Below are 55,658 nucleotides of genomic sequence, written 5' to 3'. Positions count from 1 at the left end.
TCGATTCGGACGGCGCGCTTCAGACGGGCTGGAAGAATGTCGGCGTTGATAACGCAGATTATGACATTCAGAATTATAAGTATTACGATTCCAGCGGGAAGTTAAGGACCGGCTGGTATTCGATCGAACCGCCGGAGGATTTAAGCGGATACGAAGGTGATGTAGAATGGTTTTATTTTTCCAGCAACGGAACGCCAAAGGCGGGACCGAAGGAAGGAGAGGCCACAACACAGAACTTAACAAAGATCAACGGAAAGACGTATCTGTTCAATGACAGAGGGAATCCGGTCTATGGTCTTCAGAAGGTTCGGATTGGAAGTACTTCGGAGTATACCTCCTATTATTTTGGTGACAAGAAGACGAGTACCATGCAGAAGGGAAAGATCAAGGTTACCGAGGGTGACGGCGATGAAGAGACGTATTACTTCAGCGACAGCGGCCGCGGCTATACCGGCGTTAAAGACGGATACCTCTATTACATGGGCAAGCTGCAGCGGGCGGAGGACGGCGTCAGATATGAGCCGATTACCATCCCGGCCGGAAACAGCTACACGACCTATGTGGTGAACGCATCGGGCAAGGTGGCTAAGAACACGACTGTCAAGAACGCAGACGGTGTGAAGTACAAGACGAGCAGCAGCGGATCCCTTACGAAGGTGGATGACGAAGACGCCTCCGGAAGCTACCGGGATCCGATTGAACCGGTTTGGAAAGAATAAAAAATTTTAGAAGAATGACAGGGAAGCAGGATTGGAGCCGAAGGGATGGTTCTGATCCTGTTTTTATTATACCTGTTTTTAATAATCGCTTCTCCGGGTCAAATGACCTTTCTTACGCCTCTGTAGTGAATTACAATGAGGAAAAAGAAAAGGAGAGAAATAATATGAGAAAATTAATTATTGATACTGATACGGGAAGTGATGATGCAGTGGCCCTGATGCTGGCGCTGTTGGAGGAGTCGGTCGAGGTGCTGGGGATTACCACGGTCTGCGGCAATGTCCCGCAGATGCTGGCAACTAAGAATGCGCTGATGACGGTTGAACTCTGTAACAAAGAAGTCCCGGTTTATCCGGGGGCAGACCGTCCGCTGTTTCGTGATCTGGTAACGGCCGTGCGTGTACACGGAGATGACGGAATGGGAGACTGTGACTTAATCCATCCCACCAGGGCAGCCGAGAAAACACATGCGGTCAATTATATCCTGAACACTGTGCGTCAATATCCAGGCGAGATTGAAATTGTAACGCTGGGACCGATGACAAATCTGGCATTGGCTATTTTACAGGATCGCGAGGCGATGAAAGGAGTAAAGCACATTTATACGATGGGGACATCGGGCTTTGGACCAGGAAATACAACGCCTGTGGCAAGCTTTAATGTCTATGTAGATGCCGACAGCTTCCGGGTACTCCTGGGAGCAGGAATTCCGCTTACGATTATCGGCTTTGACCAGTGTATCGGAGAGTCAGCCCTTCATAAAGAAGATTTGGAAAAACTGGCATCACTGAATAGGCTGGGAAAGTTTGCGGCAGACTGTAACCGCACCCTCCTTCAGTATAATCTGAAGCGGACCGGTGAGTATATGGTGGATCTGCCGGATGCGGTGGCAATGGCAGTGGCGCTATGGGATGATATTGCGTTAGAGCGGGTGAGTGTGCATGCCTATTGCTGCACCGCAGATGAGGTCACCTATGGTCAGGTTATATTCTATGACAGATATGACTTCCTTTCTGTACAGCATGAGGTTCCGCCGGATAATGCAGAGGTGGTCCGTAAAGTGGACGCAGCATTATATAAGAGGCGTCTGTTACAGGCTTTGGAAGGCAGACAGTTAAGATCTTTTGTGCAGCAGTAGCATGTTCTGCAAACCTTCACAGACATCGTGTATCTGCTCTTCATTGACGATCTGAAAGCCGGAAGCGTCGTAGCTGACCAGTTCTCTGTTCTCTGCTACCAGTCGGTTTAAGCTGCGGATAGGGGCACAGATTTCTTCTGCAATACGGGCTTTGCTCAGAGAATCCAGGTCACATGCATTATGATGGTTATAGATTGAAAGAAGGTACCGTTCCCGCATAGTCAGTAAAGACAGCCTGGTCATGTGGTCGGAGTTATCCAGCAGTTTCTCACTCATGCGTTTTAAAAGGAAGAACGAAAAATCGGGATCTTCCTTCAGCCACTGTAGAAAATCACGTTTCGCTACGAGATATACGGTGCAGTCTGTCGTGGCCCTTACCATCAGGGGATAACGCCTGCCGCAGAGCAGTTCTATCTCACCAAAACAGTCTGCACCGCAGTACTCGTAGATATTCAGTTCTTCACCATCGATCCCGAGATTGTATACAGCTGCTTTTCCTGACACCAGGATATAGAGGCAGCCACTGGTTTGATAAGGATCCAGGATTGTTTCTGATTTTTTAAAATTGCGTGTGATGAACGATAAGGTCTTAGGGAGATGGCTTAGCAGATCGTACATGTCAGTTCTTTTCCTTTCAGGGGTAATGGGGTTATACTAATTTTAACTGTTGTTTCATCGAATACCAGCATTCTGTTATTATTATACTACTATTTGAAGCAGCCGGGGAGACTGCTTTTTGTGTTATCCGGAGATTTCGCTTTCGTATTCTTCACTGTTTCCTCAGAACGATTATAAAATGGCTACTACTAATAGGAAGAAACACTGTAAAACCCCTCAAAAGCGGCAGATCAGCCATCGAATAAAAAAAATTAAGAAATAAAGAAAAAAATGCTTGCAATGTAAAAAAAAGTGTGCTATCCTGTAAAGGCTGTGGCATGATAGCTGTGAAGCGTGAGGTTGCTGCCCAAGAGGCAGGTTTTCCGTGGAGCGAATGTCAAGTTAGGAAACTGGCGACAAGTCACTGTACAATTAAAGAATTCTGTTTCAAAAAAACGGAAAATCAGTGTGGGGTCCTGGAGGACACACACGGGAACGTGTACAGTCACCGCTTGTCGTACTTCTACTAAGTGCGAAAAGGAGGCGACTTTTTTTATGGCAAGTCAAGTAATGAGAATCACATTAAAGGCGTACGATCATCAGTTAGTTGATCAGTCTGCAAGCAAAATCATCGACACTGTGAAAAAAACAGGATCACAGGTGAGCGGACCGGTGCCGTTACCAACGAAGAAAGAAGTGGTAACTATCTTACGTGCAGTTCACAAGTACAAAGATTCCAGAGAGCAGTTCGAGCAGAGAACGCACAAGAGACTCATCGATATCATTACACCAAGTCAGAAGACTGTGGACGCATTATCCAGACTGGAAATGCCGGCCGGTGTATACATTGATATCAAGATGAAGAACAAATAATTTTTCTTCATCGCATCAATTAAGGTAATATCCTGAAGGGTTTAGATATAGAAGCAACACACCATTCCGCCGAACCTCGGTGAGGGGAACTCTCACATTCCTCCAAACGAAAGTGAGGAGAGTTACCAGTTCCTCCAAAGGAATCAACATCTCCGGAAAGGCCGCTTTGAAAGCAGCAGAGAAGGCCTGAGATGGAGTCATAGTGTTCCACTTATATTGGACTGTTCTAGGATGATTGCAGAAGGGATCTTTAATCCCGGCAATCCGCTGTAGAATTAACAAACAGGAGGTAAAAACATGAAGAAGGGTATATTAGCTACCAAAGTCGGAATGACACAGATCTTCAATGAGGACGGAGTATTAACTCCAGTAACAGTTCTTTTAGCCGGCCCGTGTGTAGTAACACAGGTTAAGACCGCTGAGAACGACGGTTACAATGCAGTACAGGTTGGTTTTGTTGACAAGAGAGCAAAACTTGTAAGCAAGCCACTTAAGGGCCATTTTGATAAGGCCGGTGTATCTTACAAGAGATACGTAAGAGAGTTCAAGTTCGAGAATGCTTCCGAGTATTCCGTTAAGGACGAAATCAAAGCAGACATCTTCGCTGCAGGCGATAAGATCGATGCAACCGCAATCTCCAAAGGTAAAGGTTTCCAGGGTGCTATTAAGAGACACGGACAGTCCAGAGGACCTATGGCTCACGGTTCCAAATTCCATCGTCATGCAGGTTCCAACGGTTCCTGTTCTGACCCGAGCAAGGTATTCAAAGGCAAGAAGATGCCTGGACAGATGGGTAACAAGCGCGTAACAATCCAGAATCTCGAGATCGTTAAGATCGACGCAGAGAACAACTTAATTCTGGTTAAGGGCGCTGTACCAGGACCGAAGAAGTCCTTAGTAACAATCAAGGAAACAGTAAAAGCAGCAGTTTAATGCTTTTATAAGAAAGGAGGAACACACAGATGGCAAACGTATCTGTTTACAATATGGAAGGTAATGAAGTTGGCACATTAGAGTTAAGCGATGCTGTGTTTGGTGTGAATGTAAACGAGCACCTTGTACACTTAGCAGTTGTCAGCCAGCTTGCTAATAAGCGCCAGGGCACACAGAAAGCGAAAACTCGCTCTGAAGTATCCGGCGGCGGAAGAAAACCGTGGAAGCAGAAAGGAACCGGTCATGCAAGACAGGGTTCAACAAGATCTCCACAGTGGACAGGCGGCGGAGTTGTATTTGCTCCAACACCAAGAGATTACACGATCAAACTGAACAAGAAGGAAAGAAAGCTTGCGCTTAAGTCTGCCCTTACAAGCAGAGTGAACGAGAACAAGTTCATCGTTGTTGACGAGTTAAAGTTTGACGAAATCAAGACAAAGAAGTTCCAGAACGTATTGAATAATTTAAAGGTATCCAGAGCACTTGTTGTTGTTGGCGAAGACAGCGCAAACGCAGTGAAGTCCGCAAGGAATATTCCGGCTGTTAAGACTGCTTTTGTTAACACGATCAATGTATACGATATCTTAAAGTATAACACAGTTGTTGCTACCAAGACTGCTGTTGCAGCAATCGAGGAGGTGTACGCATAATGGCAGATATTAAATATTTTGACGTAATCCAGAAGCCGATCGTAACCGAGAAGAGCATGAACGCTATGGCGTCCAAGAAATATACTTTCACTGTTCATCCGGATGCAAACAAGGCCATGATCAAAGAAGCTGTCGAGAAGATGTTCCCGGGAACCAAGGTTGCCAGCGTGAACACCATGAACTTAGAAGGAAAGACCAAGAGAAGAGGAATGACCTTCGGTAAGACAGCTAAGACGAAGAAAGCGATCGTTCAGCTTACTGCTGACAGCAAGGATATCGAAATCTTCGAAGGACTGTAGGATATTCGCCGTTACGGCAGTATTGGTCCTATACTATGTGATGAACATTATATCACGATAAAATGAAACGCCAGGCGGCGTTGAAGCATTTGCGGGCCATGATAACAAAGGCTCATGTATAAGTGCTTTTAGCAAGAAAGGAGAGTTACAACATGGGAATCAAAAAGTATAACCCATATACCCCTTCCAGAAGACATATGACTGGTTCTGATTTCAGCGAGATTACAAAGACAACTCCAGAGAAGTCCTTAATCAGCGCTACAATGAACAAGCAGGCTGGTCGTAACAATCAGGGTAAGATCACTGTTAGACATCGCGGCGGCGGTGCTAAGAGAAAATATAGAATCATCGATTTCAAGAGAAACTCCAAAGATGGTATTCCGGCAACAGTCATCGGCATCGAGTACGATCCGAACAGAACTGCTAACATCGCTTTAATCTGCTACGCAGATGGTACAAAGTCTTATATCCTCGCACCGGCTGGTTTGACAGACGGTATGAAGATCATGAGCGGCGAGAATGCAGAGGCAAGAATTGGTAACTGTTTACCATTAGGCCAGATCCCGGTTGGTACACAGGTACACAACATCGAACTTTATCCGGGCAAGGGCGGTCAGCTGGTTCGTTCCGCTGGAAACTCTGCTCAGTTAATGGCTAAAGAAGGCAAATATGCAACCTTAAGATTACCTTCAGGCGAGATGAGAATGGTTCCGATCAACTGCAGAGCTACAATCGGCGTTGTAGGCAACGGAGATCACTCCCTTATCAACATTGGTAAAGCTGGTAGAAAGCGCCATATGGGCTTCAGACCTACTGTACGTGGTTCCGTCATGAACCCGAACGACCATCCACACGGTGGTGGTGAAGGAAAGACCGGTATTGGCCGTCCAGGTCCGTGTACACCATGGGGCAAACCTGCTCTTGGTTTAAAGACCAGAAAGAAAAACAAGCAGTCTAACAAGTTAATCGTTAGAAGAAGAGATGGAAAGACCATTAAATAATTGAAGGAGGTTAGAACCTATGGCTCGCTCACTGAAAAAAGGACCATTCGCGGATGCGTCTTTACTGAAAAAAATTGATGCTATGAACACAGCAGGACAGCATCAGGTAATTAAGACCTGGTCCCGTCGTTCTACCATCTTCCCACAGATGGTTGGACACACAATTGCAGTTCATGATGGAAGAAAGCACGTTCCGGTATATGTTACAGAAGATATGGTTGGACATAAACTCGGTGAATTCGTTGCAACCAGAACCTACAGAGGTCATGGAAAAGACGAGAAGAAATCCGGACGTAAGTAATAGATTGATTAGTTGAAAGGAGGCTTCACCAATGGCTAAGGGACATAGAACCCAAATTAAGAGAGAAAGAAATGCTCAGAAGGACACAAGACCGTCAGCAAAGTTATCTTATGCCAGAGTTTCTGTTCAGAAGGCATGCTTCGTATTAGACGCCATCAGAGGCAAAGATGCACAGGCAGCACTTGGTATTGTAACTTACAATCCCAGATATGCTTCTACTTTAATAGAAAAGTTATTAAAATCAGCGATTGCGAATGCTGAGAATAACAACGGTATGGATCCGTCCAAACTTTACGTAGAAGAATGCTACGCAAACAAAGGACCGACAATGAAGAGAGTAAAACCGAGGGCACAGGGCCGCGCTTATAGAATCGAGAAGAGAATGAGCCACATCACCATCGTGCTTAATGAAAGATAAGGAGGCAAATAATGGGACAGAAAGTTAATCCACACGGCTTAAGAGTCGGTGTTATTAAAGACTGGGATTCCAAGTGGTATGCAGAAGCTGACTTTGCAGACAATTTAGTAGAAGACTACAAGATCAGAACATACCTGAAGAAGAGATTATACAGTGCCGGCGTATCTGATATCGAGATTGAAAGAGCGTCTGACCGTGTTAAAATTATTATCCACACTGCAAAACCGGGTGTCGTTATCGGTAAGGGTGGTTCTGAAATTGAGAAGTTAAAAGCAGAAGTTCAGAAGATGACAGATAAGAAATTATTTGTTGACATCAAAGAAGTTAAGAGACCTGACAAAGACGCTCAGTTAGTAGCTGAATCCATCGCACAGCAGTTAGAAAACCGTGTTTCCTTCCGTCGTGCTATGAAGTCCACCATGGGCCGTTCCATGAAGGCTGGCGTTAAGGGTATCAAGACTGCAGTTGCAGGACGTCTTGGCGGCGCTGATATGGCTCGTACAGAGTTCTACAGCGAGGGAACCATTCCGTTACAGACATTAAGAGCAGATATTGACTATGGTTTCGCTGAAGCAGATACTACCTACGGCAAAGTTGGCGTTAAGGTATGGATCTACAAAGGCGAGATACTTCCAACTAAAGGAAATAGGGAAGGGAGCGATAAATAATGTTAATGCCTAAGAGAGTTAAACGTCGTAAACAGTTCCGTGGTTCCATGGCTGGTAAGGCTTTAAGAGGCAATACAATCAGCAATGGTGAATACGGTTTAGTCGCTTTAGAGCCATGTTGGATCAAATCGAACCAGATTGAGGCAGCCCGTGTTGCCATGACCCGTTACATCAAGCGTGGTGGTAAAGTCTGGATCAAGATTTTCCCGGATAAACCTGTAACAGCAAAGCCAGCAGAAACCCGTATGGGTTCCGGTAAGGGCGCTCTGGAATACTGGGTAGCAGTAGTTAAGCCAGGCCGTGTATTATTTGAAATCGCTGGAGTACCTGAAGAAACAGCTCGTGAAGCTTTACGTCTTGCTATGCACAAGTTACCATGCAGATGTAAGATTGCTGCTAAAGCGGATTTAGAAGGCGGTGATAACAGTGAAAATTAATAAATATGTAGAAGAATTAAAGGCAAAATCAGTCACAGAACTGAACGAAGAATTAGTAGCTGCGAAGAAGGAACTCTTCAACTTAAGATTCCAGAACGCAACGAATCAGCTGGATAACACCAGCAGAATCAAGGAAGTTCGTAAGAACATTGCCAGAATCCAGACTGTTATGACAGAAAAGGCTAAACTGGCTTAAGCAGATATTTTTCATCTCAGTATGACACACACGACCGTGTGTAACATTGAAAGGAGTAACGTAGCGTGGAAAGAAATTTAAGAAAAACCCGTACGGGCAAGGTAGTCAGCAATAAGATGGATAAGACTATTGTTGTGGCTATCGTAGACCATGTAAAACATCCTTTATACGGCAAGATCGTAAAGAGAACGTATAAATTAAAAGCTCATGACGAAAACAACGAATGCAACATGGGCGATACAGTAAAAGTAATGGAAACAAGACCGCTGTCCAAGGACAAGAGATGGAGACTTGTTGAGATTATCGAGAAAGCGAAATAAATTATTTCCAGGAAGGAGTAACAGGCATGATTCAGCAGGAGACCAGGTTAAAGGTTGCCGACAATACCGGTGCGAAAGAATTACTGTGTATCCGTGTTATGGGCGGCTCTACAAGAAGATATGCTAATATTGGTGATATTATCGTCGCTACCGTTAAGGATGCAACACCAGGCGGTGTTGTAAAGAAAGGTGACGTAGTAAAGGCCGTTGTTGTGCGTACTGTAAAAGGTGCCCGCCGCAAAGACGGTTCTTATATCAGGTTCGATGAGAACGCTGCAGTAATAATCAAAGATGACAAGACTCCGAGAGGAACTCGTATCTTTGGACCGGTTGCAAGAGAATTAAGAGAGAAACAGTTCATGAAGATTGTTTCTTTAGCTCCAGAAGTATTATAGGGAGGTGTCGACTGTGCATAAAATTAAGAGAGATGACCTGGTAAAGGTTATCGCAGGAAAAGATAGAGATAAACAGGGCAAAGTTCTTCATGTAGATACAAAGAACAACAAAGTTCTGGTGGAAGGCTGCAACATGATTACAAAGCATGTAAAGCCAGGCCCAGGAAGCCCACAGGGTGGTATTGTTCAGAAAGAAGCTGCGCTTGATATCTCCAACGTAATGCTTGTTGTAGACGGAAAAGCAACCAGAGTCGGCTTCGAAGTAAAAGACGGCAAAAAAGTCCGTGTTGCCAAAACAACCGGAAAAGCGATTGACTAATTCGGAGAGGAGGAATAAAAATTGGCTAGATTAAAAGAAACATATCAGAGCGAAATCGTAGAAGCTATGATTAAGAAATTCGGTTATAAGAATATCATGGAAGTGCCGAAGTTAGATAAGATCGTCATCAACATGGGTGTTGGCGAAGCAAAGGAAAATGCCAAGGTTTTAGACTCTGCAGTCAGAGACTTAGAAATCATCTCCGGACAGAAGGCAGTTTTAACTAAGGCAAAGAAATCTATTGCTAACTTCAAGCTCAGAGAAGGCATGCCAATCGGCTGTAAGGTTACATTACGCGGTGAGAGAATGTATGAGTTTGCAGATCGTCTGATCAACCTTGCATTACCTCGTGTACGTGACTTCAGGGGTGTTAATCCTAACGCTTTTGACGGCAGAGGAAACTATGCCCTTGGTATCAAGGAACAGCTTATTTTCCCTGAAATTGAGTACGATAAAGTTGACAAGGTAAGAGGTATGGACATTATTTTCGTTACTACCGCTAAGACCGATGAAGAAGCCCGTGAACTTTTGACATTATTCAATATGCCATTTGCAAAATAACAGGAGGAATATTCCATGGCAAAGACTTCAATGAAGATTAAACAGCAGAGACCTGCAAAATTCTCTACCAGAGAATACAACCGTTGCAGAATCTGTGGACGTCCACATGCTTATTTAAGAAAATACGGTATCTGCAGAATCTGCTTCCGTGAATTAGCATACAAGGGTCAGATCCCAGGCGTTAAGAAAGCAAGCTGGTAAAATAAGGAAGGAGGCAATTCAAAATGACAATGAGCGATCCAATCGCAGATATGCTTACAAGAATTCGTAATGCAAATACTGCCAAACACGATACAGTAGATGTACCTTCATCCAAGATGAAATTAGCTATTGCTGATATCCTTGTAAAAGAGGGCTACATTAAGAAATATGATCTCGTAGAAGACGGTGCATTCCAGACAATCAGAATCACCTTAAAATACGGCAAAGACAAGAACGAAAAAATCATCACAGGTATCAAGAGAATCTCCAAGCCTGGTTTACGTGTATACGCAAACAAGGAAGAGTTACCGAAGGTTCTGGGTGGTTTAGGAACAGCTATCATCTCCACCAACCAGGGCGTTGTAACCGACAAGGAAGCACGCGAACTCGGCGTAGGCGGAGAAGTGCTGGCATTTGTTTGGTAATTTAAGAACTACTGAAAACAGAAGAGGCGCAGACGCTTTTTCCGAAAATTTAAGGAGGTACACGGCATGTCACGTATAGGAAGAATGCCTATCGCGATTCCGGCAGGCGTTACTGTCACAATCGCAGAAAATAATAAAGTGACTGTAAAAGGTCCAAAGGGAACTCTGGAAAGAGTATTACCGGCTGAGATGTCCATCAAAGAAGAAGACGGCCAGATCATCGTTACAAGACCCAGTGATTTAAAGAAGATGAAATCTTTACACGGTCTGACAAGAACACTGATCAACAACATGATCGTTGGCGTAACCGCTGGTTACGAGAAGAAACTGGAAATCAATGGTGTAGGTTACAGAGCTCAGAAGCAGGGTAAGAAGCTTGTTCTTTCCCTCGGTTATTCTCATCCGGTTGAGATGGAAGATCCGGAAGGTCTGGAATCCACAATGGAAGGCCAGAACGTCATCATTGTAAAAGGTATCGATAAAGAAAAAGTAGGCCAGTACGCTGCTGAAATCAGAGACAAGAGAAGACCTGAGCCGTATAAGGGCAAAGGTATCAAATATGCTGATGAAGTTATCAGACGTAAAGTTGGTAAGACTGGTAAGAAATAATTTAAGGAGAGTGTAAAAATGGTTAGCAAACAGTCAAGAAGCGAAGTTCGCGTGAAGAAGCACACCAGATTACGTAATCGTTTTGCAGGCACTGCAGAAAGACCGCGTTTAGCTGTGTTCAGAAGTAATAATCATATGTATGCTCAAATTATTGACGATACAGTTGGTAAAACTTTAGTCTCAGCTTCTACAGTTGATAAGGAAGTAAAGGCTGAATTAGAGAAAACTAACAACGTTGATGCTGCAGCATATGTAGGTACAGTAGTTGCCAAGAGGGCTCTCGAAAAGGGAATCAAGGAAGTTGTATTTGACAGAGGCGGCTTCATATATCAGGGCAAGATTCAGGCATTAGCAGACGCAGCCAGAGAAGCTGGTCTGGAATTCTAGTAGAGAGGAGAATAGGGCGTTGAAACATACAATTATTGATGCAAGTCAGTTAGAATTAAACGACAAAGTAGTTGCTATCAAGCGAGTATCGAAAACCGTAAAAGGCGGACGTACTATGAGATTCTCTGCTTTAGTAGTCGTAGGCGATGGCAATGGCCACGTAGGTGCGGGCCTTGGCAAAGCAGGCGAAGTTCCGGAAGCAATCCGTAAGGGTAAAGAGGCTGCAGTTAAGAATATGGTAACTGTACCGATTGACGAGAACAACAGTATTCCTCATGATTTAATCGGAAAATTCGGAAGCGCAGCTGTACTTCTTAAGAGAGCTCCGGAAGGTACCGGTATCATCGCAGGCGGTCCTGCCCGTGCAGTAGTGGAGCTTGCGGGAATTAAGAATATCCGTACAAAATCTTTAGGATCCAACAACAAGACAAACGTAGTTTTGGCTACAATCGAAGGATTGACTCAGATAAAGACTCCTGAGGAAGTTGCAAAGCTTCGCGGCAAATCTGTAGAAGAGATTTTAGGCTAAGGAGGATAAGAAGATGGCAGATAAATTAAAAATCACATTGGTGAAATCCCCGATCGGCGCAGTTCCGAAGCAGAAAGCAACCGTTGAAGCTTTAGGTTTAAAGAAGCTTCATAAGACAGTTGAGATGCCGGATAACGGTGCTGTAAGAGGCATGATCCAGAACGTTAGACATTTAGTAAAAGTTGAAGAAATTTAAGGAAAACAGTAAGGAGGTGCAAACGATGGAATTATCAAATTTACAGCCTGCATTAGGATCCAAACACAGCGATAGCTTCAGAAGAGGCCGTGGCCATGGTTCAGGAAACGGTAAGACTGCAGGTAAGGGCCATAAAGGACAGAAAGCTCGTTCTGGTGCTCCGAGACCAGGGTTTGAAGGCGGTCAGATGCCTTTATACAGACGTATTCCTAAGAGAGGCTTCACAAACAGAAATACCAAGACTATCATTGGAATCAATGTTAGTGCTTTAGAGCAGTTCGAAAACGATACTGTTGTTACAGTTGAGACTCTGTTGGAGAGCGGCATTGTTAAGAATCCGCGCGATGGTGTTAAGATCCTTGGAAACGGAGAATTAACCAAAAAGCTTACAGTAAAGGTAGATGCTTTCAGCGAAGGCGCTAAGACCAAAATCGAGGCTTTAGGTGGAACCTGCGAGGTGAACTAATATGTTAAAAACGCTCCGTAATGCATTCAAGATCAAGGACATCAGAAAGAAACTTCTGTATACGTTCGCGATGCTGGTGGTTATTAGAATTGGCTCACAGCTGCCGATTCCTGGAGTAGAAACAGCATTTTTCAAAGATTTTTTCGCTCAGCAGAATAACGATGCGTTCGGATTTTTTAACGCCATGACAGGTAGCTCCTTTACCAATATGTCCGTGTTCGCGCTGAGTATTACCCCGTACATCACTTCTTCCATTATCATGCAGCTTCTGACCATTGCGATTCCGAAGCTGGAAGAGATGCAGAGAGATGGTGAAGACGGGAGAAAAAAGATAGCAGAATACACCCGTTACGTAACAGTTGCTCTGGCTTTAATTGAATCCATTGCTATGGCAGTCGGATTTGGCGGCCAGGGACTGTTAAGCGAGTTCAACGCAATCAGCGTCATTATCGCCGTAGTCACTATGACTGCAGGTAGTGCGCTTCTGATGTGGATTGGTGAGCGTATCACTGAGAATGGTGTGGGAAATGGTATCTCCATCGTCCTGTTATTTAACATCATTTCCAGTTTGCCCTCTGACGCATCTACACTTTATACCAGATTCATGTCTGGCAAGTCGGTTGCAGTGTCGGCGGTAGCTGCCATCATCATCGTGGCCATCGTGATTGCAATTGTGGTATTTGTCGTTGTCCTTCAGGATGGCGAGAGAAGAATTCCAGTCCAGTATTCCAAAAAGATGCAGGGACGTAAGATGGTTGGCGGCCAGTCCTCCAACATCCCGTTAAAAGTAAATACAGCCGGTGTTATCCCGGTTATCTTTGCTTCCTCCATCATGTCATTCCCGGTAGTTATCGCCCAGTTCTTCGGCAGCCGGATTAACTATGACAGCATTGGCGGACATATCCTTCTGATGCTGAATTCTTCTAACTGGTTCAAGCCGGAGCGTCCGGTCTACTCGATCGGTATGGTGGTTTATATCGCCCTGATCATCGTGTTTGCTTACTTCTACACATCGATTACCTTTAATCCGTTGGAAGTAGCGAACAACATGAAAAAATCAGGCGGCTTTATCCCGGGTATCCGCCCAGGCAAGCCAACCAGCGATTACCTCAATTCCATTTTGAACTATGTAGTATTTATCGGTGCATGTGGTCTGACGGTTATATGTATCATCCCGATTATGGTATCCGGCCTCTTCAATGTAAGCCGCCTGTCATTTGGTGGTACATCCTTAATCATTATTGTCAGCGTTGTCTTAGAGACACTGAAGGCAATAGAATCTCAGATGCTTGTACGTTATTATAAGGGATTTTTGAATGACTAAAGGGCAAATCCAAGAGGAACACATTATGGCGTGTTTCTCTTGGTCTTTGTGCTATATGAACATATTGCAGGGAGGGACTGCTGATGAAGATTATCATGTTAGGTGCCCCAGGTGCCGGTAAAGGTACCCAGGCAAAGAAGATTGCTGAGAAGTATCAGATTCCACACATTTCCACAGGCGATATTTTCCGTTTCAACATCAAAGAGGGAACCGAGCTTGGAATGAAGGCGAAGGCATTTATGGATCAGGGCGGCTTAGTACCGGATGAGCTGACGATCGGCATGCTGATGGACCGCATCCAGAAGGAAGACTGTCAGAATGGTTACGTATTAGACGGTTTCCCAAGGACGATTCCGCAGGCGGAGAGCCTTACGAGCGCTCTTAATGAGAGAGGACAGAAGATCGATTACGCCGTAAATGTGGATGTTCCGGACGAGAATATCGTGAATCGTATGTCAGGACGCCGCGCCTGCTTAAGCTGCGGTGCTACATATCATATTGTCTATAAACCCAGCAAAGTGGAAGGCATCTGTGATGTCTGCGGTGATAAGCTTGTCTTAAGAGATGACGATAAGCCGGAAACCGTTAAGAAGCGTCTGTCCGTGTATCATGATCAGACACAGCCTCTGATTGACTATTATAAGGAAGCCGGCGTACTGGCAAATGTTGACGGAACACAGGATATGGAAAAAGTGTTCTCCGATATTGTCGCTGTTCTGGGAGCGTAATGTATGTCAGTTACGATTAAATCTGCAAGAGAAATAGAACTTATGAGAGAGGCCGGGAAAATCCTCGCGAAGACCCACGAGGAGCTGGCGAAAGCCTTAAAGCCCGGTATGACAACCTGGGATATCGACCATTTGGGAGAAGAGATCATCAGAAGCTACGGCTGCATCCCTTCCTTTAAAAATTACAACGGCTATCCGGCTTCTATCTGTGTATCGGTGAACGACGAAGTGGTTCACGGAATTCCCAGCAGGAAGCATTTCATAGAGGAAGGCGACATTGTGAGCCTGGATGCCGGCGTGATCTACAAGGGATACCATTCTGATGCGGCGAGGACGTACGGGATCGGTGAAATCTCCCCCGAAGCAGGCAGACTCATCGAGGTGACAAAACAAAGTTTCTTTGAAGGGATTAAATTTGCAAAAGCTGGCAATCATCTGAATGATATATCTTCTGCGATCCAGGCCTATGCGGAAAGCTTTGGCTTTGGCGTGGTACGGGATCTGGTAGGACATGGAATCGGAAGTCATCTCCATGAAGACCCGGAGGTGCCCAATTTCGCCGGAAGGCGGCGCGGCCTAAAACTGAGGCCAGGCATGACACTCGCCATTGAACCGATGATTAATGCGGGAACGCCGGAAGTGGTATGGCTCGATGATGACTGGACGGTTGTAACAGAGGACGGAGCGTTATCAGCCCACTATGAGAATACGGTCCTGATTACAGAAGGCGAACCGGAGCTTCTAAGCCTGGTTTCGGAAGCCCATTAGGGAATTTGAGTGAGGACAGTATGGAGATCACGACAGGAACGATTGTAAAAAGCCTGGCCGGACACGATAAAGAAGAGGTTTTCTTCATATTAAGAGAAGAAGGCGAATATGTTTATCTGGTGGACGGAAAATACCGGACGCTCGACAAGCCGAAGAAGAAAAACAGAAAGCATGTGGAGACCGTTTCCTGTGAAATGGACGGTCCGGGTAAAAAGATCAGGGAAAACCAGAGAGTCACCGATGAAGAGATCGCTCGTTTCATCAAATGTATCAAAAGATTAAAGTAGTGAGTAAAGACACAGGTTGTCAGGAGGTAAGATTTTATGTCGAAAGCAGATGTTATTGAAATTGAAGGAACCGTTGTTGAAAAGCTTCCGAACGCCATGTTCCAGGTAGAACTGGAGAACGGCCATCAGGTGCTTGCGCACATCAGCGGAAAACTTCGTATGAACTATATCCGTATTTTACCGGGTGATAAGGTAACCATTGAGTTATCCCCTTACGATTTGTCCAAGGGAAGAATTATCTGGAGAGATAAATAAAAGTAAAAACAAGGAAAAAGTGCTTGCATTCGTATATGGAAAGTGTTATAATGCTATAGCGACTTTGTTGAAATACCGGGTGTATTATGCCCAAACGGCAGCACTGGTTGGTTTTATATAAAACACATTGCGGGTATACCTGGATGTCCTCATTTTGGGGACGCATAACGGAAAGGAGAATTGCTGTGAAGGTTAGATCATCAGTCAAACCGATTTGCGAAAAATGCAAAATCATTAAGAGAAAAGGCAGTATCAGAGTAATCTGTGAAAATCCTAAGCATAAGCAGAGACAAGGTTAAAAATTATTAATGGAGGTGTACTACACAAATGGCTCGTATTTCAGGTGTTGATTTACCAAGAGAAAAACGTGTTGAGATCGGCTTAACTTATGTCTACGGTATCGGTAGAACAAGTGCAAACCGCATTCTTAAAGAAGCTGGCGTTAATCCTGACACTCGTGTTAAGGACTTAACCGATGACGAAGTAAAGAGAATATCAGTTGTAATTGCTGACAGTCAGACCGTTGAAGGTGATTTACGTAGAGAAATCGCTATGAACATCAAGAGACTTCAGGAAATTGGCTGCTATCGTGGAATTCGTCACAGAAAGAGCCTGCCGGTTCGTGGTCAGAAGACAAAGACCAATGCAAGAACTCGCAAGGGCCCGAGAAAGACCGTAGCAAACAAGAAGAAATAAGCATTAAACTTAATGAAACTAAAACAGTGAATCACGTTACATGTTTTAAAAACAGGAATAACAGGATTCAAGAAATGAAGAAAGTAGGTTAGTTTAAAATGGCTAAAAAAGTGTCCACTACTAAAAAAGTGACAAAAAAGCGCGTAAAGAAAAACGTTGAACGCGGACAAGCACATATCCAGTCATCTTTTAATAACACAATCGTGACATTAACAGATACTCAGGGTAATGCCTTATCTTGGGCAAGTGCTGGTGGTCTGGGATTTAGAGGTTCAAGAAAATCTACTCCATATGCAGCTCAGATGGCGGCAGAAACTGCTACTAAAGCAGCTCTTGTACATGGTTTAAAATCAGTAGACGTTATGGTAAAGGGTCCTGGTTCAGGCCGTGAAGCAGCTATTCGTGCACTTCAGGCATGCGGTTTAGAAGTAACCAGTATCAAGGATGTTACTCCGGTTCCACATAACGGATGTCGTCCGCCAAAACGTAGAAGAGTCTAATTAGGAGGTAATTACAGTGGCAGTAGATAGAGTTCCTGTTCTTAAAAGATGTAGATCCCTTGGTCTTGATCCAATCTATTTAGGAATAGATAAAAAATCCAACAGAGAATTAAAAAGAGCTAACAGAAAGATGAGTGAGTACGGCCTTCAGTTAAGAGAAAAGCAGAAAGCCAAATTCATCTACGGCGTTCTTGAGAAACCGTTCCGTAACTACTATGCAAAGGCTGAAAAGATGAATGGTATGGTCGGTGAAAACCTGATGATCCTTCTGGAAAGAAGACTTGACAACGTAGTGTTCCGTATGGGCTTTGGAAGAACAAGAAGAGAGACCAGACAGATGGTTGACCATAAGAGCATCTTAGTAAACGGCAAGTGTGTAAACATTCCGTCTTACTTAGTTAAAGCTGGCGACGTAATCGAAGTAAAAGAGAAATGCAAAGGAAACGCCAGATTTAAAGATGTAGTAGAGACCACAGCAGGACGTTTAACTCCGGCCTGGGTTGATGTTGACCATGAGAATTTACGTGGTACTGTTAAAGAGTTACCAACAAGAGATGAGATTGATGTTCCAGTGAATGAAATGCTTATCGTCGAGTTGTACTCCAAATAATTGAAAGTCTGTTAAAGAGAAACAACAACTTTCGCCCGGAGTATGGGAAACTGTACTCCGGGCAAGGATTTGAGTATAAGACCCTCGATACAAATTACCCAAAAGGAGGGGCTATTAGTGTTCGATTTTGAAAAACCAAACATTGAGATTGCTGAAATCTCTGAGGACAAGAAATATGGCAAGTTTGTAGTTGAACCGCTTGAAAGAGGTTACGGTACGACTTTAGGCAATTCCTTGAGAAGAATCATGCTTTCTTCTTTACCGGGAGCCGCAGTCAGTCAGGTAAAAATCGACGGCGTTTTGCATGAATTCAGTTCTATCCCAGGCGTTAAAGAGGATGTAACTGAGATCATTATGAACATCAAAAGCTTAGCAATCAAAAATAACAGCGACACCAATGAAGCAAAGGTTGCATACATCGAGTTTGAAGGCGAAGGTGTGGTAACGGCTGCTGACATTCAGGCGGACCCGGATATTGAAATCATGAATCCGGACCAGGTGATCGCGACACTCAGCGGCGGCACAGACAGTAAGTTCTACATGGAGCTGACTATCACAAAGGGCCGCGGCTATGTAAGCGCAGACAAAAACAAGAGTGAAGATTTACCGATTGGCGTGATTGCCGTTGATTCCATCTATACACCAGTAGAGCGCGTCAACATGACGGTACAGAACACCCGAGTAGGTCAGGTTACCGATTTCGATAAGCTGACATTAGATGTATTTACAAACGGAACACTGGCACCAGACGAGGCGGTAAGCCTTGCTGCGAAGGTGTTAAGTGAACATTTAAATCTGTTCATCGACTTATCCGAGAATGCCAAGACTGCAGAAGTCATGGTAGAGAAAGAGGATAATGAGAAAGAGAAGGTTCTGGAGATGAATATCGACGAACTGGAACTTTCCGTACGTTCATACAACTGTTTAAAGAGAGCTGGAATCAATACAGTAGAAGAGCTGTGCAACAGAACTTCTGAGGATATGATGAAGGTTCGTAACTTAGGCCGCAAGTCTTTAGAAGAAGTGCTGGCAAAGTTAAAGGAGTTAGGCTTACAGCTTAACCCGAGTGATGACGCGAACAGCTAATTGCTCGTTACAGGAATTTATGGAGATTAAGCGCAGGATGCAGTAAGACCGAAGAAGCATGCGCCGGCGTTCCACAAATGGAGGGAAATAAGACATGGCAGGATATAGAAAGCTGGGAAGAACTTCCAGCCAGAGAAAAGCACTGATCAGAAGCCAGGTAACAGCATTATTACACAATGGCAAGATCGTTACAACAGAAGCGAGAGCAAAAGAAATCCGTAAAGTAGCAGAAGGACTGATTGCTCTGGCCGTAAAAGAGAAAGACAATTTCGAAACCGTTAAAGTAACCGCTAAGGTTGCCCGCAAGGACAAAGACGGCAAGAGAGTCAAAGAAGTGGTGAACGGCAAGAAAGTTACCGTATACGACGAAGTAGAAAAAGAAATCAAGAAGGATCTTCCTTCCAGACTTCACGCAAGAAGACAGATGTTAAAGGTACTGTACGATGTAACAGAAGTACCGCAGGCAGCTGCTGGAAAGAAGAAAAATACAAAGAGCGTAGATCTTCCAAAGAAATTATTTGAGGAAATCGCACCGAAGTATGTATCCCGAAATGGTGGATATACAAGAATCGTAAAGATTGGCCAGCGTAAAGGCGATGCAGCGATGGAAGTGGTGTTAGAGCTTGTCTAAGCACTGAGCAGTGTCAAAAAAAGTCAGGAGAAAATTTTCGTTGTGCTAGCACATAAGAAAATTTTCTCCTGGCTTTTTTTGTAGGGCGAACGCCCCACACCGAACTGGAGCGCAGCGGAAGTGAGGTGTGCACTGCGGGGTACCGACCGAGAACGACTAACGAATCCCCAACGATGCGCAAGCGAGTCGTCCCCTCCCCCCATCCTCGTCCCCCACATTTTTCTCCCCCCAACATATTCCCCCATCCTCCCAAATGTGTTATGATACAGAAGAACGACAAAGAGCAATTGAAAAAAGAAAGAGGGCGGTTACAATGATAAAATACTACGAAGGCGACATATTCAACTCCAGTGCGGACATCATCTGCCACCAGGTAAACTGCCAGGGTGCGTTTGGTCGTGGAATGGCGGGCCAGGTAAAGAAGTTATTTCCGGAGGTAGAAAAGTCCTATAAAATTCTGACAAAGCAGTGGACAGAAGAAGCGCGAGGCAAGACATCGGCGCTGCTGGGCCGGGTATCGGCCCAGCCGGTAGAGAAAGACGGCCGCTGGTTCCTGATTGCGAACCTCTACGGCCAGGACGACTATGGAAAAGGCGGAGTCTACACTGATTACGAGGCTTTAGAAAAAGCCATGGAAGAGATCCGCGAGTTTCTGACGGTACGCGGCAGAAACGAGACAGCCGCATTCCCGCAGGGAATCGGCTGCGGCTTTGCAGGCGGCGACTGGCAGATTGTAGAATCCATCATCAAGCGGGTATTTGAAGATTACCCAGGAGAAGTACAGATCTGGAAATACGACGGAAAATAAAAATACGGAACACAAAAGTATCGATACATACTCCCCATAAACCACCATATACCACCGTATACCAGCCCCAGAAGGCGTTACCGCCCCGCAGGCATAACTTTATGCCTGCCCCGCATTCTCCCCGTCATACGGCCCGCTACAGCCGTTAAAACGCCTATTCTGCCCGGCCCCTGGTAAAAAATAACTCCCCTGTTCCCCACATCACCAACCGGGGAAATCTACAGCATCAGAAAGGATATTGGATGAAAAATAAATTTGTGATCGTGGATGGTTCTTCCATGCTGTCCACCTGTTACTACGCCGTGCTTCCGCGGGAAATCATGTTCGCCAAAACCGAAGAGGAAAAGCAGAAGCATTACGGAAAGATCCTGCACGCCGCGGACGGAACATATACCAATGCGATCTTCGGCATGCTGAAGACTGTTGCGTCTCTCATCAGGAAACAGGAACCCGGATATATCGCCTTTGTGTTTGACAAGACGAGGGACACATTCCGGCGGGAACTGTACGCGGAATATAAGGGGACGAGGGGGGCGACTCCCGAGCCTTTGAAGCAGCAGTTTGTCCTGATTGAGTCAATCCTTCAGGAAGCCGGATTCAAGGTGCTCTACAGCGACGATTACGAGGCTGATGATTACGCGGGATCCCTGGTTATGAAGTTCCGCAGCCAGCTTCCTGTGGTGGTCATGACGAAGGATCACGATTACCTGCAGCTGGTCAATGACGAATACAACGTCAGGGCCTGGATGGTACAGGCGAAGCAGGAGAAGGCAGACGAACTGTACGAAAAATACTACGGCCCATACGGCCTGACGAAAAAAGACGTGAACCTTCCGGAGAAGACGTTTGAGTTTACCTCGGAGCATGTGTTTGCCGAGGAAGGCGTGTGGCCAGAGCAGATCACCGATTTAAAAGGAATTCAGGGTGACACCTCGGATAATATTCCGGGAGTAAAAGGCGTGAGCAGCGCGGTGCCGCCTCTCCTGGCTGAGTATGGTACCGTGGAGGCGATGTATGAGGCGATCCACAACGCAGAGACGGACAAAAAGCAGCTGAAGGAGCTCCAGGATTTTTGGAAGGAGAAGCTGGGGATATCCAGAACTCCCTACAAAGCGCTGACGAAGACAGGAGAGGACGGCGAACTGTGCGGGGAAGCCGCGGCCCTGCTGTCGAAGCGTTTGGCTACCATTAAGACGGATATTCCGCTGGATCTGGAACTCGCTGATTTTTCCGTGGAACAGTATAAGGAGAAGGTTCTGCGCAAATGGTGTAAGAAACTGGATATCAAGGAGACCTCTGTATTTGGCTGAGCCATCTCAGCTCCGGCAAGAATTTCTGGTAAAAATTGCCATTCTTGCAAATTAATTACTCAATTTTTCCCAAACGCAAGAATAAAGAAAGAATATCGTAAGTTGACGGTGAATTACCCCAGGGGCTATAATAATAGTAGAAAAAGGAAAATGAGGATTGATTATAAAGAGTGGGAGGTATTTTTATGAAACGGTTTGGGAAACTATTGGCTTTGACCGCAATTGTGAGTGTGTTGGGCGTGAGTATACCATTTCAGTCATTTGCCGCGTCGAAGACGATATCATCGGTAACGATCTATGCGGGGCTTGAGGAATTGGAATCCGGAGAGAATCTTCCGGAGGAGACGGCCTTTGAACTTAAGGAAAATTCCAAGGGCAACTATGTATATACCAACAACAGCAGATACGAGGTCAGCGGCGTAGAGTGGATTACCTCTGGGTCGAAAGAGATGACCATCGGATATGAGCCCAAGATGAAAGTGGAACTGCATGCCACCGATTCTGACGAGTATGCGTTTAAAGGCGGATATCAGTCCAGCAACGTGACTGTGAAGGGCGGAACCTATGTGTCAGCCAGCCGTTCCGGCAGCGATACTTTGTACGTGACATTCAAGTTCAAACCGATCAAGGGTACGTACAGCTCCCCGGATGATGCCTACTGGAAGGATTCCGGCTACGGCGGCGCCCGCTGGAGTAAGGTTGACAACGCATCTGACGCCTATGATGTCTATTTATACCGCGGAAGTACGGTTGTGAAGAAGGTTGAGGGGCTTAAGGCTACGTCCTATAACTTCTATCCTTACATGACGAAGGCCGGCACGTATTCATTTAAGGTACGCACGGTTCCATATACCGAAAGTGAGAAGAAGTACGGAAAGAAGAGCGACTGGACGGAATCCGATGAGGTTTATCTGCCGGAGGAGAAGGTATCTGACGGCTCAGGACAGGAAAGCGGAACGCCTGGAACCACCGGTCAGGTTGGATGGATCAAGGACGGCAATAACTGGTATTTCAAGTATCCGGACGGAACTTACCAGAAGAACAATTGGGCTAAGATTAATGAGAAATGGTATTTATTTGATTCAAATGGTGCAATGCTCACCGGATGGCAGCAGAGAAATAATTTATGGTACTATATGAACGACCAGGGCGCCATGGTAACCGGCTGGGTCGTATCGAACAACAAGTGGTATTATTTAAATCCTTCCACGACTACAGGTGTAGAAGGCGCGATGCTTACAGGCTGGATCGCCTACAACAATAAGTGGTACTGCACAGACGCTTCCGGCGCGATGCTTGAGGGGTGGCGTCAGGTTGACGGCAGCTGGTACTACTTCTATCCAGGTGAAGGCTCCAAGGCCGTGAATACCACCATCGATGGTTTCCCGGTTGACGGCAACGGCGTGTGGCATAAGTAAATTCATCAGGAAAGGAAGATGACACGAATGCGAGGTATAAAGGGAAAGGGCAGATGGCTGATACTTCTGGGAGCGGTGCTGACGCTCGGTACCGCCATGACGTCCATGGCGGCGAAAAGTGTTAAGATTCGATTTGATAACGACGTAAGAAGTGAATGGACGGAAGATATCAAGGTACCGAAGGTTACCGTTAATTATGACGAAATATCACCAGAGTGGAGCAAGGATCCTGAGAAATGGGTTCCTGGAAAGAAGGTGACTGCTACCTTCACAATCTCCGGGGACTATGTGAAGAGCAACTGCAGCGTGTACGGCGGCGAACTGGTCTCCGCCAAGGCTTTGGACGGCGAGACGACCATCAAGGCCACCTATGTACCGGTTGCACAGCTGGGAGCACCGGAATCTGCCGGATGGAGCGATGCCGCGAAGACGAAGGCTTCCTGGAAAAAGGTTGCTCACGCTTCGAAGTATCAGCTTCGCCTTTACCGGGAAGATCAGTGGATCAAGACGCTGACAACCGGTTCCACCTCCATCGATTTACTGGAGTATTTACAGGATGGCTACAGCTATTACTATGAGGTAAGAGCCATTGCGAAGGACAGTTCCGAGGAGAAGTATCTAAAAGACGGTGAATTTACCGTTTCCAACGATTCCGTGGTTCAGGAGCTGGGAGACACATCGGGCCGGTGGTCCAACACGCAGACCGGCAAACGGTACCGTGATGAGAACGGAAATTATGCAGCGAACTGCTGGAAGATGATAAGCGGCAAGTGGTACTATTTTAATCAGGACAGCTACGCGCTGACCGGATGGCAGAATCTGAGCGGCAAATGGTATTATATGAATGATAATGCAGAGATGGTGACCGGATGGCAGCAGATCGGCGGCAAATGGTACTATTTTAATACGGATGGCGACATGGCCACTGGCTGGATTCAGGCAGAGCCTGGGAAATGGTATTACCTGTATGAAGATGGCAGCATGGCAGCGGACACAGTGGTCGACGGTACATACCGGGTAGATGCGTCCGGACAGTGGGTGCCGTAAGGGATTCGTAATTCAGGAAAGACATGGTGAAAGGTGCCATGTCTTTCTTTTTTCCTGTCTGACGGAGAAGAATCGGGCTGATTATGAAATCCGGCTTGACTGTTAAGCAAATTTCATCTAAAATTATGTGACATATAAAGACAGTATTAGACGTGACATTGTCCGCGTTAATCGCAGAAAGGTAAGCCATGGGAATTATAAAGACATCAAAGCTGATTTTCGATTATATCAGAAGAGATGAAGAAGAGAATATAGAAGAAGTAAACCGTGCCATAGACGACGTCAGCATCGAGATTAAGGAGGGCGAGTTTGTGGCGGTCTTAGGCCACAACGGCTCCGGAAAGTCCACCTTTGCCAAGCAGCTGGACGCGATCCTGCTTCCGACGGATGGGACGGTGTGGATCCAGGGGCTGGATACCTCCAAAGAGGAGAATCTGTGGGAGGTTCGAAAGAAAACGGGGATGGTATTCCAGAATCCCGATAACCAGATTATCGGTAATATCGTCGAGGAGGACGTGGGATTCGGACCGGAGAATATGGGGATTCCGACCGACGAGATCTGGAAACGGGTTGACGAGAGCCTGGAGGCGGTGGGCATGACGGCATACCGCATGAAGTCGCCTAACAAGCTTTCGGGTGGCCAGAAGCAGCGGGTCGCCATCGCAGGTGTCATGGCCATGAGACCCCAGTGCATCGTTCTGGACGAGCCTACCGCCATGCTGGATCCCAACGGGCGCCGGGAAGTGGTGAAGACCGTCCATGAGTTAAACCGCCAGGAAGGGATCACCGTGGTGCTCATCACTCATTATATGGAAGAAGTCATTCATGCCGACCGGGTTATCGTCATGGACGACGGACGGGTGGTGATGGACGGAACGCCCAGGCAGATATTTTCCAGGGTGGAAGAACTCAAGTCTTACCGGCTGGATGTGCCGCAGGTAACGGAACTGGCATATGAGCTTCAGAAGAATGGCGTGGATTTACCGGATGGGATTCTGACGCTGGAGGAGCTGATGAAATATCTGCTCCCCATATTTGCGGAGCGCTATCCGGACAGAGTGACTCTGGGAGATGGAGGATGCAATGGCAATTAAGATAGAACATTTAAATTACGTTTACGGACAGGGCACCGCTTTCGAACAGCAGGCGCTTAAGGACGTGAATCTGGAGATCCAGGATGGCCAGTTTATCGGACTGATCGGCCATACCGGTTCCGGGAAGTCCACGCTGATTCAGCATTTAAACGGGCTAATCAGGGCGACGGACGGTGCGATCTATTATAATGGAAAGAATATATATGACGACGGCTATGACATGCGGGCGCTGCGAAGCCGTGTGGGACTGGTATTTCAGTATCCGGAGCACCAGCTGTTTGAGATCGATGTGTTTACCGATGTCTGCTTCGGGCCGAAGAACCAGGGACTGTCGAAGGAGGAGACGCAGAGCCGGGCAAGGGAAGCGCTTACGATGGTAGGGCTGGATGAGAGCTTTTATAAGCAGTCGCCCTTTGAGCTGTCGGGCGGCCAGAAGCGCCGGGTGGCCATTGCCGGTGTGCTGGCCATGGAGCCGGAGGTGTTGATTCTGGACGAGCCTACGGCGGGACTGGATCCGAGGGGACGCGATGAGATCCTGGAACAGATTGAACGTCTTCATCATGAGAAAAAGATGACGATCATTCTGGTGTCCCACAGCATGGAGGACATCGCAAAATACGTGGACCGGATTCTCGTGATGAACCACGGGGAGAAGGTGTTTGACGACACGCCGAAGGAAGTATTTAAGCATTACAGGGAACTGGAGGCCATCGGTCTGGCCGCACCGCAGATCACCTATGTGGTGCATACGCTGCGGGATCATGGAGTTCCCATTGACAATAATATTACAACGGTGGAGGAAGCGAGAGATGAGATCCTTGCGCTGTTAAAAAAGGAAGGACAGGCGGCCTGCGGTGACGGAAGCCGCGGACAGGAGACATTATGTTAAGAGATATTACACTGGGGCAGTATTATCCGGTGGATTCCGTACTTCACCGGATGGACCCGAGGACAAAGCTGTTCGGAACCATGGTATTTATTATTTCCCTGTTTGTCGCAGACAGCATCTGGGCTTATCTGGTGGCCACGCTTTTTCTTGCCATGGCAATCAGACTGAGCCACGTTCCATTTAAGTTCATGGTGCGGGGACTTAAGGCCATCATCTTCCTGCTCTTAATCAGTGTCAGCTTTAACTTATTTCTGACCCCGGGTGAAGTGGTCTTTAAGCTGTGGTTTTTAAAGGTGACAAAGGAGGGCTTAATGACGGCCGGATTCATGGGAGTCAGGCTGATCTATCTGGTGGTGGGATCGTCGGTTATGACGCTGACGACCACGCCCAATGAGCTGACAGACGGACTGGAAAAGAGCCTTGGATTTTTAAAGAAGATAGGACTGCCGGTACATGAGGTATCCATGATGATGTCCATCGCACTTCGTTTTATCCCGATTCTGGTAGAGGAGACGGATAAGATCATGAAGGCGCAGATGGCGAGAGGCGCTGATTTTGAAAGCGGTAATATCATTCAGAGAGCGAAGAACATGATTCCGCTCCTCGTGCCTCTGTTTATCTCCGCGTTCCGGCGGGCTACGGATCTGGCTATGGCCATGGAGGCGAGATGCTACCGCGGCGGCGAGGGAAGAACGAAGATGAAGCCGCTTCACTATGCAAAGCGGGACGGTGTGACGTATCTGGTTTACGTCTTTTACCTGGCTGTGATAGTTGTTTTAAGAATCCTGATATAAGGCGGTTTTTGAGAAGATGAAACGGATTAAGCTGATAGTGGCCTACGACGGCACAAATTACTGCGGATGGCAGATACAGAACAACGGGCGGACCATAGAAGAAGTCTTAAACGAGGCGCTGACCGCCCTGTTTCACGAAAAGGTGGCGGTAATCGGGGCCAGCCGGACGGATTCCGGCGTCCACTCCGATGGTAATGTGGCTGTGTTCGATACGGAGAGCCGGATGCCGGCGGATAAGGTCTGTTTTGCACTCAACCAGAGACTGCCGGAGGACATCCGGGTCCTTGCATCGGAGGAGGTTCCCTTAACGTGGCATCCCAGAAAATGCAACTGCGTAAAGACGTACGAATACAGAATTTTGAACCGGAAGATCGAGATTCCGACGCTGCGGCTGTACGCCTATTTCTGTTACTTCCCCCTCGATGCAGAGAAGATGAAGGAGGCGGCGGCGTATCTGGTGGGAGAACATGATTTTACCAGCTTCTGCGCACCGAGGACCCAGGCGGAGGACATGGTGCGTACCATTTACAGCCTGGACGTCGTGAAGACGGGCGATATGATTACGATACGGGTCAGCGGAAGCGGGTTCCTCTATAATATGGTCCGCATTATCGCGGGGACGCTGATGAAGGTGGGGCTGGGAGTCTATCCGCCGGAGCATGTGGAGGAGATTCTGGATGCCAGAAACCGCGCGGCAGCAGGCCCTACCGCGGTGGCCAGGGGACTGACGCTGATCAGCCTGGAGGAAGAGACGGAGCTTCGCCCTGTCATAGCGGCTGAAAATAAGGAATGGAAATATTCTCTGGATCAGACGAAGACGGCAAAAGAGAAGCAGTCGTTTCTCACCATAGAGCGGTGCATCCCGGAGGAGTTTGAACGCCTTCTGTTCCGGGTGGTGCACCAGGCCGTCAGGAACGGAGCGGAGACGGTTTATGTAAACGATCAGGAAGCCGTTGGGCGGATCGAAGCGGGCAAGGCATACGGCTATTACGTGTTCTGGCCTTCGGACGAGAAGGACGGATGGTATGTGACCCACGACGCGCGAGTCTGGGGAAAGAGCGGGGAGGAGACCTGATTTTTAACGGAATTGTTACTTGTATACGGCGGAGGTTTTTGATATACTTGCTAAAATCTCCATGGCAGGAATGCCGGGACGGTTGTGATACAGCCGTCTTTTTTCGTGCAAATGAATATTCTGCGGCGGGCCTTGAATGCGCAGGGAGATAAGGGCGCTGCCGAAAAAGAGGTTTTGATATGACGGCGGACAGAACAAAGACACATGAGATACCGACGAGCGCTGGTGCTGTATTGATCACGATGGGGGTGGTGTACGGGGATATCGGGACGTCTCCCATGTACGTAATGAAGTCAATTGTGGCCGGCAACGGGGGATTGGGAGGAGTCAGCGACGAACTGATCTTAGGCGCGCTCTCCCTGGTCATCTGGACCATCACCCTGCTGACGACGATGAAATATGTGGTGGTGGCCATGCAGGCGGATAACCACGGTGAGGGCGGTATCTTCTCCCTGTACAGTCTGGTAAAGCATTTTGGAAAATGGCTCATCTTTCCGGCCATGATTGGCGGAGCGGCCCTGCTGGCGGATGGTGTGATGACACCGGCAGTGACGGTGACGACGGCGATCGAGGGTCTTAGAAGCATCTCTTCCATGAGTGAGCTGCTGGGAGACGGGCAGAATAAGATCATTATTATAACGATTACAATTATTGCGCTGCTGTTCCTGGTTCAGAGAGCGGGCACCAGTTCCATCGGAAGGGCCTTCGGCCCTGTCATGGCAGTCTGGTTTCTGTTTCTGGCCGCGGCAGGGCTGGGGAACATAGGCGGGAATGTGGCGGTACTGAAAGCCTTTAATCCGGTCTACGCGGTGAAGATTCTGACCAGTCCGGCCAATGATGCCGGGATAATGATCTTAGGCAGCGTGTTTCTGGCGACAACCGGCGCGGAGGCGCTGTACTCGGATATGGGGCACGTGGGAAAGAACAATATTTTCCTGAGCTGGCCTTTCGTCAAGATCTGCCTGATTATCAATTATCTCGGGCAGGGGGCCTGGCTGATGGCCTGTAAATCCAATGGGGCGCTGGCGGCGATACCGGATATGAATCCATTTTTTCAGATGCTGCCGGAAGGAATCCGGCCCTTTGCCGTGGTCCTCGGCGCGGCTGCTGCGATTATCGCGTCCCAGGCGCTTATATCCGGTTCCTTTACGCTGGTATCGGAGGCGAGCCGGCTGGATTTAATGCCTCATATGCAGATTACATACCCTTCCCAGCGAAAAGGGCAGATTTACATTCCGCTGGTGAATCAGGTGCTGTGGTTTGCCTGTACCGGAGTGGTTCTTCTGTTTCAGACCAGCGCCCATATGGAAGCGGCTTACGGGCTGGCGATTACGCTGACCATGCTGATGACAACGGTGCTGCTCTTTCTCTATCTGCGGAAGGTGAAGAAACTGGCTGTGGTGCCTTTCCTTTTCCTGGCCTTCTTCGGCGGTCTGGAGGGGAGTTTTTTCCTATCCAGCTTAAGTAAGTTCAGCCATGGGGGATACGTGGCGCTCTTTATGGCTTTGATTCTGTTTGGGATCATGGTCGTATGGCATGAGGGGACCGGCATTGAGTCTTCCCAGGCGGTGCTCCTGCCCCTGCGGAAGTATCTGACCCAGCTGGAAAAATTAAAAAATGACAGTTCCCAGGAGCTGCTGGCCGACAATCTGGTCTTCATTACAAAGGACAGTGACAAAAATAAGCTGGACAGAGACATTCTGTATTCCATCTTTGACAAGAAGCCAAAGCGTGCCAATGCATACTGGTTTGTGGGCATTACCGTCACGGATGAGCCCTATACCCGGGAATACAGCGTGGACAGCATGGGGACAAATTACATGTTCCGTGTGCAGCTTAAGCTGGGCTTTCGGGAAAATCAGAGGGTGAATGTCTACTTGAGGCAAATCGTGGACGAGATGGTGAAGAGTGGGGAGCTGCCGTCTCAGAAGCGCCGGTATTCCATCTATGAGCCGGGCGTCGTGGGGACATTTAAATTCTGTATGATCCGGAAGCTTCTGGTTCCGGAAAGCGATATCGGTCCCTTTAAACGGGCGGCCATATCGCTGAAATACACGATCCGCCATTTCGCAGGCACACCGGACCGGTGGTACGGACTGGAGAATTCGTCCCTGATCATCGAGTATGTTCCGCTCTTTATCCAGATGAAGCCGGTAAGTCATCTTACGAGGGTATGACAGACGGCGAATCTGAACTGTTCCATACGAAAAAAAATTCTGCTTGTGCGGTTGGGACTGTTCCGGCAGGAGCCTGTGGCAGGATGTATGCCGGGGCAGCCCCCAACCGCACAGGTGAAAAACTTTTGTAAAAAACATCGAAAAAACCTTGATTTTATGGGAAAAAGAGGTTGACACACCCGGCTGAATGTAATATAATGTATAACTGTGACGTTAGACGAAAATGCTTATGCCAATGCCCCGGAGTGAGCGTTTTACGATATAGTTTTAATAATAACAGCAATTTAACAGGAGGTTAACCAATGAAAACTTTTATGGCTAGTCCAGCAACAATTGAGAGAAAATGGTACGTAGTTGACGCTACAGGACATACATTAGGACGCTTGGCTTCAGAAGTGGCTAAAGTATTAAGAGGAAAGAATAAACCGATTTTCACACCACACATGGATTGCGGCGATTATGTAATTATCGTAAATGCAGATAAGGTGAACGTATCTGGAAAGAAGTTAGACCAGAAGATTTACTACAATCACTCTGATTATGTAGGCGGAATGAAGGAAACAACCTTAAGAGAAATGATGGCTAAGAAGCCGGAGAAGGTTATGGAATTAGCAGTTAAAGGTATGCTTCCGAAAGGACCTTTAGGAAGAAGCATGATGACAAAACTTCACGTTTACGCTGGATCGGAACATGATAATGCGGCTCAGAAACCAGAAGTTTTAGAAATCAAATTTTAATTAAGGTACTGAAAGGAGGAAGTTATCATGGCTAATGCAAAATTTTATGGAACAGGCAGAAGAAAAAAATCTATCGCCAGAGTATATTTAGTACCGGGTACAGGTAAGATCACAGTTAATAAGAGAGATATCGATGAGTACTTCGGTCTTGAAACATTAAAAGTTGTTGTTCGTCAGCCGTTAGTTGCTACAGAGACCAACGATAAGTTTGACGTACTGGTTAACGTTCATGGTGGTGGTTTTACAGGACAGGCAGGTGCTGTAAGACACGGAATCGCAAGGGCTCTTCTTCAGGCAGACGCTGATTACCGTCCGATCCTCAAGAAAGCTGGCTATTTAACCAGAGACCCAAGAATGAAAGAGAGAAAGAAGTACGGTCTCAAGGCAGCTCGTAGAGCACCTCAGTTCAGCAAGAGATAATCTGCTGTTCAAACCGTATCAAAATGGTTCAAAAACCCCGGAAAATCAAGGTTTTCCGGGGTTTTACTATATCTAAACGGGCTAATATAGTTTGACTAAATTTGGTAAAACGAGAGCCGTTTTCACCCAATTTTCCGTGGTTAAATATAGGACAACCGGCAAAAATGGGGGTAAAAAAAGGGGTTAGTGGTTAAATTATAGGACAACCGAGAGCTGATTTTTGCGGTGTTTTTGGGGCGCTTTTCAGCTCTCCTTCCCTTTGTTTTGGGCTGTGGCAGTTTGGCATAGCTTGACCTAATTTGGATAATTGAATATGAATTTGATACAGCACTCAGTGTAAAATGACTGGGTGTTTTTTCATTTCAAGAACTCGTATTCCGGCGATAGAAAGAGCCGTCACTTCACTTTTAATTTTGGAGTGGCGGCTTTTTCTATTTCCAGAAGCAACAGCAACAATCAGAAATGAGGTGAAGTCAATGAACACGCAAATCATCGCCATCGCCAACCAGAAGGGCGGCGTTGGCAAAACCACAACCTGTGCCAATCTTGGAATCGGTTTGGCGCAGGCTGGGAAGAAAGTCCTGCTGATCGACGGAGACCCGCAAGGCAGCCTGACCATCAGCCTGGGTTATCCCCAACCGGACAAGCTACCCTTTACCCTTTCCGACGCGATGGGACGCATCCTGATGGACGAGCCGCTGCGACCCGGTGAGGGCATCCTGCACCACCCGGAAGGCGTTGACCTGATGCCTGCTGACATTCAGCTCTCCGGCATGGAGGTTTCTCTGGTGAACGCCATGAGCCGCGAGACTATCCTGCGGCAATACCTGGACACCGTAAAGGGACAGTATTCCCATATCCTGATTGATTGTCAGCCCTCCCTGGGTATGCTCACGGTCAATGCGCTGGCAGCCGCCAATAGGGTCATAATTCCCGTCCAGGCTGAGTATCTGCCCGCAAAAGGATTAGAACAGCTGCTCCAAACAGTAAATAAGGTGAAGCGACAGATTAACCCCAAACTCCAGATTGACGGCATCCTGCTGACGATGGTGGACAACCGCACCAACTTTGCCAAGGAGATCGCCGCCCTGCTGCGGGAGACCTACGGCAGCAAAATCAAGGTGTTCGCCACCGAGATTCCCCATTCTGTTAGGGCAAAGGAAATCAGCGCCGAGGGCAAGAGCATTTTTGCCCATGACCCTGGCGGCAAGGTGGCTGAGAGCTACAAAAATCTGACGCAGGAGGTGACGAAACTTGAAAAGCAGCGCGAAAAAAGTAGAGCTGGCATCGGTAGATGATCTTTTTACCACGGAGCAGGAACGTCAGGAAGCCGACGAAGAGAGAGTTGTCCGTATCCCCCTTACACAATTGCACTACTTTAAAGGGTATCCAGCTATGCAGACCGAGGTGCCATTTACAGGTCAGCCTTACCGTTTCAAGGATGATGACCCCAAGATGCAGGAAACGCTGGATAGTGTTAAAAAGCGCGGTGTTCGTGCGCCTGGCCTTGTGCGCCCTGACCCGGATGGTGGCTATGAGATTATTTCTGGCCATCGCCGCCACCGAGCCAGCGAGTTGGCAGGTTTGGAGGATATGCCAGTCATTATCAGGGATATGACCGATGAAGAAGCGGTTATAGAGATGGTAGATGCCAATATCCAGCGCGAGAAAGTTATGCCCAGTGAAAAAGCATGGGCTTATCGCATGAAGTTAGAGGCCATCAAACATCAGGGAGCAAGAACAGACCTTACTTCTGTTCAAGTCGAACAGAAGTTGAGTGCCCGTGACAAGGTGGCCAAAGATGCTGGTGAGAAAAGTGGCATTCAGATCATGCGTTATATCCGATTAACCGAGCTAATTCCCGAACTGTTGGATATGGTGGATGAAAAGAAAATCGCCTTTAATCCGGCCTACGAGCTGTCTTTCCTCAAAAAAGAGGAACAGATCCAGCTTTTGGACGCGATGGACAGCGAACAGGCCACCCCCTCTCTCTCCCAGGCCCAGCGGCTCAAGAAGTTCAGCCAAGAGGGGCGTTTATCCATTGATGTGATGCGGGCCATTATGGGCGAGGAAAAGAAAAGCGATCTGGACAAGGTGACATTCACTTCGGACACTTTGCGGAAGTATTTTCCCAAGAGTTATACTCCGGCCAGGATGCAGGAAACCATTATCAAGCTGCTGGAACAGTGGCAGAAAAAACGCCAGCAACAGCATGAACGCTGAGAAAGGAGCAGCCTATGAGGGATATTTCAGCCCGTGAGCTGAAAGGACATAACATTCTTGCCGTGGAGCGTTTTCAGGATAACACTCGCCGGATGATTGAGTTTTCTGTCCTGCGTTCCTGCGCCTACGGCAGTCCCGGTGATGAAATGCGGCTGTTTCTTACGGAGGACGGCTATCAGGCCGCCCTCGTAAGCCAGAAGCGCCGGGAAATCAAAATCAGGCGGCACGCCCGTATCATCGAGGGACACATCCTCGATTTTAAGCCGGACAAGCACCGCCGCCACTCATAAACAAGCCATTACTGCGAAAGGAAAGGATTGAAATGTGCACTGTAAAGGAAATCCGGGAAGCAATCCGGGAGGATTGTCGTTCCCAGCATGATATGGAAACCGCCGACATTGACCGCATTTTCCAGACGCTCCCGTTTTCACAGAGGAATAGCCTGCTGGATAAACCGCCCATGCCTAAGCGCCCCTACCGGCGCAGGAAAAAAGAACAGAAATCGTGACCGCCACAATTCTTTTTACAGGAGTGTGGCGTTTTTCATACCCTGAGAAATTTGGAAGGAGTGAGGTCAATGGCCATATTTCGTATTGAACGAACCAGAGATTATACCGTGATGAGCAACCATCATTTACGCAACGGGAAGCTGTCCCTCAAGGCCAAGGGGCTGCTTTCCATGATGCTGTCCTTGCCGGAGGACTGGAACTACACCACCAGAGGGCTTGCGAAAATCTGCAAGGAGGGCGTGGACGCTATCGGCGGCGCGCTGCGGGAGCTGGAAACTGCCGGGTACATTGTACGCCATCAACTGCGGGATCGGCAGGGCCGGATCAGCGACACCGAGTATGTCATCTATGAGCAACCGCAGCCGAAGAACCCGGATACGCCCCAGCCGGATACGGCTTCACCAGATACGGAAAACCCGGATATGGAGAAACCGGATACGGAAAAGCCCGCAGAATTAAATATAGAGAAATCCAATACTCAAAAAATAATAACAGATGGATCAAGTATCGATTCTATTCCCTTCCGGGAGAAAACGGCGGCAAGACTGCCGGAACGGAAAGGAAGGGATGCGATGTCAGTCTCCGAGATAGAAAATTATCGGGATTTGATTTTAGAGAACATTGAGTATGACTACCTGTGCAGGGAGTTTGCTACCTATCGGGAGGATTTGGACGAGATCGTGGAGCTGATGGTGGAAACCGTCTGTGCCAGACGCAAAACCACCCGGATCGCTGGCAGCGACTTTCCCCATGAGGTGGTGCGCTCCCGTTTTTTGAAGCTGGACAGCGAACATATCCGGTTTGTCATGGACAGCTTGCAGAAAAACACCACCGAAGTCCGCAACATGAAGCAATACCTGCTGACGGTGCTGTTTAACGCTCCCACCACCATCAGCAACCACTACACTTCACAGGTCAATCACGATATGAACGCAGGCGGCTGGTAAGGCCGTCTTTTTTCATCCCACAACAATGTCTTTTACAGGAGGTTACGCTATGAATCAGATGGAAATTTTCAGCAATCAGGAGTTCGGCAGTATCCGCACTTTTGAGCAGGACGGCAAAGTGCTGTTTTGCGGAAAGGATATTGCGAAAGCACTTGGATACCAACGTACCGCTGATGCCATCACAGCCCACTGCAAAGGGGTCTGCGTTTTACCGCCCCCTTCTAACGGCGGTATTCAGCGAATGAAATTTATTCCCGAAGGCGATGTGTACCGCCTAATCGTTCACAGCAAGCTGCCCTCTGCGGAACGGTTTGAACGCTGGGTATTTGATGAGGTGCTGCCCTCTATCCGAAAACACGGGGCTTACATCACCAGAGAAAAGCTGTGGGAGGTTGCCACTTCCCCGGAAGCCATGATGAAACTCTGTTCCGACCTGCTGGCCGAGCGCGAGGAAAATGCGGTGCTGCGGAAAGAAAACGCCATGCTGGAGGGCAAGGCAGCCTTTTATGACCTGTTTATCGACCTCAAGCACAGCACCAACCTCCGCACCACCGCCAAAGAACTGGTTGTGCCGGAGCGCCGGTTTGTCCGATTCCTGCTGGAACAGCGGTTTGTGTACCGCGCCCCGTCCGGGAATGTGCTGCCTTATGCAAAGCCTGCCAACGACGGCCTGTTTACCGTTAAGGACTACTGCAATCATGGGCATACCGGCTCCTATACACTGGTAACGCCCCAGGGCAAGCTCTTTTTTGCCCAGCTGCGGGACAGCATCCTGCTGATGATATGATGATGCGGTATCTTCTGCGGCGGCTGGTGGTTCCGCCTTAAATTTTCTGACCCATCCCTGCAAAATCTGCGGAAAGGAGGCGTTATCCCATGCAGGAAGAAGTGGAAAACAGGACTTTAACGCTGGTAGTCAACGGCACAAAGTTCACCGGGCGGCTGTTTAAGGCCGCCATTTGTAAATACCTTGCCCACTGCAAGGAAAAGAAGCTGAATAAGCAGCGAAAACGGGAAATCCCAGTCAAACCCCAGGGCAAGCAGACGGTCAAGCAGCTTGTAGGGCAGAATCAGGGCGTATCCAACATTGAGATCACCGACCCCTCCATCAAGGAGTTTGAAAAGATTGCCCGGAAATACGGTGTGGATTATGCGGTGAAAAAAGACCGCAGCACCTCCCCGCCCAAGTACCTGATCTTTTTCAAAGGTCGGGATGCGGATGCGCTGACCGCCGCCTTTACTGAGTACACCGGCAAAAAAGTGAAAAAAGCAGAGAAAACAGAGCGTCCGTCTGTGCTGGCAAAGCTGAACCAGTTCAAAGAGCTGGTCAAAAATGCCGTGGTGGATCGCACCAGGCGAAAGGAGCTGGAACGATGAAAAAGCAGCTTGACATCAAAAAGCTCCTGATTTTGAACCTGCCGTATATTCTGATGGGACTGTTTGCCACCAACTTCGGAGAAGGATGGCGCAGGGCGCAGGGCGCGGACGCTTCGGCAAAAATGCTCTCGTTCTTCTCCACGCTGCCGGTGGCGCTGGCAAGCTGGTGGCCCAGCCTGCACCCGCTGGATTTACTGGTGGGTCTGTGCTGTGGTGCTGGCCTGCGGCTGGCGGTCTATCTCAAGAGCAAGAACGCCAAAAAGTATCGCCACGGCATGGAGTATGGTTCTGCCCGCTGGGGAACCCATGAGGACATCGCTCCTTACATCGACCCGGTGTTCCAGAACAATGTGATTCTGACGAAAACCGAGAGCCTGACTATGAACAGCCGTCCCAAAGACCCCAAGACTGCCAGAAACAAAAATGTGCTGGTGATTGGCGGCTCCGGTTCCGGTAAGACCCGGTTCTGGCTGAAACCGAACCTGATGCAGATGCACAGCTCTTATGTGGTCACAGACCCCAAAGGCACCATCCTGGTGGAGTGCGGCAAAATGCTCCAGCGAGGCACCTCCAAGCTGGGCAAGGACGGCAAACCCATGAAGGATAAGCACGGCAAGGTCATCTATGAGCCGTACCGGATCAAAGTCCTCAACACCATTAACTTCAAGAAGTCCATGCACTATAACCCCTTTGCCTACATCCACTCGGAGAAGGACATCTTGAAGCTGGTCACCACGCTGATCGCCAATACCAAGGGCGAGGGCAAGGCCGGGGACGATTTCTGGGTCAAGGCGGAAACGCTTTTGTACTGCGCCCTTATCGGGTATATCCACTATGAGGCCCCGGTGGAGGAACAGAATTTTTCCACCCTCATCGAGTTCATCAATGCGATGGAGGTCCGGGAGGATGACGAGGAGTTCAAAAACCCCGTTGACCTGATGTTTGACGCGCTGGAGGCAGAGAAGCCCAACCATTTCGCTGTCCGCCAGTACAAAAAGTACAAGCTGGCAGCTGGTGTTGTATGCTCTAAAAGACTTCTTAATCAATCGGTTGGGAAGTCTCTTAGAACACACAACCTAAAACCGAAGAAAGGAGCGCAAGCTATGAGAAAAAACGAGAAAATCACAGCTCTGTACGAACGATTGAGCCGTGATGACTTTGGCAAAGATGATGACCAACAGCGTGAGAGCAATTCCATTTCCAATCAAAAAGCTATGTTGGAAGAGTTCGCCGCCCGGCAGGGCTTTACAAACATTGTCCATTTCACGGACGATGGCATTAGTGGTACTTGCTTTGACCGTCCCGGATTTTTGGCAATGATGAAAGAAGTGGAAGCCGGGAATGTGGAGTACCTGTGTATCAAGGACATGAGCCGCATGGGTCGTGACTATCTGAAAGTCGGTCAGATTATGGAAATCCTGCGTCAGCGTGGCGTTCGCCTTATCGCCATCAATGACGGCGTGGACAGTGCCAGAGGGGACGATGATTTTACCCCTTTCCGCAACATCATGAACGAGTATTATGCCAGAGACACCAGCCGTAAAATCCGTTCCACTTTCCAGTCCAAAGGCAAGTCCGGCAAGCACCTCACAGGCACGGTCATTTACGGCTATCTCTGGAACGAAGCCAGAGACCAATGGCTGGTTGACCCCGAAGCCGCAGAGGTGGTCAAGCGCATCTTTTCCATGACGATTGACGGCTACGGTCCGTATCAGATCGCCAGCAAGCTGAAAGAAGAAAAAGTCCTCATTCCGTCCGCTTACCTTGCCCGGCACGGCGAGGGCGTGAACAAAAACAAGACTTTCAAAGATGTGTACGGTTGGGGTTCTTCCACCATCTGCAACATTCTTGAAAAGCGTGAGTATCTGGGACACACCATCAACTTCAAGACCCGAAAGCACTTCAAGGACAAGAAAAGCCATTATGTTCCGGAGGACGAATGGACAATTTTCGAGAATACCCATGATCCTATCATTGACCAGCAGACCTTTGACCTTGTGCAGAAAATCCGTGGGAATGTCAGACGCTACCCGGACGGCTGGGGCGAAGCAGCTCCCCTCACGGGCTTGCTCTATTGTGCCGATTGCGGCGGCAAGATGTATGTCCACCGCACCAATAACGGCAAGCGCATTTCTCAATACACCTGCTCACAGTACACCAAAGTTCCTTGCGGAACGCTCTGCAAGACCCAGCACCGTATCAATGAAGATGTGGTACTGTCCCTTGTCTCTGAAATGCTGAAAGCCATTGCCGAGTATGCGAAGCATGACAGAGCCGAGTTTGTCCGTGTGGTGCAGGAAGCGCAGTCCAGCCAGCAGACCACAGAGGTCAGGAAACAGCGGACACGCCTTGCCACAGCAAAGCAGAGAGTTTCCGAGCTGGAAGTCCTGCTCTGCAAAATCTATGAGGATAACATTTTAGGCAAGCTGTCCGACAGCAGATACGCCACTCTGGACGCTCAATACGAAAAGGAACAGACCGAGCTTACCGCTGAAATCTCTGTTCTGGAAAAGGCAGTCAAGAGCTATGAGAAGCATGAAAAGGACGCTGACCGTTTTATCGCTCTGATTGACAAATATGAGAACTTCGACAAGCTGACCATTGCCATGCTCAACGAGTTTATCGAGAAAATCCTTGTGCATGAGCGTGACCGCAAAGGCAGTATACAGACCACACAGGAGGTCGAGATTTACTTCAATTTTGTCGGGCGATTTGTTCCCCCGGCGTTTGGAGAAGTTGAGCTGACCCCGGAAGAATTAGAGGAAATCCGCAAGCGTGAGGAACGCAAGGACAGGCTTCATCAGAACTACTTGAAGCGGAAAGCCAGCGGAGCGCAGAAGCGATACGAGGACAAAATCAAGAAGCGGAAAAAGGCGGAAATCGAAGCCAAGAAAGCCGCCATTCGTGCGGAGGACATTGCAAAGGGAGTGTTCGTCCCTGTCAGCAGTTTACCGCAGAGAGAGCCGATGAAAGGAGTACAAACAGCATGAATATCACTTACACACAGAACGGAGATTACCTTATCCCGAACATCGTTATCCGCAAGACCAAGCCCCTCGGACACTACGGCAGACTTCGCAAGGCGTATCTGGAAAATGCACCGTCCGATACTGTTCAATGAGCTGGTGTTATCAGATAAGCTTTTTGAGCATTGCGCCGAGATTGACGAAGCGGCACGAAACCGAATAGAGCTGATCGTGCGGTCACTGGCAGAGCAAAACGGCGTGACCGAACAGCTGAAAGCCGAAAATCAGATGGAGTGGGTACGGCAGATGAACGCTTGCAAGGCACAGGCAGAGGAAGTTGTGAAAGCGGAATTGATTTATGATTGAGCGAGGAAGTCCGGGCAGAAAACTGTTCGGACTTTTCTCATATCTCACAAAAGTTGAGGTAGAATTGTTCACAAGTTTTATGGTATAATTTGAACACGAAATTGAGCAACAAATTTATAAAGGAGAATATGGATGAAGCTGTTTTTATGTTCGCACTTTTCAAGTGTAGGAAGTTTGATAAAAGAAGAAATTGATAACAAGAAAGTCGCATTCATTCCCACGCCGTCTGCAAGCTGACGGACGTAGACCCGGACACGGGCTGCAAGGAATTTGAGATTGAAAAGGGACGCTTCTCTTTCCGGCTGACCGCCCCATACAGAGAGGAACGCCGCAGCGCGGCGAGCGAAGCGGCGAAAAACGAATAAAAGGGTTTTAGGGCTTCGTTGATTGTTGCGTTGGCACCCCCACCGCAATGGTAGTGCCCTTCTCGGAACTTTCCTCCACCCAAACGGAGCCGCCGTGGAGGTCGGCGATCTCCCATACCAGCGAGAGCCCCAGTCCCGCACCGCCGTACTCGCGGCTGCGGGACTTATCCACCCGGAAAAAGGGCTGGAAGATGCTCTGCTGATACTTCTCCGGAATGCCGCAGCCGGTATCGGAAACGCGAATCAGGAGTTTTTCCGTTTCCTGTGTGACACAGACCCGCACCGAGCCGCCCGGCCGGTTGTACTTGACAGCATTCTCCGTCAGGTTGAAGATCAGCCGGTAGATCAGTGCATCGCTGCCGGTCATAATGCCGTCGCCCTCCGCCGTCAGCGTGACGCCGAGCTTATCTGAGAGCGGCGCAAGATCTGTGAAGATCTCCTCAATCATGGGAGCGAGCTGGATCCGCTCGTTCCGCGCCACCTGCCGCAGATTGCTCATCTCCAGCAGTGTCCTGGTCAGCTGTATCAGCCGTTCCGTCTGCTCACGCAAAAGCGTGAGGAACTCCGCCGTCTCCGGTCGCACATCAGGATGCTCCGCGGAAAACAGCTCCAACTGCGCCTGCATTAGTGCCAGTGGCGTGCGCAGTTCGTGGGCCGCGTTGCCGGTGAACTGCCGCTGGGCGGCAAAGGCATTGTTCAGCCGCTCCAGCATCTGGTTGAACGAGCGGCTCAGCTGCTGAAATTCTGGAATGACGTCTTCATCGATCCTCATATCGGCAAGATTGTTCAGCTGCACCTGCTCCACCTGCGAGGCAAAACTGCGCAGGGGCTTGAGCGCACGTCCGCTGACAAAATAGGTCAGAATGCCGCTGAGCAGCGTTACCGCAGCCGTGATGTACCAGTTGGTGGTGCGGAAGCGCCCCTGCGCCCCATCGATGACGATGGTCAGCTCCTCGTCGGGCGCTATGAGCTGCGGGTCAAAGCTCGCCGCTTCGCCCTCATTCAGGATTACCGTGCTGCCGCCCTGTAAGCTGTCCGCAATGGTGTCCATATAGTACACGCCGGAGGAGCAGAGCAGCAGATTCATGATTACGCAGGTGGCACCGATGAGCAGGACGGTCATCAGGGTGATGCGCCATTGCAAGGAAAGATGCTTCATGCTTCCTCGCCCCCCATCAGATAGCCCTCGCCGATGCGGTTGCGGATGGGATCATAACCCAGCGCGGCGCGGAGCTTTTTGCGCAGGGCGGAGATGTGGACGCGAATGGAATTGCTGAAGCTGTCCACGCTGTTGTCCCAAACGTGATCCATCAGCTCCTCCTGGCTCACGGGCCGCCCCTGATGCACCATCAGGTATTCAAGTATCCCTGTTTCCTTGCGGGTGAGCGTCAGCGTCTGCCCGTTGACGGCGGCGGTACGGGAGCGGGTGTCAAAGGTCAGCTCACCGCAGATCAGCAGCACATCCTGCTGGGTGAACTGCCGCAGGGTCAGGCTGCGAATGCGAGCCTCCAGTTCGGCAAGATGAAAGGGCTTTGCCAGATAGTCGTTGGCTCCCGCGTCCAGTCCCTCCACCTTGTCCTCCACCTCACCCCGGGCGGAGAGGATCAGTACTTTTGTCTCCCGGTCGGTCTGCCGCAGGGTGCGCAGCACTGTCATGCCGTCCTTCCCCGGCAGGTTCAGATCCAGCAGTACCAGATCGTAGCGCTCCACGCCCAGAAGCTCCACCGCCTTCTCCCCGTCGTAGCAGCAGTCCACGCTGTATGCCTGGCGTCGCAGGCTGCGGACGATGGTTTCGCACAGGGCGCGTTCATCTTCAATTACTAAAAGGTGCATAAGAGCCCTCCTTCTTTATTCATTTTCATGTTGTTTTTAATTATAGCAAACCCAGATAAAGTTTGCATTAAATTTTCGTTCTTAACAAGGACTTTAACTCTCTTGCGTTATGATGGTAGCAGAAAAAGTGAAAGGGTGATGGAATTGAGCCATGTAAAAAAAACGGCGGCGCAGGCCTTGTTGCTGGTTGTGGGTATCGCCATGTTGTGCTTCGGCGTATGGCGCGGTGAGGCGGCGACGGTGCTGAGCAAAGCGATTAAATTATGTCTGGAGTGTGTGGGCATTGGGTAAAAAATTTTCGGGCGCGTCACAACTCCTGTCCCGCTTTCGGAGTTGGATACAGGCAGGGGCAGCCTTATTGACCAACCTGCACCTGCCGAACTTTCTCAAAGGAGGCCTGTATCAGGGCGCAGGGAAAACCGTCTGCGTGCCGGGGCTGAACTGCTACTCCTGCCCAGCGGCCTCCGGTGCCTGTCCCATCGGGGCGTTTCAGGCAGTGGTGGGCTCATCCAAGTTCAGCTTCTCCTATTATATCACAGGTTTCCTCATTTTGCTGGGAGTCCTGCTGGGACGCTTCATCTGCGGTTTTCTGTGCCCCTTTGGCTGGTTTCAGGAGCTGCTGCACAAAATCCCCACGAAGAAGCTCTCCACAAAGAAACTCAAGCCCCTGCGATACTTCAAGTACGCCGTACTGCTGGTGATGGTTTTCCTGCTGCCGGCGTTCCTTGTAAATGATGTAGCCATGGGCGACCCGTTCTTCTGTAAATACCTCTGCCCGCAGGGCGTGCTGGAGGGAGCCATCCCGCTGTCCCTTGCCAATTCCGGCATCCGGGCGGCGCTGGGCAAGCTGTTTACATGGAAGTTCAGCATCCTGCTGTCGGTGATCGTGTTGAGCGTACTGTTCTACCGGCCGTTTTGCAAGTGGCTCTGCCCACTGGGCGCGTTCTATGCGCTGTTCAACCGGGTGTCCCTCTTCCAGATGAAGGTGGACAAGAGTAAGTGCGTCTCCTGTGGAAAGTGTGCCAGAGCCTGCAAGATGGATGTGGATGTGACGAAAACGCCCAACCACACCGAGTGCATCCGCTGCGGAATGTGCGTCCGCGCTTGTCCGACGAACGCCGTGTGCTTCCGTTACGGCTTCGGCAACGGGAAAGAAACACCAAAGAAAACAACGATGGAGGAATCAAAATGAACATGAAGAGAATTTTTGCACTGGCTTTTGCCGTGCTGATGGTGCTGGCCCTGGCGGCCTGCGGCATGAAGAACAATGACAAGATGGGTGACATGAGCGGCAACGGCTCCGCCATGACCGGCGAGCCGAAAAACGCCGAGGAGGCGCTCAGCCTGCACAAGGAGCTGCTGGAGCGGGAGAACGCGATCCTGTCGGAAAATACCGAGCTGTGGGAAAAGGTCTTTATGGAGGCCGACAAGGGCATGGCCATGGTCGAGGACGGGAAAAACTACGGCGACTTCCTGCTGGATACCATCGAGACCGCGAAAGAGCAGTTCGCCGACAAGGAGTATGAGTGGCTGAAGGAGTCAGCCACGGAGATCAGCAATATTGAAAACAAGCTGACCGAGTTGGAAGAGAAGTATCCCGAGATCATGCAGAAATCCATGGACGGCGATATGAGTATGCCCGCGGGCGATGATATGAGTATGCCGTCCGATCAGAGCGGCGCGGACAAGATGGCCGAGCAGGGCAGTATGCAGAAGTTCCCCGCCTTTGAGGGGAAAGACCTGGACGGCAACACGGTGAAGAGCGACGAGCTGTTCTCCGGCAACGCCGTCACCGTAGTGAATTTCTGGTTTACCACCTGCAATCCCTGCGTGGGCGAGCTTTCCGAGCTGGACGCGCTGAACAAGGAGCTTGCGAAGAAGGGCGGCGCACTCATCGGTGTCAACACCTTCACATTGGATGGCGATGAAGCGGCAATTTCCGAAGCAAAAGATGTACTGGCCAAGAAGGACGCCACCTATCAGAATGTGTATTTTGACTCAGATGGTGAGGCGGGAAAGTTTACCACCAACATCTTTGCCTATCCCACCACCTATGTGGTCGACCGCAGCGGCAATATTGTGGGCGACCCCATCGTAGGCGCCATCACGGAAAAGAAGCAGGCGGAGACGCTGCAAAAGCTCATCGACCAGGCTCTTGCCGCCGATATGGGCTGACAAACGAATTTATCATCTCAGAATGGAGGGAAACACCATGTATCGGAGAGTATTGCCGCTTCTGCTCACCGCGGTACTGCTGCTGAGCGGCTGCACTGCCGGGCAGAAAAATATTCCGCAGAAAACGGACGAGAAGGAAAGGACCGGACAGCCCTCTGATATGTCCGGTGAAGGAAGCATGTATATGGATACCACGGAAAATGTCATCTATCTGGCGGGCGGCTGCTTCTGGGGCATGGAACAGCTGATGCAGTCCATCCCCGGCGTCATCGATGCCGAGAGCGGCTATGCCAACGGCACCTGCGAGGCGGACGCCGATTACAAGACCGTCTGCAAGGGTGAGACCGGCTTTCGGGAGGCCGTGCGGGTGGAGTATGACCCCGGACAGGTGAGTCTCGACGCCCTGCTGCTGGCCTACTTCTATGTGATCGACCCCACGGTGGAGAACCGGCAGGGCAACGACCGGGGCAGCCAGTATCAGACCGGTGTCTATTACACCAACGAAAGCGCGAAGGAAACGGTGGAGCGCATTGCGGAGATCGAGCGGGGACGCAGTGAAAAGTTCTTCGTGGAGATCGGCCCACTCAAGAACTACTACCCTGCCGAGGAGTACCACCAGAACTACCTCGAAAAGAACCCGAACGGCTACTGCCACATCCCGCGGGCGGAGATGGAGCTGTTCTCCAAGCTTCGCATCGATCCAGGCGACTACCAAAAGCCCGCAGCAGAGTCCATTCGGGACAAACTGACGGAGGAGCAGTACCGCATCACCCAGGAGAACGGCACGGAACGTCCATTCAGCAATGAGTTCTGGGATCAGTTCGAGAAGGGCATCTATGTGGATATCGTCACCGGCGAACCGCTCTTTTCCTCCACGGATAAGTACGAGAGCGGCTGCGGCTGGCCGGCTTTCACAAAGCCCATTGAAGAGCCTGCCGTGGTGGAACTGGAGGACCTGAGCCACGGCATGCGCCGCACAGAGGTCAGAAGCCGTGCCGGAGATTCTCACCTTGGTCATGTGTTCACCGGCGATCCGGAGTCCCCAAATGGCGTGCGCTACTGCATCAACAGTGCGGCCCTGCGCTTTGTGCCTTACGCAAAGATGGAAGCAGAGGGTTACGGATATCTTCTGTATCTGTTCGAGGAATGAGTTCACAAAATACAATGGCTGGATACAAAACGGCTACAAATTCGTGAAGAACCTATGTACAGCCAGAAATACGTGGATTATTTGGACGAAAAGCGTATTGAGAGTGCATTTTATAACCCTAAATCAAAGCCCAAGACTTGTCAGGGAATTGTAATTGATTGTGAAGGTTTAAAGGTTATTTGCAAAGACTAATTAGAAAATTCAAGTTTGTCGAACTGATAAAATCCCTTTAGGAACTAAAGGGCGCACTTCTATACTCTCTTGTCGAGAGTATTGTGCGTCCTGCGGAGCTTCATTCTCTGTCAGCAGAAAGAAACTGCATGACCGAGAATGTTTCGTCACTTCGCTCCGTCAAGGTGGCTACACCCCCTTGCGCCGCTAAAGCAGCTATCCCCTGTGGACTTGCCGTCCGCAAACAGCATAAAATGCTGTTCGCCGCCAGCAAGTTTGAAAAAATAAATACCGAAAATCAGACCGTTGACTGGTCGCACTATGCGAAAAGTTGACGGTCTTTTTTTATCCCCAAAATCAAAAAAGGAGGTCAATCCCAATGACAAAACCGAAAACCCTCGACCAGCTCCGAGCCGAAAAGGAACGAGCCGAGACGCAGCTTGCACAGGAACAGCACAAGCTGGAGCGTCTGGAGAATAGAAAGAAGTATCTGGAGAAAGGTGAACGCACCAAGCGCACACACCGCCTTTGCAATCTGGGCGGCACGATTGAGAGCCTTGCCCCGGAGGTCAAAGATCTCACACGCACCGAAATGACAGAGCTGATGGAACACATCTTTTCCCTGTCCGAAGTCCAGCGAGCCGTCCGTCACATGGCGATTACCCACATCAGCCAAGCAAACAGAGAAAAGGAGTTGAAAGCCGATGGCACTATTTCATCTGAGCGTCACGCAGACTAAGCGCAGCGCAGGACAGTCCGCTATTGCTTCTGCCGCATACCGAGCCGGGGAACGCTTGTATAGCGAGTATTACGGCGAATACAGCGACTACACCCGCAAGGGCGGCGTGATCTGCTCCGATATTCTCCTGCCGTCCCATGCACCGCCCGAATACACAGACCGCCAGACGCTATGGAACGCCGTGGAAAAAGCCGAGCGTGGAAAGAACGCCCAGCTTGCATACAGCTTTGACATTGCCTTGCAGAATGAATTTTCCCTTGAGGAAAACATCGCTCTTGCAAGGCAATTTTTGTTGGAGAACTTTGTGAGCCGTGGCATGGTGGTTGACTTCGCCGTACACCAGCCAGACCGGGAGGACGGCGGCATACCAAACCCACACTTCCATGTGCTTTGTCCTATCCGTCCCATTGAGCAGGACGGCAAATGGGGACTAAAGCAACGCCGGGTGTATGAGCTGGACGAGGACGGCAACCGTATCCGGGACGCAGACGGAAAGTTTGTGTTCAACGCCGTTCCCACTACCGACTGGGGCAGTCCCGAAACGCTGGAATACTGGCGGCAGACATGGGCGGAGCTATGCAACGCCAAGTTTGCGGAAAAGGGGCTTGACGTTCGTATCGACCACCGAAGCTATGAGCGTCAGGGCGTGGAGCTTCTTCCCACCGTCCATGAGGGCGCAACCGTCCGGGCAATGGAGAAGAAAGGCATACGCACCGAGAAAGGCGAGTTCAATCGCTGGATCAGAGCGACCAATGCCGTTATCCGGGACATCAAGAAGAAAATCACTCTCCTGTTTGATTGGATTGCCGAAGCAAAAGCCGAGCTGTCCAAACCGCAATCCCCCGACCTTGTTTCTCTGCTGAACGCCTATTACAGCCAGCGCAACGCCGGGGCGTATTCGCAGAAAGGCAAGGTCAGCAACCTAAAGGAGATGAACGAGACTTTCAATTATCTCCGGGCAAACGGCATTTACACCCTTGAAGATTTGGAACACCGTGTCAACGAACACAACGCCACCACGGAGAGCTTGAAGAAAACGCTGGGCGAACAGACCGCCCGAATGAAAGCGATTAAGCAGCTCTATGACAGCTCCGCTGCTTTCCGAAGCCTGAAGCCTGTCTATGACGGCTTGCAGAAAATCAAGTTTGAAAAGCCCAGAGCCAAGTACAAGGCAGAGCATGAAGCGGAACTGAAACAGTTCTACGCCGCCAGACGCAAGCTGACCGAGGAGTTCTCGGACGGCAAGGTGGATATGAAAAAGCTGTCCGCAGAGTATGACGCTTTGGAACAGGCGCATGAAACCACCTACGGCGAGTTTAAGACTGTCAGAGACGATTTACACCGCCTTTGGAGGGTCAAGTCATGCGTAGATACTGCCGCCCGATTTAACGAGCGTACAGAGGAACAAATGCTCCAAAATCGACCCCAAACACGACAGAAAAAGGAGGAACTATCCCGATGAATTACACCCAAGCACAGATTGACCGGGCAAATGCCGTCAGTCTGGAAGATTTTCTCCGTACACAGGGAGAGACACTAATCAAAAGCGGACGGGAATACCGCTGGAAAGAACATGACAGCTTGACCGTCCGGGGAAACAAGTGGTTTCGCCACAGCCAGAGCAAGGGCGGCTATCCCATTGATTTTGTCATGGAGTTTTACGGAAAGTCCTTTCCCGAAGCCGTCCAGCTCCTGACCGGCGAAAGCGGCGAGGGGCAGACCGAAGCCAGCACAACACCGCCCACAGCGTTTCACTTGCCCTTGCACAACAGAACAGCCGACAGAGCAATTCAATATCTTTGCGAAAGCCGAGGTCTCAACAAAACGCTTGTTGAGGCTTTTCTTCTTTCTGGGGATATTTACGAGGACGCAAAGCGGCACAATGTTGTGTTTGTCGGCAGAGACCGAAGCGGTACGCCGAGATACGCCCATGTGCGAGGAACGGCAGACCCATTCAGACAGGACATTGCCGGGTCTGACAAGTCCTATCCGTTCCGCTATGAGGGAAACGGCAACCAGCTCTTTGTCTTTGAAGCACCGATTGACCTGTTATCGTTCATCTGCCTTTATCCGCAGGACTGGCAGACAAGGAGCTATCTTGCCCTGGGCGGCGTTTCGGGCAAAGCCCTTGACCGTTTTCTTTCTGAACGCAAGGACGCCCGAAAAGTATTCCTCTGCCTTGACAGCGACACCGCAGGAAGTGAAGCCTGCTCCCGACTGGCGCAGGACATTCCCAGCGAGATCGCCGTCATTCGCCTTGTCCCGGCAAGGAAAGACTGGAACGATGTTCTCCGTCAGCAAGGGGATATTCCCAGCCGCAAATTCATAGCCGAGACAATCACGCTGCGAGAGCTGCCCACCGCCCAGCCTGTCCCCATGCTCCGTATGGCAGATGTGGAGCTGACGAGCGTGGATTGGCTATGGTTTCCGTATATCCCCTTTGGAAAGCTGACGATCATACAGGGCAACCCCGGCGAGGGCAAGACCTACTTTGCCATGCGTCTTGCGGCGGCTTGCACCAATCGAAAGCCCTTGCCCGGTATGGAGACCCTTGAGCCTTTCAATATCATCTATCAGACCGCCGAGGACGGTCTGGGCGATACTGTTAAGCCCCGGCTGATGGAAGCAAACGCAGACCTTGAAAGAGTGCTTGTCATTGACGATAGAGACACGCCGCTGACCCTTGCCGATGAGCGCATAGCAAGGGCAATCCGTGAGAACAACGCAAGGCTGGTTATCATTGACCCGGTACAGGCGTTTCTGGGCGCAGATGTGGACATGAACAGAGCAAACGAGGTGCGCCCAATATTCCGCAGTCTGGGAGACATTGCACAGGCTACCGGGTGCGCTATCGTGCTGATCGGACACCTCAACAAAGCCACAGGAACGCAAAGCACTTACCGAGGATTGGGGTCTATCGACATTACGGCGGCAGTCCGCAGTCTGCTGTTTATTGGCAAGCTGAAAGACAGTCCCACAACAAGGGTGCTTATCCATGAGAAAAGCTCCCTTGCGCCGCCCGGACAGTCCCTTGCCTTTTCTCTGGGAGACGAGAAAGGCTTTGAATGGATAGGAGCTTATGACATTACCGCTGACGAGCTTCTTGCCGGGACAGACACCGCCAAGACCGAAAGCAAGACCGCACAGGCGCAAATGCTCATTCTGGAACTGCTGGCAGATGGAAAGCGTATGCCGAGCGCAGAGCTGGAAAAGGCAGTCAATGAGCGTGGGATTTCCTCACGCACCATGAGAACGGCAAAGAGCCGTATCGGGGACAGACTTGTGACCGAGAAAGACGGCACAGCATGGGTCTGCTATCTCCGAGATTGACAACAGGAACACGGCAAGCGTGGCAAAGACGGCAAGGTTTTTATAGATACCTTAATGCTGCCGCCTTGCCTTGTTCCCTCATACCGACACCGCCCGATGATGAACAGTCACCGGGCATTTTTCATTTACAGGAGGATTTTGAATGAACAATACCGCAACCAACACCGCCACTTGCCCTACTGTCAGAAAGCAGATCGGCAAGACAACCTATATCGTCCGTGTGCATTTCAGCCAGACCGCAAAAGAAACGATGGAGGACAAAATCAAGCGTCTGCTCCGTGAAGAAGTCCGCAGAATGTGACTTCTTTGTGAATTTGATGAAAAAGTCCTTGACTTTTCGTCTCTGGCAAAACCGCAAAATCCATCCTGATTTCCTGCGGTGCGCGCCTTGCTGTGTTCGACATTGCGGAGCTGCGGGAGGTCACTTCCTACGACGAGCTGGAGCTGGACACCCTGGGAGACAGGAAAACCGCCCTGTTCCTCATTATGAGCGACACGGACGATAGCTTTAACTTTTTGATCTCCATGTGCTACACCCAGCTGTTCAACCTGCTGTGTGAAAAAGCGGATGATGTTTACGGCGGCAGACTTCCGGTCCATGTGCGCTGTCTTATCGACGAGTGCGCCAACATCGGCCAGATTCCCAAACTGGAAAAGCTGGTGGCCACCATCCGAAGCCGTGAGATCTCCGCTTGTCTGGTGTTGCAGGCGCAAAGCCAGCTCAAAGCCATTTACAAGGACAACGCCGATACCATCATCGGCAATATGGATACCTCCATTTTCCTGGGCGGCAAGGAGCCGACTACCCTCAAGGAACTGGCTGCCGTGCTGGGCAAGGAAACCATCGACACCTACAACACCGGAGAGAGCCGTGGGCGGGAAACTTCCCACTCGCTCAATTATCAAAAATTAGGGAAAGAGCTGATGAGCCAGGACGAGCTGGCCGTCATGGACGGCGGCAAGTGCATCCTTCAGCTGCGCGGTGTGCGCCCTTTCCTTTCGGATAAGTACGACATCACCAAACACCCCAATTTCAAATACACAGCCGATGCAAGCGACAAGAACGCTTTTGACATTGAAGCATTTCTGTCCACCCGGCTGAAGCTCAAGCCCAATGAGGTCTGCGACGTGTACGAAGTAGATACAGAGGGTGCTTAAATCTGTTCCGCTGTGAAAGGAGTGGTCTTATCTATTCGCCGCAACTGCCCTTTTGGGACCATTGGCGTACAAGGCGGACAGTCACCAAAAAATAATGAAAAAAGGAGGACAGCCGGAATCAGCCCCCGGAAACCGGGCGGCGGATTGTCCGGCTTTTGTATGCCTATGAATGACTGAAACTTTATCAAAACGATTCCGGCTAACTATAATTTATGGCATTTTTTAATCAGGCAATCACCGTTTTGCAGACTCTCGTTATCGCTCTGGGCGCTGGTCTCGGCATCTGGGGTGTCATCAACCTGCTGGAAGGTTACGGAAATGACAATCCCGGCGCTAATGCTCATGTACGGTAAGGAAGCAAGCAACCGAAAACAAGAGATAGACCGCCAGCACTACACTATTCCGAACCAAAGACCAAAAGATAAGCATTGTGGGAAAATCTAAACTTTTGGATTTTCCTACAATGCCAACTACGGCGGAATCCCTCCCACTCCTTATATCTTTCTGTATACATTGAATTTGTATTTAGTAAAATGCAGACAACACCACGGATCGGCTTTTGGTTGGACAATTCCAACCAAACACCACAGCAGACAGCAGAAAACATTCTGAACGCTAGGAAGCCGGTATGATTGTTACATATAAGGGGAAGAAAAATTTCTTTTAGGTACTTGCTTTCCTAAAACTGATGTGATACAATGATTTAATCCAGAAAAGGAGTAAAAAATATGCGGCAAGGTATTCTTAAATAAAACTATAATCAAATAGTGGGAACAAAGGATTATGATAGCTCCTTTTGTAGGGGCTTAGTTTTTTGTACCCAATTTAAGAATACTTTTGCCTTATCAATTTTGACATATCCCCAAAAACAGCAATCACAAACAGGTGTATGCTGTATATGTGTATGTCCGCAACTTATAATCCCCAGTGGTAAAAGTATTTTACTGCTGGGGATTTTTATGCCCTTTGGGGCTGTAAAGGGAGGACAATCACATGAAAATAATCAATATTGGAATTCTTGCCCATGTAGACGCTGGAAAGACGACCTTGACGGAGAGCCTGCTATATGCCAGCGGAGCCATTTCAGAACCGGGGAGCGTCGAAAAAGGGACAACGAGGACGGACACCATGTTTTTGGAGCGGCAGCGTGGGATTACCATTCAAGCGGCAGTCACTTCCTTCCAGTGGCACAGATGTAAAGTTAACATTGTGGATACGCCCGGCCACATGGATTTTTTGGCGGAGGTGTACCGCTCTTTGGCTGTTTTAGATGGGGCCATCTTGGTGATCTCCGCTAAAGATGGCGTGCAGGCCCAGACCCGTATTCTGTTCCATGCCCTGCGGAAAATGAACATTCCCACCGTTATCTTTATCAACAAGATCGACCAGGCTGGCGTTGATTTGCAGAGCGTGGTTCAGTCTGTTCGGGATAAGCTCTCCGCCGATATTATCATCAAGCAGACGGTGTCGCTGTCCCCGGAAATAGTCCTGGAGGAAAATACCGACATAGAAGCATGGGATGCGGTCATCGAAAATAACGATGAATTATTGGAAAAGTATATCGCAGGAGAACCAATCAGCCGGGAAAAACTTGCGCGGGAGGAACAGCAGCGGGTTCAAGACGCCTCCCTGTTCCCAGTCTATCATGGCAGCGCCAAAAATGGCCTTGGCATTCAACCGTTGATGGATGCGGTGACAGGGCTGTTCCAACCGATTGGGGAACAGGGGGGCGCCGCCCTATGCGGCAGCGTTTTCAAGGTTGAGTACACCGATTGCGGCCAGCGGCGTGTCTATCTACGGTTATACAGCGGAACGCTGCGCCTGCGGGATACGGTGGCCCTGGCCGGGAGAGAAAAGCTGAAAATCACAGAGATGCGTATTCCATCCAAAGGGGAAATTGTTCGGACAGACACCGCTTATCAGGGTGAAATTGTTATCCTTCCCAGCGACAGCGTGAGGTTAAACGATGTATTAGGGGACCAAACCCGGCTCCCTCGTAAAAGGTGGCGCGAGGACCCCCTCCCCATGCTGCGGACGACGATTGCGCCGAAAACGGCAGCGCAAAGAGAACGGCTGCTGGACGCTCTTACGCAACTTGCGGATACTGACCCGCTTTTGCGTTGCGAAGTGGATTCCATCACCCATGAGATCATTCTTTCTTTTTTGGGCCGGGTGCAGTTGGAGGTTGTTTCCGCTTTGCTGTCGGAAAAATACAAGCTTGAAACAGTGGTAAAGGAACCCTCCGTCATTTATATGGAGCGGCCGCTCAAAGCAGCCAGCCACACCATCCATATCGAGGTGCCGCCCAACCCGTTTTGGGCATCCATAGGACTGTCTGTTACACCACTCTCGCTTGGCTCCGGTGTACAATACGAGAGCCGGGTTTCGCTGGGATACTTGAACCAGAGTTTTCAAAACGCTGTCAGGGATGGTATCCGTTACGGGCTGGAGCAGGGCTTGTTCGGCTGGAACGTAACGGACTGTAAGATTTGCTTTGAATACGGGCTTTATTACAGTCCGGTCAGCACGCCGGCGGACTTCCGCTCATTGGCCCCGATTGTATTGGAACAGGCATTGAAGGAATCGGGGACGCAGCTGCTGGAACCTTATCTCTCCTTCATCCTCTATGCGCCCCAGGAATACCTTTCCAGGGCTTATCATGATGCACCGAAATACTGTGCCACCATCGAAACGGCCCAGGTAAAAAAGGATGAAGTTGTCTTTACTGGCGAGATTCCCGCCCGCTGTATACAGGCATACCGTACTGATCTGGCCTTTTACACCAACGGGCGGAGCGTATGCCTTACAGAGCTGAAAGGATATCAGGCCGCTGTCGGTCAGCCGGTCATCCAGCCCCGCCGTCCAAACAGCCGCCTGGACAAGGTGCGCCATATGTTTCAGAAGGTAATGTAAAGATACATAATCGTCAAGACGGCAACAATCAGAAGTTATGGAGGGTAACAATGGAATATAGTAAGGAAGATTTAATGGAAGCAAAAAAGCAAATTTGGGGAGTGGGAGAGAACATGGGAACAGAGGAAAGTAAAAAAATCTGGGAGGAGAACGCACAATTTTGGGATAATGCAATGGGTGACGAATCTAATGAATTTCACAGAGAGGTAGTGCGTCCCAAAGTAACGGAACTTCTATCTCCTAATCCTGCGGATTACATTTTGGATATTGCGTGTGGCAATGGAAATTATTCTTCGTATCTTGCACAAAGAGGCGCTTCGGTTGTCGCTTTTGATTACAGCAAAAAAATGATAGAATTGGCTAAAAGACGGCAATCACAATATGCAAAACAAATTGAATTTTGTGTGGCGGATGCGACCGATAGAAAAAGTATATTAGAATTAAAAAGAAATCGAGCCTTTACGAAAGCAGTTTCTAATATGGCAATTATGGATATTACGGATATTGAACCACTTCTTATGGCTGTTTATGAACTGTTGCAGGAAAGCGGAATTTTTGTCTTTGCAACGCAACACCCTTGTTTTGTCACGTTGACTGAAAAATATATGACACCGCACAGTTACTATGATATAGCGATTGAAGGGCAACCGAAAGAGCAGATTTATTATCATCGTTCCATACAAGATATTTTTAACCTTTGTTTTAGAGCTGGATTTGTCATTGATGGATTTTATGAAGAATGTTTTAAAACCAACAAAGAAATTCCTATGGTAATGATAGTAAGGCTTAAGAAGGTAAAACGTGATAGCTTAAAATAAATTCAAGTTTGTCGGGTAAATAGCAAACCCAGCCGAGCCAGTCAACGGTCAAGATGAACGGCGCATATGCGCAGCCGTTGACAGCCCCGCCCGCCTTTGCTGGTAGGCAATCAAGGGGCGACAGCAAGAAGTGCCACCGCCCCGCACTATTATTCAGAAAGGGGAATTTCCATGACCGACCAGATAGCCTATCAAGAATATATCCAGCGCAGGTACAACGCCTTTTGCAAGACTGTTATCCGCTGTGCCGCCTTGGACAAGATTTTGAAGCTTAAACGGCAATGGGAACGGCAAGTTTCCCTTGACTATCTGATGAACGAGAAGTTTGTCCAGTTTGCCGCGTCGGAGCCGGACGAGGAATACCCATTTACCGTCTGCGGTCAGACCGTCCTGCTCTGCAACGCCGCCCTTGCCGACGCGATCTCTGTTTTGCCGGAGCAGACGCGGGAAGAAATCCTGCGCTATTACTTTCTGCGCCAGCCGCAGCGCGTGATCGGCGCGTGTATTGGCCGGTCACGCAGCACAGCGGGGCGGCATATCCAGCTTGCCTTGCAGCGGCTACGCGAAGAAATGGGGGTGAGCCGGTATGAGTAGACTTCTCCCCTATGAAACAATCCTCAAAGCCCGTGAGGGCGACCCAGAAGCCGTGAACGCTGTCCTGCTCCACTACGCCGGATATATCCGCTATTTCTCAAAAGTGAACGGGCAGGTCAACGCCGAGGTGGAGGACTATGTAAAGCAGCGGTTAATTGACTGTCAATTCAAGTTCCGGCTTGACGAACCACCGGACAAGTCATAAAAACTGAATACCAGCCGCCACCGACGCGGCCAGCGAAAGCAGTAAGTCTTGAAAAAGATTTACTGCTTTTTTTGTTGTCCGGCTCCGCTCCCGGCCATTTTGCCCCCTGCCGGTTGTAGTAGTAAGCGAGGAGGGAATTTTTCTGCCCTGGTGTTTGGCATTTGGAGCATTTACCCGTAGTAGAGGGCAAAGAGAAAGGATTTCTCCAACACCGGGTAGAAACCACTGCGTCCGGTGTCATTTTAGCGAAAGCGGGCAGGAATGCCCTTTACAGGATTAGTAGTAGCAGAAAAAGAGAAACAAACTTTTGTGGTTGCAGTTTTCCAAAAAAGTGGCGGACGGAAGTGAGAGAAAGTTTGCAGTCACGGAGAGCAAGTTTCTACCACGGTGCCAAAATCCGCAATTCTGCAGTTTTGCCCCTCGCGGGAAACTTGTTGGGGAGTGCCTTCCCCAAACCCTGCTCATGCGCCCTTACGGGCGAGAAAGGAGGTCACACCATGCGAAAGAAATACAACACGCCCCACCGCAG

Annotated in this window: 69 protein-coding genes and 4 pseudogenes (2 of these 73 running past the window's edge); 70 read left to right on the top strand and 3 right to left on the bottom strand. The window is 49.2% G+C overall.

Going from position 1 to position 55,658, the window contains the following annotated elements; all coding sequences use genetic code 11:
- Together M1L66_RS28760 and M1L66_RS28755 are read left to right on the top strand one after the other, a co-directional pair.
- Positions 1-719, top strand: the 3' portion of a protein-coding gene (locus tag M1L66_RS28760) for a cell wall-binding protein (protein WP_187020074.1). The gene continues 640 nt to the left of window position 1, outside the view; the window shows 719 of its 1,359 coding nt (coding positions 641-1,359); its start codon lies beyond the left edge, outside the window; it ends in the stop codon at positions 717-719.
- A 164-nt stretch (positions 720-883) separates the two neighbouring features.
- Positions 884-1,855, top strand: a complete 972-nt coding sequence (locus tag M1L66_RS28755) for a nucleoside hydrolase (RefSeq protein ID WP_434689016.1) — start codon at positions 884-886, stop codon at positions 1,853-1,855.
- Here the strand turns inward: M1L66_RS28755 and M1L66_RS28750 are convergent.
- Positions 1,832-2,473, bottom strand: coding sequence for a Crp/Fnr family transcriptional regulator (locus tag M1L66_RS28750; protein WP_434689014.1), 642 nt, complete (start codon positions 2,471-2,473; stop codon positions 1,832-1,834). The two genes, M1L66_RS28755 and M1L66_RS28750, sit on opposite strands and share 24 nt — an antisense overlap.
- Positions 2,474-3,007: 534 nt before the next feature.
- Here M1L66_RS28750 and rpsJ point away from each other — a divergent pair.
- The 53 genes and pseudogenes from rpsJ to M1L66_RS28485 form a co-directional block, all read left to right on the top strand.
- The gene (rpsJ, locus tag M1L66_RS28745; protein WP_002604705.1) at positions 3,008-3,325 is read left to right on the top strand and encodes a 30S ribosomal protein S10; all 318 of its coding nucleotides are present in this window, start codon (positions 3,008-3,010) and stop codon (positions 3,323-3,325) included.
- A gap of 297 nt (positions 3,326-3,622) precedes the next feature.
- Entirely contained in the window at positions 3,623-4,258 is a 636-nt protein-coding gene (gene rplC / locus M1L66_RS28740; protein ID WP_002604704.1) for a 50S ribosomal protein L3, read from the top strand.
- 29 nt (positions 4,259-4,287) lie between these two features.
- Complete coding sequence (gene rplD, locus M1L66_RS28735; protein WP_187020069.1) at positions 4,288-4,908, top strand: 50S ribosomal protein L4; 621 nt, start codon at positions 4,288-4,290, stop codon at positions 4,906-4,908.
- Positions 4,908-5,207 (top strand): 50S ribosomal protein L23, encoded by a 300-nt coding sequence (gene rplW / locus M1L66_RS28730; RefSeq protein WP_002604702.1) that lies wholly within the window; start codon positions 4,908-4,910, stop codon positions 5,205-5,207. The genes rplD and rplW overlap by 1 nt, the downstream gene beginning before the upstream one ends.
- A 152-nt stretch (positions 5,208-5,359) precedes the next feature.
- Positions 5,360-6,208, top strand: coding sequence for a 50S ribosomal protein L2 (rplB, locus tag M1L66_RS28725; protein WP_055653530.1), 849 nt, complete (start codon positions 5,360-5,362; stop codon positions 6,206-6,208).
- A gap of 19 nt (positions 6,209-6,227) precedes the next feature.
- Complete coding sequence (gene rpsS, locus M1L66_RS28720) at positions 6,228-6,509, top strand: 30S ribosomal protein S19 (protein ID WP_002604700.1); 282 nt, start codon at positions 6,228-6,230, stop codon at positions 6,507-6,509.
- Between the two features lie 31 nt (positions 6,510-6,540).
- Positions 6,541-6,927: a 50S ribosomal protein L22 gene (rplV, locus tag M1L66_RS28715; RefSeq protein ID WP_002604699.1), complete on the top strand. Its 387-nt coding sequence runs from the start codon at positions 6,541-6,543 to the stop codon at positions 6,925-6,927.
- A gap of 11 nt (positions 6,928-6,938) precedes the next feature.
- Positions 6,939-7,595, top strand: a complete 657-nt coding sequence (gene rpsC / locus M1L66_RS28710; RefSeq protein ID WP_055653532.1) for a 30S ribosomal protein S3 — start codon at positions 6,939-6,941, stop codon at positions 7,593-7,595.
- Complete coding sequence (gene rplP / locus M1L66_RS28705; protein ID WP_006771874.1) at positions 7,595-8,032, top strand: 50S ribosomal protein L16; 438 nt, start codon at positions 7,595-7,597, stop codon at positions 8,030-8,032. Before rpsC ends, rplP begins: the two co-directional genes overlap by 1 nt.
- Entirely contained in the window at positions 8,022-8,228 is a 207-nt protein-coding gene (rpmC, locus tag M1L66_RS28700; RefSeq protein ID WP_006771873.1) for a 50S ribosomal protein L29, read from the top strand. The genes rplP and rpmC overlap by 11 nt, the downstream gene beginning before the upstream one ends.
- Before the next feature lie 65 nt (positions 8,229-8,293).
- Positions 8,294-8,548 carry a 30S ribosomal protein S17 gene (rpsQ, locus tag M1L66_RS28695; protein ID WP_002604695.1) on the top strand — a complete coding sequence of 85 codons (255 nt, stop codon included), beginning with the start codon at positions 8,294-8,296 and terminating at the stop codon, positions 8,546-8,548.
- Between the two features lie 26 nt (positions 8,549-8,574).
- Complete coding sequence (gene rplN, locus M1L66_RS28690) at positions 8,575-8,943, top strand: 50S ribosomal protein L14 (RefSeq protein ID WP_002604694.1); 369 nt, start codon at positions 8,575-8,577, stop codon at positions 8,941-8,943.
- A gap of 13 nt (positions 8,944-8,956) precedes the next feature.
- A complete protein-coding gene (gene rplX, locus M1L66_RS28685) occupies positions 8,957-9,262 on the top strand; it encodes a 50S ribosomal protein L24 (RefSeq protein WP_187020068.1) in 306 nt (101 codons plus the stop codon).
- Positions 9,263-9,283: 21 nt separating this feature from the next.
- A complete protein-coding gene (rplE, locus tag M1L66_RS28680) occupies positions 9,284-9,823 on the top strand; it encodes a 50S ribosomal protein L5 (protein ID WP_002604692.1) in 540 nt (179 codons plus the stop codon).
- A gap of 15 nt (positions 9,824-9,838) precedes the next feature.
- Entirely contained in the window at positions 9,839-10,024 is a 186-nt protein-coding gene (locus tag M1L66_RS28675) for a type Z 30S ribosomal protein S14 (RefSeq protein ID WP_002566501.1), read from the top strand.
- A 23-nt stretch (positions 10,025-10,047) separates the two neighbouring features.
- A complete protein-coding gene (gene rpsH / locus M1L66_RS28670; RefSeq protein WP_022031107.1) occupies positions 10,048-10,449 on the top strand; it encodes a 30S ribosomal protein S8 in 402 nt (133 codons plus the stop codon).
- A 66-nt stretch (positions 10,450-10,515) separates the two neighbouring features.
- Positions 10,516-11,058, top strand: a complete 543-nt coding sequence (gene rplF, locus M1L66_RS28665) for a 50S ribosomal protein L6 (RefSeq protein WP_002604689.1) — start codon at positions 10,516-10,518, stop codon at positions 11,056-11,058.
- Between the two features lie 18 nt (positions 11,059-11,076).
- Positions 11,077-11,445 carry a 50S ribosomal protein L18 gene (gene rplR, locus M1L66_RS28660; protein ID WP_055653533.1) on the top strand — a complete coding sequence of 123 codons (369 nt, stop codon included), beginning with the start codon at positions 11,077-11,079 and terminating at the stop codon, positions 11,443-11,445.
- Between the two features lie 19 nt (positions 11,446-11,464).
- On the top strand, positions 11,465-11,974 hold the full coding sequence (gene rpsE, locus M1L66_RS28655; protein WP_055653535.1) for a 30S ribosomal protein S5: 510 nt from the start codon (positions 11,465-11,467) through the stop codon (positions 11,972-11,974).
- 13 nt (positions 11,975-11,987) lie between these two features.
- Entirely contained in the window at positions 11,988-12,170 is a 183-nt protein-coding gene (gene rpmD, locus M1L66_RS28650; RefSeq protein ID WP_002604686.1) for a 50S ribosomal protein L30, read from the top strand.
- Between the two features lie 25 nt (positions 12,171-12,195).
- Positions 12,196-12,636: a 50S ribosomal protein L15 gene (gene rplO / locus M1L66_RS28645; protein WP_002604685.1), complete on the top strand. Its 441-nt coding sequence runs from the start codon at positions 12,196-12,198 to the stop codon at positions 12,634-12,636.
- 1 nt (position 12,637) lies between these two features.
- Positions 12,638-13,960 carry a preprotein translocase subunit SecY gene (gene secY / locus M1L66_RS28640; RefSeq protein WP_110321953.1) on the top strand — a complete coding sequence of 441 codons (1,323 nt, stop codon included), beginning with the start codon at positions 12,638-12,640 and terminating at the stop codon, positions 13,958-13,960.
- 83 nt (positions 13,961-14,043) lie between these two features.
- Complete coding sequence (locus M1L66_RS28635; protein WP_002604683.1) at positions 14,044-14,688, top strand: adenylate kinase; 645 nt, start codon at positions 14,044-14,046, stop codon at positions 14,686-14,688.
- Between the two features lie 3 nt (positions 14,689-14,691).
- On the top strand, positions 14,692-15,456 hold the full coding sequence (gene map / locus M1L66_RS28630; RefSeq protein WP_002604682.1) for a type I methionyl aminopeptidase: 765 nt from the start codon (positions 14,692-14,694) through the stop codon (positions 15,454-15,456).
- A gap of 20 nt (positions 15,457-15,476) precedes the next feature.
- The gene (locus M1L66_RS28625; RefSeq protein WP_025530788.1) at positions 15,477-15,743 is read left to right on the top strand and encodes a KOW domain-containing RNA-binding protein; all 267 of its coding nucleotides are present in this window, start codon (positions 15,477-15,479) and stop codon (positions 15,741-15,743) included.
- A 36-nt stretch (positions 15,744-15,779) separates the two neighbouring features.
- Positions 15,780-15,998 (top strand): translation initiation factor IF-1, encoded by a 219-nt coding sequence (infA, locus tag M1L66_RS28620; RefSeq protein WP_002604680.1) that lies wholly within the window; start codon positions 15,780-15,782, stop codon positions 15,996-15,998.
- A 185-nt stretch (positions 15,999-16,183) separates the two neighbouring features.
- Positions 16,184-16,297, top strand: coding sequence for a 50S ribosomal protein L36 (gene rpmJ, locus M1L66_RS28615; protein WP_003497809.1), 114 nt, complete (start codon positions 16,184-16,186; stop codon positions 16,295-16,297).
- 28 nt (positions 16,298-16,325) lie between these two features.
- Complete coding sequence (gene rpsM, locus M1L66_RS28610) at positions 16,326-16,694, top strand: 30S ribosomal protein S13 (protein WP_002604679.1); 369 nt, start codon at positions 16,326-16,328, stop codon at positions 16,692-16,694.
- A gap of 98 nt (positions 16,695-16,792) precedes the next feature.
- A complete protein-coding gene (gene rpsK / locus M1L66_RS28605) occupies positions 16,793-17,194 on the top strand; it encodes a 30S ribosomal protein S11 (RefSeq protein ID WP_006771855.1) in 402 nt (133 codons plus the stop codon).
- 16 nt (positions 17,195-17,210) lie between these two features.
- A complete protein-coding gene (rpsD, locus tag M1L66_RS28600) occupies positions 17,211-17,804 on the top strand; it encodes a 30S ribosomal protein S4 (protein WP_055653543.1) in 594 nt (197 codons plus the stop codon).
- Between the two features lie 117 nt (positions 17,805-17,921).
- Positions 17,922-18,890 (top strand): DNA-directed RNA polymerase subunit alpha, encoded by a 969-nt coding sequence (locus tag M1L66_RS28595; protein WP_002604677.1) that lies wholly within the window; start codon positions 17,922-17,924, stop codon positions 18,888-18,890.
- Positions 18,891-18,984: 94 nt separating this feature from the next.
- Positions 18,985-19,521, top strand: a complete 537-nt coding sequence (locus tag M1L66_RS28590) for a bL17 family ribosomal protein (protein ID WP_002604676.1) — start codon at positions 18,985-18,987, stop codon at positions 19,519-19,521.
- A 313-nt stretch (positions 19,522-19,834) separates the two neighbouring features.
- Positions 19,835-20,329, top strand: coding sequence for a macro domain-containing protein (locus tag M1L66_RS28585; protein WP_117622350.1), 495 nt, complete (start codon positions 19,835-19,837; stop codon positions 20,327-20,329).
- Between the two features lie 242 nt (positions 20,330-20,571).
- Positions 20,572-21,639: a 5'-3' exonuclease gene (locus tag M1L66_RS28580; RefSeq protein ID WP_434689001.1), complete on the top strand. Its 1,068-nt coding sequence runs from the start codon at positions 20,572-20,574 to the stop codon at positions 21,637-21,639.
- A gap of 185 nt (positions 21,640-21,824) precedes the next feature.
- Entirely contained in the window at positions 21,825-23,057 is a 1,233-nt protein-coding gene (locus M1L66_RS28575; protein WP_187020064.1) for an N-acetylmuramoyl-L-alanine amidase family protein, read from the top strand.
- 27 nt (positions 23,058-23,084) lie between these two features.
- Positions 23,085-24,104 (top strand): N-acetylmuramoyl-L-alanine amidase family protein, encoded by a 1,020-nt coding sequence (locus tag M1L66_RS28570; protein ID WP_434688999.1) that lies wholly within the window; start codon positions 23,085-23,087, stop codon positions 24,102-24,104.
- 188 nt (positions 24,105-24,292) lie between these two features.
- The gene (locus tag M1L66_RS28565; protein ID WP_187020062.1) at positions 24,293-25,198 is read left to right on the top strand and encodes an energy-coupling factor transporter ATPase; all 906 of its coding nucleotides are present in this window, start codon (positions 24,293-24,295) and stop codon (positions 25,196-25,198) included.
- Positions 25,188-26,087, top strand: coding sequence for an energy-coupling factor transporter ATPase (locus M1L66_RS28560; RefSeq protein WP_187020061.1), 900 nt, complete (start codon positions 25,188-25,190; stop codon positions 26,085-26,087). Before M1L66_RS28565 ends, M1L66_RS28560 begins: the two co-directional genes overlap by 11 nt.
- The gene (locus M1L66_RS28555; RefSeq protein WP_002604669.1) at positions 26,081-26,881 is read left to right on the top strand and encodes an energy-coupling factor transporter transmembrane component T family protein; all 801 of its coding nucleotides are present in this window, start codon (positions 26,081-26,083) and stop codon (positions 26,879-26,881) included. The genes M1L66_RS28560 and M1L66_RS28555 overlap by 7 nt, the downstream gene beginning before the upstream one ends.
- A 16-nt stretch (positions 26,882-26,897) precedes the next feature.
- Positions 26,898-27,632 (top strand): annotated as a pseudogene (truA, locus tag M1L66_RS28550) (tRNA pseudouridine(38-40) synthase TruA); the annotation flags it as partial.
- Between the two features lie 503 nt (positions 27,633-28,135).
- Positions 28,136-30,133 (top strand): KUP/HAK/KT family potassium transporter, encoded by a 1,998-nt coding sequence (locus M1L66_RS28545; protein ID WP_434688996.1) that lies wholly within the window; start codon positions 28,136-28,138, stop codon positions 30,131-30,133.
- 302 nt (positions 30,134-30,435) lie between these two features.
- Positions 30,436-30,870 carry a 50S ribosomal protein L13 gene (gene rplM, locus M1L66_RS28540; protein ID WP_434688995.1) on the top strand — a complete coding sequence of 145 codons (435 nt, stop codon included), beginning with the start codon at positions 30,436-30,438 and terminating at the stop codon, positions 30,868-30,870.
- 27 nt (positions 30,871-30,897) lie between these two features.
- Positions 30,898-31,290, top strand: coding sequence for a 30S ribosomal protein S9 (gene rpsI, locus M1L66_RS28535; protein ID WP_006771840.1), 393 nt, complete (start codon positions 30,898-30,900; stop codon positions 31,288-31,290).
- A 476-nt stretch (positions 31,291-31,766) separates the two neighbouring features.
- Entirely contained in the window at positions 31,767-32,588 is an 822-nt protein-coding gene (locus tag M1L66_RS28530) for a ParA family protein (RefSeq protein WP_002570944.1), read from the top strand.
- On the top strand, positions 32,545-33,513 hold the full coding sequence (locus tag M1L66_RS28525) for a ParB/RepB/Spo0J family partition protein (protein ID WP_002570943.1): 969 nt from the start codon (positions 32,545-32,547) through the stop codon (positions 33,511-33,513). The genes M1L66_RS28530 and M1L66_RS28525 overlap by 44 nt, the downstream gene beginning before the upstream one ends.
- A 14-nt stretch (positions 33,514-33,527) precedes the next feature.
- Positions 33,528-33,803 carry a DUF5720 family protein gene (locus tag M1L66_RS28520; RefSeq protein ID WP_002570942.1) on the top strand — a complete coding sequence of 92 codons (276 nt, stop codon included), beginning with the start codon at positions 33,528-33,530 and terminating at the stop codon, positions 33,801-33,803.
- A gap of 26 nt (positions 33,804-33,829) precedes the next feature.
- Positions 33,830-34,021, top strand: a complete 192-nt coding sequence (locus tag M1L66_RS28515; protein ID WP_432762375.1) for a hypothetical protein — start codon at positions 33,830-33,832, stop codon at positions 34,019-34,021.
- A 69-nt stretch (positions 34,022-34,090) separates the two neighbouring features.
- The gene (locus tag M1L66_RS28510) at positions 34,091-34,969 is read left to right on the top strand and encodes a DUF6017 domain-containing protein (RefSeq protein WP_006771838.1); all 879 of its coding nucleotides are present in this window, start codon (positions 34,091-34,093) and stop codon (positions 34,967-34,969) included.
- Positions 34,970-35,018: 49 nt separating this feature from the next.
- Positions 35,019-35,756: a BRO family protein gene (locus M1L66_RS28505; protein ID WP_434688992.1), complete on the top strand. Its 738-nt coding sequence runs from the start codon at positions 35,019-35,021 to the stop codon at positions 35,754-35,756.
- An 89-nt stretch (positions 35,757-35,845) separates the two neighbouring features.
- On the top strand, positions 35,846-36,346 hold the full coding sequence (locus M1L66_RS28500; protein ID WP_002570938.1) for a PcfB family protein: 501 nt from the start codon (positions 35,846-35,848) through the stop codon (positions 36,344-36,346).
- Positions 36,343-39,336, top strand: coding sequence for a DUF4368 domain-containing protein (locus tag M1L66_RS28495; RefSeq protein WP_270279616.1), 2,994 nt, complete (start codon positions 36,343-36,345; stop codon positions 39,334-39,336). The genes M1L66_RS28500 and M1L66_RS28495 overlap by 4 nt, the downstream gene beginning before the upstream one ends.
- Positions 39,333-39,678: pseudogene (locus M1L66_RS28490) on the top strand (TnpV protein). Before M1L66_RS28495 ends, M1L66_RS28490 begins: the two are co-directional and overlap by 4 nt.
- A gap of 132 nt (positions 39,679-39,810) precedes the next feature.
- A pseudogene (locus M1L66_RS28485) lies at positions 39,811-39,906 on the top strand (Type 1 glutamine amidotransferase-like domain-containing protein); the annotation flags it as partial.
- Between the two features lie 144 nt (positions 39,907-40,050).
- Here the strand turns inward: M1L66_RS28485 and M1L66_RS28480 are convergent.
- The gene (locus tag M1L66_RS28480) at positions 40,051-41,202 is read right to left on the bottom strand and encodes a sensor histidine kinase (protein ID WP_003500147.1); all 1,152 of its coding nucleotides are present in this window, start codon (positions 41,200-41,202) and stop codon (positions 40,051-40,053) included.
- Positions 41,199-41,876 carry a response regulator transcription factor gene (locus tag M1L66_RS28475; RefSeq protein WP_003500146.1) on the bottom strand — a complete coding sequence of 226 codons (678 nt, stop codon included), beginning with the start codon at positions 41,874-41,876 and terminating at the stop codon, positions 41,199-41,201. The genes M1L66_RS28480 and M1L66_RS28475 overlap by 4 nt, the downstream gene beginning before the upstream one ends.
- A gap of 138 nt (positions 41,877-42,014) precedes the next feature.
- Here M1L66_RS28475 and M1L66_RS28470 point away from each other — a divergent pair, with 138 nt between their 5' ends.
- The 15 genes and pseudogenes from M1L66_RS28470 to M1L66_RS28400 all read left to right on the top strand — a co-directional run.
- The gene (locus M1L66_RS28470; protein WP_003500145.1) at positions 42,015-42,167 is read left to right on the top strand and encodes a CD1871A family CXXC motif-containing protein; all 153 of its coding nucleotides are present in this window, start codon (positions 42,015-42,017) and stop codon (positions 42,165-42,167) included.
- On the top strand, positions 42,151-43,068 hold the full coding sequence (locus M1L66_RS28465) for a 4Fe-4S binding protein (RefSeq protein WP_003500144.1): 918 nt from the start codon (positions 42,151-42,153) through the stop codon (positions 43,066-43,068). The genes M1L66_RS28470 and M1L66_RS28465 overlap by 17 nt, the downstream gene beginning before the upstream one ends.
- Positions 42,981-44,051, top strand: a complete 1,071-nt coding sequence (locus tag M1L66_RS28460) for a TlpA disulfide reductase family protein (RefSeq protein WP_412329716.1) — start codon at positions 42,981-42,983, stop codon at positions 44,049-44,051. Before M1L66_RS28465 ends, M1L66_RS28460 begins: the two co-directional genes overlap by 88 nt.
- A gap of 37 nt (positions 44,052-44,088) precedes the next feature.
- Positions 44,089-45,201, top strand: a complete 1,113-nt coding sequence (gene msrB / locus M1L66_RS28455; RefSeq protein WP_003500142.1) for a peptide-methionine (R)-S-oxide reductase MsrB — start codon at positions 44,089-44,091, stop codon at positions 45,199-45,201.
- Between the two features lie 550 nt (positions 45,202-45,751).
- Positions 45,752-46,111, top strand: a complete 360-nt coding sequence (locus M1L66_RS28450) for a DUF3847 domain-containing protein (protein WP_003500140.1) — start codon at positions 45,752-45,754, stop codon at positions 46,109-46,111.
- Positions 46,077-47,573: a MobQ family relaxase gene (gene mobQ, locus M1L66_RS28445; protein ID WP_003500136.1), complete on the top strand. Its 1,497-nt coding sequence runs from the start codon at positions 46,077-46,079 to the stop codon at positions 47,571-47,573. The genes M1L66_RS28450 and mobQ overlap by 35 nt, the downstream gene beginning before the upstream one ends.
- Complete coding sequence (locus M1L66_RS28440) at positions 47,570-49,441, top strand: AAA family ATPase (RefSeq protein WP_003500134.1); 1,872 nt, start codon at positions 47,570-47,572, stop codon at positions 49,439-49,441. Before mobQ ends, M1L66_RS28440 begins: the two co-directional genes overlap by 4 nt.
- Positions 49,442-49,583: 142 nt before the next feature.
- On the top strand, positions 49,584-49,742 hold the full coding sequence (locus tag M1L66_RS28435) for a transposon-encoded TnpW family protein (protein ID WP_003500132.1): 159 nt from the start codon (positions 49,584-49,586) through the stop codon (positions 49,740-49,742).
- Positions 49,743-49,783: 41 nt separating this feature from the next.
- Positions 49,784-50,599: pseudogene (locus M1L66_RS28430) on the top strand (VirD4-like conjugal transfer protein, CD1115 family); the annotation flags it as partial.
- A gap of 212 nt (positions 50,600-50,811) precedes the next feature.
- Positions 50,812-50,952: a Maff2 family mobile element protein gene (locus tag M1L66_RS28425; RefSeq protein ID WP_006771834.1), complete on the top strand. Its 141-nt coding sequence runs from the start codon at positions 50,812-50,814 to the stop codon at positions 50,950-50,952.
- 640 nt (positions 50,953-51,592) lie between these two features.
- Positions 51,593-53,512 carry a tetracycline resistance ribosomal protection protein Tet(W) gene (gene tet(W), locus M1L66_RS28420; RefSeq protein ID WP_002586627.1) on the top strand — a complete coding sequence of 640 codons (1,920 nt, stop codon included), beginning with the start codon at positions 51,593-51,595 and terminating at the stop codon, positions 53,510-53,512.
- A gap of 50 nt (positions 53,513-53,562) precedes the next feature.
- On the top strand, positions 53,563-54,330 hold the full coding sequence (locus tag M1L66_RS28415; protein WP_002586626.1) for a class I SAM-dependent methyltransferase: 768 nt from the start codon (positions 53,563-53,565) through the stop codon (positions 54,328-54,330).
- 171 nt (positions 54,331-54,501) lie between these two features.
- Positions 54,502-54,924 carry a sigma-70 family RNA polymerase sigma factor gene (locus M1L66_RS28410; RefSeq protein WP_002586616.1) on the top strand — a complete coding sequence of 141 codons (423 nt, stop codon included), beginning with the start codon at positions 54,502-54,504 and terminating at the stop codon, positions 54,922-54,924.
- Positions 54,917-55,129, top strand: coding sequence for a helix-turn-helix domain-containing protein (locus M1L66_RS28405; RefSeq protein ID WP_002586615.1), 213 nt, complete (start codon positions 54,917-54,919; stop codon positions 55,127-55,129). The genes M1L66_RS28410 and M1L66_RS28405 overlap by 8 nt, the downstream gene beginning before the upstream one ends.
- 497 nt (positions 55,130-55,626) lie before the next feature.
- Positions 55,627-55,658 carry the beginning of a plasmid mobilization protein gene (locus M1L66_RS28400; RefSeq protein ID WP_002596229.1) on the top strand. The gene runs 367 nt beyond the window's last position, so the window shows 32 of its 399 coding nt (coding positions 1-32); the start codon lies at positions 55,627-55,629; its stop codon lies off the right edge, out of view.

Origin of the sequence: Hungatella sp. SB206 (assembly GCF_051132295.1) — a bacterium.
Lineage (GTDB): Bacteria > Bacillota > Clostridia > Lachnospirales > Lachnospiraceae > Hungatella > Hungatella effluvii.
Note: the sequence above shows the minus strand (reverse complement) of the source record. Positions and strands in the feature narration are given on the sequence as shown.

Bases quoted from the DNA above. Each gene is read 5' to 3' on its own strand.
- M1L66_RS28750 (WP_434689014.1), bottom strand. From the start codon at position 2,473: ATGTACGATCTGCTAAGCCATCTCCCTAAGACCTTATCGTTCATCACA.
- M1L66_RS28530 (WP_002570944.1), top strand. From the start codon at position 31,767: ATGAACACGCAAATCATCGCCATCGCCAACCAGAAGGGCGGCGTTGGC.
- M1L66_RS28470 (WP_003500145.1), top strand. From the start codon at position 42,015: ATGGAATTGAGCCATGTAAAAAAAACGGCGGCGCAGGCCTTGTTGCTG.
- M1L66_RS28575 (WP_187020064.1), top strand. From the start codon at position 21,825: ATGAAACGGTTTGGGAAACTATTGGCTTTGACCGCAATTGTGAGTGTG.
- rplR (WP_055653533.1), top strand. From the start codon at position 11,077: ATGGTTAGCAAACAGTCAAGAAGCGAAGTTCGCGTGAAGAAGCACACC.
- rplP (WP_006771874.1), top strand. From the start codon at position 7,595: ATGTTAATGCCTAAGAGAGTTAAACGTCGTAAACAGTTCCGTGGTTCC.
- M1L66_RS28405 (WP_002586615.1), top strand. From the start codon at position 54,917: ATGAGTAGACTTCTCCCCTATGAAACAATCCTCAAAGCCCGTGAGGGC.
- M1L66_RS28440 (WP_003500134.1), top strand. From the start codon at position 47,570: ATGAATTACACCCAAGCACAGATTGACCGGGCAAATGCCGTCAGTCTG.
- M1L66_RS28450 (WP_003500140.1), top strand. From the start codon at position 45,752: ATGACAAAACCGAAAACCCTCGACCAGCTCCGAGCCGAAAAGGAACGA.
- M1L66_RS28500 (WP_002570938.1), top strand. From the start codon at position 35,846: ATGCAGGAAGAAGTGGAAAACAGGACTTTAACGCTGGTAGTCAACGGC.
- M1L66_RS28520 (WP_002570942.1), top strand. From the start codon at position 33,528: ATGAGGGATATTTCAGCCCGTGAGCTGAAAGGACATAACATTCTTGCC.
- M1L66_RS28545 (WP_434688996.1), top strand. From the start codon at position 28,136: ATGACGGCGGACAGAACAAAGACACATGAGATACCGACGAGCGCTGGT.
- M1L66_RS28675 (WP_002566501.1), top strand. From the start codon at position 9,839: ATGGCAAAGACTTCAATGAAGATTAAACAGCAGAGACCTGCAAAATTC.
- rpsC (WP_055653532.1), top strand. From the start codon at position 6,939: ATGGGACAGAAAGTTAATCCACACGGCTTAAGAGTCGGTGTTATTAAA.
- M1L66_RS28635 (WP_002604683.1), top strand. From the start codon at position 14,044: ATGAAGATTATCATGTTAGGTGCCCCAGGTGCCGGTAAAGGTACCCAG.
- rplW (WP_002604702.1), top strand. From the start codon at position 4,908: ATGGCAGATATTAAATATTTTGACGTAATCCAGAAGCCGATCGTAACC.
- M1L66_RS28555 (WP_002604669.1), top strand. From the start codon at position 26,081: ATGTTAAGAGATATTACACTGGGGCAGTATTATCCGGTGGATTCCGTA.
- rplB (WP_055653530.1), top strand. From the start codon at position 5,360: ATGGGAATCAAAAAGTATAACCCATATACCCCTTCCAGAAGACATATG.
- rpsM (WP_002604679.1), top strand. From the start codon at position 16,326: ATGGCTCGTATTTCAGGTGTTGATTTACCAAGAGAAAAACGTGTTGAG.
- rplN (WP_002604694.1), top strand. From the start codon at position 8,575: ATGATTCAGCAGGAGACCAGGTTAAAGGTTGCCGACAATACCGGTGCG.
- M1L66_RS28590 (WP_002604676.1), top strand. From the start codon at position 18,985: ATGGCAGGATATAGAAAGCTGGGAAGAACTTCCAGCCAGAGAAAAGCA.
- M1L66_RS28625 (WP_025530788.1), top strand. From the start codon at position 15,477: ATGGAGATCACGACAGGAACGATTGTAAAAAGCCTGGCCGGACACGAT.
- rplD (WP_187020069.1), top strand. From the start codon at position 4,288: ATGGCAAACGTATCTGTTTACAATATGGAAGGTAATGAAGTTGGCACA.
- infA (WP_002604680.1), top strand. From the start codon at position 15,780: ATGTCGAAAGCAGATGTTATTGAAATTGAAGGAACCGTTGTTGAAAAG.
- rplC (WP_002604704.1), top strand. From the start codon at position 3,623: ATGAAGAAGGGTATATTAGCTACCAAAGTCGGAATGACACAGATCTTC.
- rplV (WP_002604699.1), top strand. From the start codon at position 6,541: ATGGCTAAGGGACATAGAACCCAAATTAAGAGAGAAAGAAATGCTCAG.
- M1L66_RS28410 (WP_002586616.1), top strand. From the start codon at position 54,502: ATGACCGACCAGATAGCCTATCAAGAATATATCCAGCGCAGGTACAAC.
- M1L66_RS28580 (WP_434689001.1), top strand. From the start codon at position 20,572: ATGAAAAATAAATTTGTGATCGTGGATGGTTCTTCCATGCTGTCCACC.
- rpsS (WP_002604700.1), top strand. From the start codon at position 6,228: ATGGCTCGCTCACTGAAAAAAGGACCATTCGCGGATGCGTCTTTACTG.
- mobQ (WP_003500136.1), top strand. From the start codon at position 46,077: ATGGCACTATTTCATCTGAGCGTCACGCAGACTAAGCGCAGCGCAGGA.
- M1L66_RS28510 (WP_006771838.1), top strand. From the start codon at position 34,091: ATGGCCATATTTCGTATTGAACGAACCAGAGATTATACCGTGATGAGC.
- rplM (WP_434688995.1), top strand. From the start codon at position 30,436: ATGAAAACTTTTATGGCTAGTCCAGCAACAATTGAGAGAAAATGGTAC.
- M1L66_RS28425 (WP_006771834.1), top strand. From the start codon at position 50,812: ATGGCATTTTTTAATCAGGCAATCACCGTTTTGCAGACTCTCGTTATC.
- rpsJ (WP_002604705.1), top strand. From the start codon at position 3,008: ATGGCAAGTCAAGTAATGAGAATCACATTAAAGGCGTACGATCATCAG.
- M1L66_RS28560 (WP_187020061.1), top strand. From the start codon at position 25,188: ATGGCAATTAAGATAGAACATTTAAATTACGTTTACGGACAGGGCACC.
- rpsI (WP_006771840.1), top strand. From the start codon at position 30,898: ATGGCTAATGCAAAATTTTATGGAACAGGCAGAAGAAAAAAATCTATC.
- M1L66_RS28480 (WP_003500147.1), bottom strand. From the start codon at position 41,202: ATGAAGCATCTTTCCTTGCAATGGCGCATCACCCTGATGACCGTCCTG.
- M1L66_RS28570 (WP_434688999.1), top strand. From the start codon at position 23,085: ATGCGAGGTATAAAGGGAAAGGGCAGATGGCTGATACTTCTGGGAGCG.
- secY (WP_110321953.1), top strand. From the start codon at position 12,638: ATGTTAAAAACGCTCCGTAATGCATTCAAGATCAAGGACATCAGAAAG.
- M1L66_RS28755 (WP_434689016.1), top strand. From the start codon at position 884: ATGAGAAAATTAATTATTGATACTGATACGGGAAGTGATGATGCAGTG.
- map (WP_002604682.1), top strand. From the start codon at position 14,692: ATGTCAGTTACGATTAAATCTGCAAGAGAAATAGAACTTATGAGAGAG.
- M1L66_RS28475 (WP_003500146.1), bottom strand. From the start codon at position 41,876: ATGCACCTTTTAGTAATTGAAGATGAACGCGCCCTGTGCGAAACCATC.
- rpsH (WP_022031107.1), top strand. From the start codon at position 10,048: ATGACAATGAGCGATCCAATCGCAGATATGCTTACAAGAATTCGTAAT.
- M1L66_RS28585 (WP_117622350.1), top strand. From the start codon at position 19,835: ATGATAAAATACTACGAAGGCGACATATTCAACTCCAGTGCGGACATC.
- rpmD (WP_002604686.1), top strand. From the start codon at position 11,988: ATGGCAGATAAATTAAAAATCACATTGGTGAAATCCCCGATCGGCGCA.
- M1L66_RS28435 (WP_003500132.1), top strand. From the start codon at position 49,584: ATGAACAATACCGCAACCAACACCGCCACTTGCCCTACTGTCAGAAAG.
- M1L66_RS28415 (WP_002586626.1), top strand. From the start codon at position 53,563: ATGGAATATAGTAAGGAAGATTTAATGGAAGCAAAAAAGCAAATTTGG.
- rpsK (WP_006771855.1), top strand. From the start codon at position 16,793: ATGGCTAAAAAAGTGTCCACTACTAAAAAAGTGACAAAAAAGCGCGTA.
- msrB (WP_003500142.1), top strand. From the start codon at position 44,089: ATGTATCGGAGAGTATTGCCGCTTCTGCTCACCGCGGTACTGCTGCTG.
- M1L66_RS28495 (WP_270279616.1), top strand. From the start codon at position 36,343: ATGAAAAAGCAGCTTGACATCAAAAAGCTCCTGATTTTGAACCTGCCG.
- rplO (WP_002604685.1), top strand. From the start codon at position 12,196: ATGGAATTATCAAATTTACAGCCTGCATTAGGATCCAAACACAGCGAT.
- M1L66_RS28565 (WP_187020062.1), top strand. From the start codon at position 24,293: ATGGGAATTATAAAGACATCAAAGCTGATTTTCGATTATATCAGAAGA.
- M1L66_RS28505 (WP_434688992.1), top strand. From the start codon at position 35,019: ATGAATCAGATGGAAATTTTCAGCAATCAGGAGTTCGGCAGTATCCGC.
- rplF (WP_002604689.1), top strand. From the start codon at position 10,516: ATGTCACGTATAGGAAGAATGCCTATCGCGATTCCGGCAGGCGTTACT.